We start from the raw sequence: 49,689 nt of genomic DNA, 5'->3' as shown, positions 1-49,689 counted from the left end.
GAACGCGGATCAATTTCTTCCCTGGGCCGGACGGCGTGTTCTTCGATGTGGACCTGCGCGAGCTCGAAGTTCAGCGGTCGGTCGACGGCCTTTCTGACCTGATGCGGTGTCTTGGAACGGCCACTGGCCGCAACGTTGTCCTGCGCAGTGAGGGCGGAAGCCAAAGGGTTCTTCGTTACGAGGCGGGAGAGGATCAGTTCTCGCTCCCCTGACCGGCGGAGCGCGGCAACCGTGGTTCGCCATGACGGACCATCACCGGGACGAGGGCGTGGCCAAGTGCTTGCGGCGTCATCTCTCTACCGAGGACAATCCTTCGTGTGAGAAATCAGCAGGCGCAGCCGTCAAACGTCGGACGCGCTCGAAAGTATCTGGTGTTCTTGGCTTGGGGATGGCTGGTAGTCGGGGTTGGTAGCGCCGTGCTCTTCGCCTTATCCGTTATGAATGGCGAGCCTGGTTGGTGGAGCTTGGTGATGGCCCTTGTGTTTGTAGGGGGTGCTCTGGTCTTTTGGTACCTGATACGGCGACACCTGCCAAAGGCCTTCTAGAAGCTCTGCATCGGTATCTCAGACCGGACCTTTGGTGGGACGGTGTTGTTAGTCGTCCCGATACGCTGGCGACATGTATTAGGTCAGGACACAACGGGTGGTCGTTTTTTGCGGGCTCATTTCCGCGTCGCTCCTGCTGGTCTCAGCCGTGGTCCTTCTGGTTGCTCGCTATCTCGTTGCTGGCGAGAGTCTGCTTCCTCTATCTGGTCTGATGGCCATGGTCGCCCTCATAGGCCGGCGCCAGTTACGTAAGGGCGACCAGTAGCCGGACATCATGCGGGAACCATTTGGCTTGTGTCTGCGCTCAGGGCTGTCGGCTAGACGCGTGGCGTTATGGGAGTTCCTGGGCGGTGAGCAGTCCTTGGGCGAACCCCAACAATTTGATCTTCGACGTGTCGCCGGTTGGGGGGATGTAGAAGAGCAGCTGGTAGTCGTAGATGGCCTCGACGCCCTTTAGAGATCTGGTGAGTCCGGCTGCGGCCGCGACACCGCCTTCGACTGTCACGTCGGCGCCTTCCACAACGACTTTCGCAGTGACTGATTCACGGATGTTTAACGAGACAATCGCGCCAGACTCATTCGTGGCCAGAGCAATACTCTTGCCGGGTCCCGCGACTTTTCCGAACGTGAGGGTTGCTGTGTTTTTGATTCCCGTCGAGCGTTCTGCCTTGTATTGGGCACCAACGGCGGTTCGGAGGGTATCGCCTTCCGCATCGAAGTTCGCGTATGAAGGGCTTTGTTCCCCGATCGCGAGGATGTCGGCGTACCCGGCTGCCACTGTGGCGGGGGTTTCGGAAAGAAGTTTGGTGTCGTTGGGAAGGATGGCCGTTCCGACTGTTACCGGCGCCACCGGTGGCAGGACGGTGTTTGGTTCCAGGGGGATGGCGTAGTACACCTTGTAGTCGCTTCGAGGGGTGTCCTGGATCAGCGTTAGTGACATTGGCGCCACAGTCATATCGTCCGGGTTGCTGACGATAGCGAAGACCGTTCGCGGCCACTGATCGGTTGCTTGCGGGAGGACGACGGATGCGGAGCCGGAAGGTATGGGTACTGGAGCATCGTATGAGGGGTCTGTTGCCCTGATCTTGTATGTCGCTGTTCGCAACTCCAGCGCTGGACCGGTGAACCGTGCGGCGAGAGCTGTTGCGTCGGAGGCTGCATCCGCAGCAGACGCGACAGACGCGATCTTCTCGAGGATCATGTTCATCTGGGCTTCGCTCACGGCGGGCGGCGGCCCGGACTCATTCGTTGGTGCTGCCGTTGGTGCTGCCGAGCTTGAGCCCGTTTCGGTTGGCGCGGCCGAGATCGTCGGGCTGGCTGGCGCGGCTATTGAGCTAGTTGGCGAGCAGCCAGCAAGCAGGGTCAAGCTGATCAGTGCCACCGGGGCGAGCAGCCTGCGTGCCCGCGGCGCCTTGGGGCGACCTAGTGCTGTGGTGACAGGCGCGGAACATCGTACAATGACGGCGGTGAACGCCTCTGTGAGTTCCACCCATTACTCCAGACAAGGTTACGACAAGACCGATGTTACCAAAACGTCTAAGCACCAACTGGCTGCACTGACGGATCACAAGGGGTGAAATGTGGTTCGCATTCGGCCTAATCCAGACTTCGGCGCTGTGCGCGCACGGGTGGTGTCTATCTTTGAGGCCCTCGTGGCGACCGCCTGCTCCATCGGTGAACCACAAACGGGACCTTCGGAGGGACGGGCGGCGAAGACTCGGCGTTGGTGAGCTGCAGAAGACGGTCGGGCTCGATACGGTGAACCGGTGAGCAACTCCCGCGACGAAAACGAAAACCTTCAGCACCGAAAACGTCAGCTGGAGATCATGCTCCAAGCCCAAGAGCACCATTCAGAGATAATTCAAATCGTCGAGCGGGCGAGAGATCATGACGCTCTGATTGAATCAATCGCAGCCTTGCTCGACATTTCTGACGGGTACGCCCAGATGGTCCGGATGATGAGCGTGGAGCGGCTCGCCAGTGCCTACGAAAGGCGCCGAATCATCGATGAATTGGAAGAGCTAACGAAACCGCTAGGTGATTAGACCGCGTGGGGTGGCCCATTGATAGCGGGACCGCAAGCGGGGTAGTTGAATGGCTCACGGTAAGGCGAGATGATCTGTTTATGATCTCCCGGATTGATTTGGCTGCATTCTCGAAATTGTTCGAAGACGAATTGGGCACCCTCCCCGACGGCGAAGTGGAGGGTGCGACGGCAGCCGATTGGGATCGTGTCCTCGCTGCGCTTCGCGCTACCGGATGGAGGATGACTCTTCAGGATGGCTCTACACCGCTGCCCGCGTCTGTCGCGGAGCTCCCTATTCACGACTCGTTCGCCGTGTGGCCTGCATCGCGAACGCGGATCAATTTCTTCCCTGGGCCGGACGGCGTGTTCTTCGATGTGGACCTGCGCGAGCTCGAAGTTCAGCGGTCGGTCGACGGCCTTTCTGACCTGATGCGGTGTCTTGGAACGGCCACTGGCCGCAACGTTGTCCTGCGCAGTGACCCCGACCGGGTCGCCCCCAAACCGCACAACCAGCAGCTTTTGAGGCTCTCGTGACTACTTCGTGTGAGTGCTGTTCGGACGTGAGTCTGGTGCCTGTCGAGAAGCGCCTGGGGCGCCGGCGGGATCAGTGTCAAGGATCAGCGATGTCGCTGGCTCCTGAGGACTGGCCCAGGCGTCTGAAGTTTGGGGCCGAACAAACCCGTAAGCGTCAATGTCGCCGGTATTCCGGGCGACTGACCAGACACGGCGTAGAAATCTCACGAACTCATATTCTCAGAGACCGGCGTCGCCCCGTGCGTTTTCTGGCTCAAGCGCCGAGCGGTCCGTCGGGTCAGCGCGGCCCGAACCTCAGGCGCACATCGCCGCCTGGCGGAATCTGCGAGAGGCGTTCGTCCTCCAATTTGGCGTCCAACGCCATCCCCACGAACGCTGCTCTCGCAGCCGCATTCGTTCCGTTTCCCGCTCCGCGCAACCTCACGGGCTGAGGCGCGCCCTCTCGACGGTGGTGGTACTCAACCTCGACCGCGTCGCCGAGCTCCTCCGCCAGTCGCTTCGCCAACCTCAAACCCTGTTCGTCGAACGCGGAAGGATCCGTTCCTGGGCGCCATTCGAAGAAGTCGGTAAGGCTGGCGTAGTACGCGGCTTCCCACCTGACCATCTCCGCGACAAGTCCCTCGGTGAGATGCGCCTCGTCGTACAACACCGGACCCGCCGCAAACCACAAGACAGTGCCGGCGTAATCGGGAAACACCCGTACTACCGTCCTGAGGTACTCCGCCGCATCGCTCACAACTCGACGCTAACGGAGTGGCGTCGTTCAGGAACGCGTCTTGATGTAGTCCTCTTCCTGCATATCTCACGGACCCTCTGACGGTGCGGTGTTTTCGGCGTCAAGAACCTGGTCAGCAGGGGCGGTTCGGAACCGCTGTTCCGTTTGAGTCGTCCGGTGAAGAATTTCACACAGGTGCGTCTAACGGAGCACCGCTCTCACCATTGGGGGCGGCGACGTGGGTTTAGTCGGGGATGGGTGGGTATCCGCCGTCGGGGTGGGGGAGGGTGTGCATCCAGAGCATGGCCGTGTCTGCGCGTTCGAGAGCGGCCGCTGCTATCTCGATCGCGACCCGGGAGTCATGCCAGTCAACGTTCCAGCTGTCTTCGGCCATCACGATCCGGCCCTCGTCACCGAGCCGACGCAACCGCCGCAGCGAGGCGCGGATGTCCTCACGGATCGCGTCCGCGCTCACGGGTTCGGTCATGCCGTCACCCTCGATGCGACCGGGCCAGGCTCAGCCTGAAGAAGGGCGTCTTCACCCAGGGCAGGTAGCTCATCGGCGGCTGCGGCTTGCTCGTACCTATATAAGGTAGCTCTGGACCAGCCGACAAGCCGGGCAGCGTCCGCGGCGGTCTTGCCGGCCTTCCGGGCGCCGCGGACGATCTCGAGTTTCTCGGCGATCACCTTCGGGTCACTGACGGGTCTACCGAACCGGGTGCCGGCGGCTTGGGCGACGGCGATGCCGGCGTTGACGCGTTCGATGATGAGTTCTCGTTCGTACTCGGCCAGGGTGGCGAGCATGCCGAGCATCATCCGCCCGGTCTTCGTCGACGGGTCGATGCCGTCCGACACTGACTGCACGTTGATACCGGCCTGCTGCAGCGACTTCACCGTGTTCAGCACATCGATCAGTGACCGGCCGAGCCGGTCGATCCTCCAGACGACGACCGTGTCACCGTCGACGGCATGATCCAGTAGCCGGCTCATCGCTGGTCTGCTCGCGGCGACTTTCGTCCCCGAGGTGACGTCGGAGAAGATATCGCGTTGCTGGACACCGATCTTCACGAGCGCATCGATCTGCAGCTGCGCATCCTGCGCGGCGGTGCTGACGCGCGTGTACCCCAATAGCCTCATGGCGCTATCTTGCCTCAGAAACTCCTAAATGGCGTCACGAGACACGCGGGACTATGAGATGAGTTTGCAAGACAGCAGGCAACCGCGGAATCATGCGGATCTTGCAGGCCCTCCATTAGGGGAGTCGGGTGCCTCAGAAACCTTTACCTTTTCGAAACAGCTATGGCTGGCCTACACCGTCGTCGATAGGGGGAGTATCGAGGAGGAGGTGCATTCCCGTTCGGTCGGGAGCGACGTCCGAGAACCCGCGAGACTCGTACAGGCGCCGGCCCGGCGGATCGGCAGTGAGTGTCACGTACGCGCCCTCGGGCGCGAGACGGCGGATGTCTTCGAGGAGTGCGTCGAGGATCTTGCCGCCAAGCCCTTGGCCTTGGTGTTCGGGAAGGGTGGCCATGTCGGCGATGAGGAAGTACCAGCTGCCGTCGCCGACTATGCGGCCCATGGCAACGGTCTGGCCTGTTTCGTCACGTACGTGTCGGAATGACCAGCTGCCCGCGATCGCGCCTCGGGCCTGCTCTTCGGTCTTCGGGGAGAGCCCAGACTCCGTACGCAGCCGCACATAGCCTGCGACGTCCGGTGCGCCGTCGATGAGCTCGTATAGGTCTGAGGGGTGCATGGGCGGAGTCTGCCCCAGGCCAGATTCGGTCACTGAGCGGCGTCCCTTTTTGCGATGTTGGCGAGGCGGTTGTTGTATTCGGTGAGTTCGGCGTCGTCGGTGCGGTCGGCGTTCCGGTCGTAGCGTTTGGCTTCTCGTTCTTCTGAGGTGACCCATTGCCGGACGACGGCGAGGGTGACGAACAGTACGGGGAGTTCGCCGGCGCCCCAGGCGATGCCTCCGCCGACGTGTTGGTCGTTCAGGAGGGCCGTGTCGTCGGTGTAGCCGAGGGCGTGCCACCAGTCGATCGCGAAGATGGTGTCGGAGGACATGATCGCGAGCCCGAAGAAGGCGTGGAACGCGAGAGTGGCGAGCAGCAGGATGATGCGGAGCGGGTAGCTGGGGCGGGCTGGTCCTGGGTCGACGCCGATGATGACCCAGAAGAACAGGTACCCGGTGGCGAGAAAGTGCACGCACATGAGTACGTGGCCCTGGTGGGTGTCGAGGGAGAACTCGAACCAGTTGGTGTAGTAGAACACGACGAGGCTGCCGGCGAACAGGATCGCCGCGACGACGGGGTGGGAGATCACCATGAGGTAGCGGGAGTGTACGACGATGAGGATCCACTCCCGTAGGCCGCGGGAGTGATCGCGCCTCTTGGGCAGGGTGCGGAGGGCGAGGAGGATGGGGGCGCCGAGCACGAGGAGGGGTGGCACGAACATCATCAGGCCCATGTGCTGGATCATGTGGGTGCTGAAGCTGACCTGCCCGTAGACGCCCGGTCCGCCGCTGGTGACATAGAACAGCATCACGCAGCCGAGCACCCACGACACAGTCCGACCGACCGGCCACCGGTCGCCGCGGCGCCGTAGCCGACGAACGCCGGCGAGGTAGACCCCGGCGAGAACAGCGGCTGCCCCGGCGAACGCCCAGTCGATGTGCACCTGGGTCAGCATCGTGAGAAGCGTCGCGGGGGGCGGGAACGGGAACCCGAGGAGGGAGAGCTGGATGTCGACTCCCGCGACCGAGTCCTGCGAGACGGGTGGGGCACTCTTCGACAGGGCCACAGACACACCGATCGCCACAGCCATGAAGACGACTTCCGTGACGGCGAGGCGCACGAAGTGCCGATGGTTGCCGGGTTCGCGGATCAGTTTCGGGATGATCAGCTGCCGCTGCCACACCCCGGCGAGGCCCAGCAGGATCAGGATGGCCGCCTTGATGACGATGAGGAGGCCGTAGGACTGCAGGAGGTCGGCAGGGGAGGAGATCCGGAGGGAGGCGTTGATGATTCCGGAGAGCGCGACGGCGCCGAACGCCCACACCGCGAGCACCGAATACCGGCCGACAGCGGCGGGGAGGGCGGTGCCGAGCCGTCTTCTGAGCAGGATGAGGCCGGTCAGGCCCCCGACCCAGACGGTGACGCCGACGAGATGGATGGCGAGCGAGTCGACGGCGTTCGCATGTTCGTCGGATCCGGCCGCATGACCGGAGAGCGCGAGGGGGAGCAGCGCCAGGATGCTGACAGCGGCCGCGAACGCAATCACGGAGACCCTCTTGCTCAGCAGCAGCGTCATGAAAACGAGGAGCACTCCGGTGACGGAGACGAGGAGGGATTGGCCGAGCTCGATGCCAGTGGCGAAGAAGAGGAACTGCTTCATGAACCGGTCGTCGGTGAGGGGAACCCCAATCGTTGTCGCGGCGGTGAAGAGGAGCACCGCGATGCCTGCTGCCGCCCAGACTGCTGCTGCGCGGGCCGCCCACCGGGCGGCGGTCCATTGCGTGTACGACGCGACGCCCGGGACGGCGTTCTGCCCGGGAAGCACGAAGGTGGCCAGGAGGAGAAGACCGACGGTGACGGCTGCTGCGCCGTCGTGGATGACCCGGGCGATGGGGAGGCCGCGGGTGACGAGCAGCCCGGGGTCGATGAGGGTGTAGTTGAGGAATGCGCCGGTGAAGATCATCCCGCCGAGCGCCAGCGCAACCGCGGCAGGAATGCAGAGGAGCAGGATGGTTTCGGCCCACCCGATCTTCGGGAGGGTGAAGGTCATCAGCTTCGGTTCGCGGATCTCGGATGTTTCAGGGGTGCTGTTTTTCGTGCTCGAGGTCACGGTGCTACTTCTTCCGGCAAGGTCGCAAAAAGGGATGGGGGTGAAGCGCGGGCACCCGCAGTACGTGTGCCCGCGCTCAGGGGGTGATCGGTCAGCCGCGGTCGGTGCGCCTGCGAGTCAGCGCGATCACGGAAACAACCAGGGCGATCGCTCCGAGGGCGAGCCCGCCGATCCCCACCCCGATTACTGCCGCTTCGGTACCGGACGGCGAGGCTGTGGTACCGGCCGCCGGTGTCGCGCTGACGCTTGCACCCGCCGCGGTTTCATCGGCCGGGGGCGTGTCGCTGATGTAGAGCACGGGGGCCGGGTACTCGGGCTCTTCACCAGACGCGGGGGTGGCCTCGGACCAGTCCACGACGCTGCCATCAGAGTACGTCTGATGTGCCGGCAGGGTGACACTCCCGGTGTCCGGGATGGGGCCGGCGGAGATGGTGAACTGCTGGAACTCGCCCGGCTTGATCGCCGCGTCACCGGTAGCCGTCCACGTCACCTTGGTGGGTGCTTCGGTGACGGTTCCGTCGTCGGTCACGACAGGGGTGGCGAGCGTTGAGTTCGTGACTTCGGCTGTCCATCCGGGGACGGGCTGGTACGAGACGCTGCCGAACGGGGTGTCTGTGGGGAGATCCACTTCCACCTTCGTGGTGGAGGCGGTCGCCGATTCGGTAGGGACTTTGAACACGAGCGTGGAATAGCTGCCCGCAGCCGCCTGATCCGGGTTCACCCGGACATGCGCGGACGCCGCCAACGGTGCACTGATCGAGAGGAGGCCGGCTGCGGCAAGAGCTGCGCCGACACGGAGGATGGTTCGTTTGTTCATGAGAAAGAGGTGTCCTTGACTGTGCACGCAAAGCTGCGGATGTGCGCACGAAGAAATGTGATCAATGAGGGAGCCCACGCCGCGGCTTCGCGAACCGACAGAGAAGACCTGCCTGCTTGGGCGGAGCGGTGTGGGAGAAGATTCATCACCTGTCATCGTCATCAGGGCGACACGTTCGCTCAGACGGTGACAGGCCTCCCGGCCGGCGGACCACGGTGCCTCATCGACCCGAGGAACACCCAGACGTCTTTCGCACGGTCGGGTTCGAGTTCGAGAGCGTCGACCGTTACTTTGTGCGGGGCCAGCGGCTCACTAAATGGCAGGGCGACCAGGCGGCGGAGGCGCACACGCGCCGTCGCTGAGAGGCTACGGATGACCCGTTCGCCTTTGGTCAGCGCGAAGATTGTGGCAATGGCGGCGACCGTGTGTGCTGCCCACATCCAGTCGCAGCCCTGCATCACGGCGTCACCCACGCCGGAAGCTGCGCTGAACGCCACCATGCTGTCGTGATGCCCGGAGGTCACCGCGGTGACACCGGATGGAGCGCCGAGGCTGAAGATCAGGTGGAAGACGAGCTGTGACAGCCCGACCGCGATACTCAGCCGCAGTACCGACAGGGACCGGCCAGCCAACGCCACGCACACCAGAACGGCGAACGCCAGACCCAGGGCCAGACCCGCTATCCCCGGTGCGGTGCCCCCGACGGCGACGTGGGAGAACGCGGCAACAAACACGGCGAAACCTGCGGCAGAGACGCCGCGGAGAACACGCGCCGCTCTGTCGCTCATCCCATGCCCCTCACCGTCTATGCCAGCGCCAGTCTACAGAGCGTAGAAGTCACACCTTAAGTTGCACCACTACGAGCAACGAAGCTACTTGGCCCAAACCTCTCGGTAGCGCTGACAACGACAACCAACCCGCAGGAAAAAGTCGATAGATGCGGTTACCCCGTCTGGTAATCAATCGTCACCACTCAAAGCTAAACGCCCGCCAGGACCTCGCCCGAGTGTCTTATAAACCTCCAAGCGCGTTGATGCTGGCCGGCGCCAAGCATTGCAATCATGGGTCTTGCGACACGGATCTCAAAAGGGAGCCGACACAATGAGACATCCCACAAACCTTTAGGTTTACGAGGCACGCAGGTACAGAAGAGGTCCGTGTTGCATTCCTTGGGGACGTTCGTGTGGTGGCAGCAGGGCGAGAGCCGGGCGACCAGTTCCCCTTCCATTAGGAGTGGACGAGTTCCGTGCTGACTGCCCAGAGCTGCTCGGCCAGTGCCAGGTCGAGGGCCCATTCTTTGACGCCGTGGGGGTGGTCGCCCAGGCTGGTGTCGTTGGGGACGGTATAGGCCTCTTGCCCGTCGTCGAGGTAGTGGCCTCCGGTGTGAGCGAACTCGGGTCGCACGGCAGCGACCAGTGTCGATGCGGCTCCTTGCTCTATGGTCTTGTAGGCGAAGACACCGGCCGCCTCCGCAGCGTCCAGAGACGCTTTCTGCTCGGGAGTGAAGCTGCGTTGCAGCCCGGTGGCGACGCCGCCCGGGTTGACGCTGTTGGCCACGATGCCGTCTGGCGCCCAGAGGCGCGTGGCCTCGACCGCGAACAGGGAGTTCGCGGTCTTCGACTGCGCGTATGCGATCTGGGGGTCATAAGCGCGGCGCAGGAAGTGAAGGTCGTCGAAGTCCACGCCGCTGCGCATGTGCGCGGTAGAGCTCACCACCACGATCCGGGCGCCACTTCTCTCTGCGGCGCCGTCGCGCAACGCCGAGTGGAGGCCTTCGGCAAGGGCGAAGTGACCGAGATGGTTCGTCGTGAACTGGAGTTCCCACCCCTCCGTCGTCCGTTCCAGGCCGCCCGTCACCACCCCGGCATTGTTGATCAACAGATGCAATGGATGCTCCCACGCGGCGACGAACCGGGCGACCGAAGCACGGTCGGCGAGATTGAGTGGACGCACCTGCGGCGCCGGACGGCCCGTCGACGACGCAATGTCTGATGCGACTGCGCCTCCGGCCGCTGTATTGCGAACGGCCATGAACACCTCGGCCCCGGCCGCCGTCAACGCGCGGGTTGTTTCAATGCCGAGCCCGGAAGACGCCCCCGTGACCACGGCGCGAACCCCCGTCAAATCGACGCCGCGGAGGACTTCGTCGGTAGTGGAGGAGGCTGTGAACGGCGTCGTGATCAATGCGGAAGAGGTCATGATTGGACTATACACATTAATCTGTTTGTGTCTAGTTGGTATGGTTGCCTCATGGCTGATGCATTCCCCGGTGATCTAGAGCGACGATCCGACGTCCTCGACGCGGCCCTGCGCACCTTCTCTCGTTTCGGGTATCGGAAGACGTCGATGGACGACATCGCGCAGGAGGCCCAGATCTCGCGCCCAGGCCTGTATTTCCTCTTCACATCCAAGAGCGGCCTCTTCCGCGAGGCCGCCGAACGCGGCGTCGAGCTCGACCTGTCCGCGGCCGAGAAAGCGTTCACGGATCCCGGTCGGCCCGTGCAGGAGTGCATCGCCACCGCATTCGACGCCTGGGCCGGGCGCTATATCGGTCCCATCAACGACACGGCGGCACTGATAGCTGACAACCCGGACCTTCTCGGGCCCGTCGCTCTCGGCGGCCCGGCTCGATTCGAGGCACTTCTCACCGCTGCTCTCGAGAGAACCACCCTGTCAGGGTCGGCATCCACGGCGGCACGGACGCTGATCAGCCTGTCGATCGGCATCAAACACCAGGCCGTGACGCGAGATGAATACCGCTCACGCTTGGCAGACGCCCTATCCTTTCTCCTCCCGGCTCGGCCTTGGCGCGAAGACGGATGGGTTTAGGAACGTGCACGCAAGACGTTGATCACCACGCCGGCCGCACGCGCCGTGAACCGTCCCGGTCATCTGGCGATTGCCAGCGCTGCGACGGCGCTGGGTCAGGTCGGGATGATGGGCAGTTGGATGTAACCGGGGTGATCGGGGCCGGTGTGGATTCTGTTGGTCGCTCCGTCGTGATAGCTCGGGTTGTACTCGTGGGTCAAACCGTGTGCTACGCCATCGTGGGGCTGGATGTCTACGCGGATGCGTTGACCTTTCAGGATTTTTCCGACGTTCGGAACGAGGGCGACCTCAACCGGTACGATTTCTCCATTCTGGAGGGGTGCGTAGTCCGCTTTCAGGTGCGTGTGTCTCGGCTGGATCTCTGTCGACCGGTCTTTGTCGAGTGCGCGGTGAGAGACTTTGAGCCAGCCTTTGGTGAGGGGGGCGATTCGGAACGGAAAACCGAACGTCGTAAATCCGGCGAAGTCGACTTCACGGTCTTCATGGTCGATCACACGAATGGACACGAACAGGTCGATGTCTTCACTCGTCGACTCGACCCACAGGTGCACTTTTCCGAAACCAGCGATGACCGCATCGTGGGCGAGAGGGTCGCTGATAAAGGAGACACCTGTGACGTGGGGATCAGATTCGACCGATGCGGGATCGATTCGCGGGCTTCCGATGGGGGCCCAGGGTGCGAGCTGAATTTGTGCAGAATAGCTCGCCTGAGCTGACTCGCCCGGCACCGTGGTACTGAGGCGCAGAAAGTCCGGCCGCATCCCGAAGCCAATCCAGTCAGAGGGTCGCGCGTCGAAGTACCACTTCGGGTACTCCGTGCGCGCGATCGGCCATTCGTTCTCTTCCTGAAGGTAGGAGGTGCCATCCCCGGTTCGAATCTCGAGCCGGATCGGCGGGGTGTCCATGATGCCGTTCTCGATTCCCTTGAGCCAGTAGTCGAAGAACGCTTTGTGCTGGGAGACAGCTTCCGCCGAGTAGGCGCGCTGGAACCAGTCCTCCCAGAGGTCGAGCTTCTTATGAGGTGTCGGTGTGTCTGAGTAGGCAGAGTTCCCGCCGAGCTGGTGGAGGTTCGAAAGGTGAGTCGTAGAGGCGACGGCCCAGAGTGGCACGGTCACGTCGCTGAGGTCGGGACTCATGAACACCCGGGCGCGCGGGCCGAAGATCGCGTCGGGATCCGAGTCTCGAAAGGGGCTGTCTTTCATGATCTGTACGAAGTCGACGATGTTCGGCTCGCCGATGATGGGTGGGGTGAGACCGGAGGCCCTCCAGATCGGCCAGAACTGTTCGTTCAGCACCCCGCCGTTGTAGGCGACCTCTTCGTACAGGTCGACATCGGTTCCGATCGCGATCATGGCCTTGAGGTGCTCGGGGTGGAGGCTGGCTGCTGCGTGCTGGCTGATGGCCAAGTACGACATGCCCCAGGTTCCGACAGCTCCGTTTGACCAGGGCTGGGTGCCTGCCCATTCGATCGCATCTCGGAATGCTTCGGCGCCAGCGATTCCCCAGGGCGCGAGCTGTCCTGGGCTTGCGCCCGCTCCCGGCATGTCGACCCTCACGACCGCGTAGCCGTCCGGCACCCACACCGCCGTGCTGACGGTTTCGTGGTTCTCGAACTGGAGATCGCCCGAATTGCCGAAGAAGTACTGCTCTTCCTCCAGTTCATGGTGTTCGAGGTCTGCGGCGTTGGCGATCGAGTGATGGTTGAACGCTTTCCCGTAGGGCCCGCAGTTGACGATCGCCGGGTAGCTGCCGGCCTCTGAGGGGCGGAAGACGTCGGCCAGCACGTACGATCCGTTCTCCAGGGGGATTTTCACGTCTCGAAAGCGGAGGATGCCCAGGGCGTTCCGGCGCAGTTCGTTGCGCGCATTCGCTGGGGTGCAGAGAGTGCGCGGTTCAATTTCACCGAAGACACCGGATTCGGCCAGGTCTTTCAGCAGTCGGATGACGACCGGGTCTTCCGTGAAGTGCTGGATCTTGTCGATTCGTCCGGTCGCCGAATAATCGGCGTCATGGCGAAAGTCGATGCGCCGAGCCCCGATGATGTCATGCACCTTGTGCGGGATGGCCGTGCCCTCGTCACGGAACTCGGTGCGCCCGAGGGTGAAGATCAGACGAGCGATGTTGGTGAGACCCGAATCCTTCAATTTGTCGAGATTGCCATCGACCCGTGGAACGATCTGCGCGAGGTGGAGGCGAGGGCCGGCGGTCACATAGCCGATAGCGTTCTCGCCGAGGAGGAACGTCATCCGCTCGCCCGCCTCGTATTCGAACTCGCCCCGTTCGCTTGTCAGACCCGAGTGCGTCGGGGTCTTGTAGGCGAGGCCCGCGATCGGCCCGGCCAGAACTCCGGTGAGGGCCATCAGGAACGCCGCTCGAGCACGCTCATCGAGGAGGGCCCGGCGGTGACCCCGACCATCGAGCGGCCGAGGTTCTCCAGCCAGGTGTCCACGTTGTGGGCGGCGTGCAAGCTGCCTGCGCGGCAGTTACGCGCGATCAGTTGCAAGGGCATCCGTTTGCTGATCGCAGACGCACCGGATGCACGCAACAGCGTCTCGATCGCTGTCGCGCACTCGTTCCAGATGTACGCAGCATCCGTGTGGAACTGCAGAATCTCGTCAGCGTTCGGATCCCGGTTTTCGGCGTCGAGACGATCGAACTCGGCGACGGTGGCATCCGCGAGGCGTCCCGCTGCGCGGATCTGCATCGCTGCACGCCCGATGATGTGATGGGCCACCGGCGCATCGACCTGCCGAGTGTAGGGAGAATAGGGAACGCTCCGGCGCCCAATGGACGCGAGAAAGACTTCCATGGCCTGATCTGCCATTCCGAGCGCGACTCCTGTGCTCGACACGATCGAACGTGGCAGGCCGCCGCGCCGGGGACCACGCCCCTGAGATACGAGTTCTGCCGTGCGAGCCGCCAGCTCTGCCGGAAAGCCGAACCTCTCGTCGGGTACGAAGAGCTCACCATCCGTCGCCATTGTCTGGCTGCCGGTCGCGGCGAGGCCCATTGCATCCCAGTCGTTTCGGGCAATCAGCTGCTCCTTGGGGATGAGCACCATCCCGACTTTCGAGTCGTCGGTGTCGTCGTAGAAGACGGCGAGATATCCATGTGACGCGTGAACACTTCCGGTGGCGAACGGCCAGGCGCCCTTCACCATCCAGCCGCCGTCGACTTTCGTCGCGGTGCCCGACATGTGCCTGCTCGTGCCTCCCACGGCGAACGTGCGGTTGCCCACCCACGGCGTCTCGTATACAGGGGCGACGACCTCGTCCGCGAAGGCATTGCTCCACATATTGCCGCCAGCGGTCGCCCACACCACCCACGCGGTGGCTCCACACCCTGAACCGAGGGCCCGATAGATGTCGAGCATTTCGCGGGTGGTGAAGTCGGCTCCGCCGTAGCGTTTTGGTTTCGAGAGGCTGAAAACACCAGCCTCGCTCAGACGCTCGATCGTCTCTTGCGGGATTCGGCGTTGCTGCTCGGCAATCGCCTGCTGGTCGCGCAGCCAGGGCTGCAATTCGACGACCCGAGCGATGATCTCCGCTGCCTGCGGCAGGGCGGTCGTGGTGATCATGGCCATTCCTTTCGTGAAACGGGGGTTCCTTCGAAGCCTGCGATGCGCTCTACGGCCGGGTCGTTCCCGTCCCTCCCGCTTGCCGAAGCATCGGGATGATCGTCGAACCATCCCTCCTTGGGGTACCGGAACATCCACCCGGTTGCGAGGGCGCGCTTGGCGATGAGCCAGACTCCGTCGCGCTGTTCGAACCGGTCGAGGTATCGAGCCCACAGTTTGACGTTCTCATTTGCCCACTGGTGGACCTCGGTACCCTGGTGGTCGGCGTTCAGGTACGTCTCGACGTGAGCGATGGTGGGCCCGTCGAACTCGACCAGGCTGTTGCCCAGCAGGTGCATTGTGCGAACGAATCGCGGCATCTCGCCTGAGAGGAAGGTGACGAACCCGTCGACGGAGCCGCGGTGCAGGCTTTGAGGGAATTGCACCCACGCATCAGGCCAGAAAGCGCTTCGAACCAGATCCATGTCGACCCGGTCGAGGCCGCGGCAGTACCGCAGCAGAACGTCGTGGATCTCTGCGCGTGCGCTCAATTCCTCCAGCGTCTTCATTTCTGGCCGGCCTTCGGCATGGTGATACGGATGAGACGTGCACTTCGTTGTGCCATTTTGCATTCCTCTTTGTTCAGAGATCGGGAGCGTGAGGCCCAGCGTACGACCGCAAAGTTTAGTTCTCAACAGTTGTTGAGAACTTTCTTACCTAGACTTCGAATATGTCGATTGATCAGGCTCCTTCTGCCAGAGGTCTCAGTACGGGGCCTCGGTTGGGTTCCCGTGCATCTCGCGAAGCCATCCTGCTCGCGGCTCGTGCCCGCTTTGCGAAAGACGGCTTTTCGGGTTCGACGATCAGGGGTATCGCAGGTGACGCGGGGGTCGACGCCTCCCTGGTGATGCAGTACTTCGGCTCGAAGAACGAACTCTTCGCCGCCGTCATCGCGTCGGGACCAAACACCATTTCCCGGATCGCCGAAGCGTTCGACGGTCCCGAAGCCTCTCTGGGTGAGCGGGTCACGCGCGCCTTCTTCGAGGTGTGGGATGGGGATCCAGGAGAGTCCGAGCCGCTGCAGGCCCTCCTCCGCGCCGCTATCGGAAGCGAACAGGCGGCCACTCAGCTCAGGGACCTCATTCAGGAGAGGGTGCTCGTCGACCTTGGTCCGCGGCTGCAGCACGACGCCGACATGAAAACCCGGATCGAGATCGCATCATCGATGCTCGTCGGTGTCGTCGTGGGGCGACGGTTGGTCGGCTTGGACGCACTCGTCAGGCAGGACCGGGACTCGCTGGTGGGATACATCGCCCCCGCAATCCAGGCCATTCTCTCGGCTGGAGCGCACAGCGCTCAGCTCGGTGTCGTCATGTAGCCCAGGAGAATGTCGAGCACGCCGTTGCGGGAGTGTGCTCAGCGCGTCTGCACCGGCAGCTGAAGGTAGGAGGCGTGCTCGCCTCCGGTGTGGATGACGTGCTGCCCACTGTTTGCAGGCACGAACTCCTGGATTCCAGGCATCATCGTGCCGAGCAGGTTGCGGGCGCTGATCACGAACCGAAGTTGCTCTCCCGGGTAGAAGACGAGCCCGAGCGGGAGCAGGTCGATCTCGATGTCGACGATCTGGCCCGGTGCGAGCTTCTCGACGACGTCGAACGTGTGGGCCGGAACCTCCTCGGTGCTGAGCGCACTGTCGAGGTTGCGCGCGGAAACCCGTAGCCGCCCATCCGAACCCTTGTATTTCAGGATGGTTGCGCCGTAGTCGGTCAGGTCATGGATGATCGCACTCCGGTTGGGCGTCGTGAATGCTTCGAGCGGGGTACCGTGGGCATCCAGTTTTTGGATGAGCACGAACAGATCCATGTCGTCTGCATCCCGGGCCTCCACGAAGAGGTGAGCCTTGGGATAGCCCACCAGCACGGTTTCCACATCGAAGCTGGTGAGGAATGAGACAGCATTGGGGTTCGAGGCGGCGGCGTATGCGGTCGGAACGTCGTCGGTGGGCGCGGCCGTGTCCAAGGTGCGGGTGCGACCATTCAGGTAGTACTTCGTCGAGTGCGCCTCAGCGGGCGGGAACTGGTCGGCCGCGATGGCCACCCGGTCGCCGCCTTCCAGGTCGAGCAGCGAATAACGCACTCGGGGGGTCTTGTCCCAGTCGTTCTGTTCGTCTTTCAGGTAGCGGTCGAAGAATTGCAGAAGCTCCGCTTGGTTGTCTTCGTCGTAGTAGTCGGGCCACTCCTGGCTGTTGTGCACGCGCAGCCACTTCTGCTCTGACGCCATGCGGCGCCAGGCGCGGAAGGTGCCAGCTGTATGCAGGGTGTTCGAGTAGCTCGCCACGACATAGGCGGGCACTGTGATGCGTTCGAAGTCGGGAATCTTGTTGGCCCAGAGGTCGTTGATGAGCGGATACTGTTCGACCTCCGCCACGATGTTCTCTCTGCGGTTCCTGCCGAAGAAGCTGCCGTTCTGGAGCTGCTGGCCGAACCCGATGTCGGGCATTCCGCCGCGCATGACGAGGTCGCGGTAGACGTCGCTGACCCCTTCCCACGGATTGATGGCCGCGAGGTGCGGGGGCTGCTCGGCACCGGTGAACCACTGCGTGGCCGCCAGATAGGAGGTGCCGCTCATGCCGACCTTGCCTGTGCACCATTCCTGTTCGGCAAGCCATTCGATGATGTCGTAGGCGTCGCGGCCATCCTGTCGGTCCCAGAGTACGGAGTCGCCGTCGGAGTCGACGACGCCGCGGATGTCGGGGTTGCAGATGGCGTAGCCCTGCTCCACCCAGAACGCGGGATCGGGTCCTTCGAACTTTTCGAGCCCGGAGACGATTGAGTTCGAGAGCCCGACCAGACCGAAGACGCCCATCACGCTCGGTGAGGTGCCCTGCGCTTTGCCGTAGGGGCTGTAGGCGACGATGACGGGCACCTTCTCCGGGCCGACGGGCCGGAAGATGTCCGCGTGGACCGTCACTCCGTCGCGAAGAGCGATTGCGACATCCTTCTCGAAGACGATATCGACGGGGATCGGCTTGAACGGCGGGGCGACCTGGAAGCCGGCCTCGAGGGTGCGGGTGCCGGGATCGAAGGCTGTCAGGACTCCGGTGCGAGGTGCCGGCAGCGGGCTGGACGGCAGGTAGATCTTCATGTCTTCACTCATCGTGAGCTCCTTCTTTCTACGGGCCGTGAGGCCAGTGCTGTGTGTTGTCTCCGAGCGTACGTCTGAAGATGAATTAAATCAACGTACGTTGATTTAATTCATCAACGACTGGCGGGCGCGGGAGCGAAGCGGTCGAGCGTCGTGATTCCGGCGAACTGGTGGGGCTGAATGCCCGCCATCAGTCGCCCGAAGTTCTCGGAGAGGGCCTCCAGGTTAAGTGCCCCGTGCAGGGTGATGACGCGGGCATCGCGCCACGACCGCTGGATGGGCTCGAAGTCCATGATCGCGGTCGCCCCGGAGTTGCGCTGCAGGAGCTCGATCGCTTCGGCGCACCACTTGGCGGCGTAGGCAGTCTCCATCAGCACGCGGGCGCTGAACCGCTGCATGTCGTCCGCGTCAGCCGGCGTTCCGGCGGCGGCCAGCTCGCCGAGCCGGTCGGTCTCGTCGGCGTTGGCGCGCATCATCAGGGTCGCGGACTGGATCTTTGAATGCACCTCGGCAAGCATGAGGTGCGTGAGCGGCGCCTCGAGCTGGTTCTTGTACGAGGTGCCCCGGATGCTTCGGCCCGCCGATCGCTCGAGGAAACGTTCGAGCGCGCCCTGTGCGATGCCGATCGACATGCCCGCCATCAGGCTGAAAGACCAGCCGAGAGCCGGCGCCTTCCAGAGGGAGCCGGCCAGACCGCTCTCGATGGCGCCGGAGGTGATCCGGCGGAAGTCGACCCCGCGGTACTCGGGCACGAACAGCTCATCGCTTCGCAGATTCACGGAGATGCTGCCGGTACCGCGCATGCCGGCGACGTGCCAGTCATCGAGGAAGACCAGCTCGCTGCGGGGAACCTGCGCGGCAACCAGATATGTTCCGCCGTGGTCGTCTTCGGCGATGCATCCGAGGTTCGTGTAGGGGGCCCACAGCGAGGCGGTCGCGAATGTCCAGGGTCCGCCTGAGAGGATCCAGCCGCCGTCGACTCGCTTCGCTCGGCCTCGGCTGGCGGGGAAGTGGCTCGATCCGGCGACTCGCGGGCCCGCCCACTCCGGCCCGTAAACCTCTTCGACAACGCGCGGGCCTGAACCGGCAGGGATCCAGTCGGTGGAAGCTCCCGCCCAGACGACCCAGCCGACGGAGCCGTCCCACTTCGAGGCCTCAACGATCACGTCGAGCTGTTGCCTCACCGACAGTTCCTCGCCGCCGAACTCGCGGGGGCTCGCGATATCGAATGCCCCGGTGGAGGCGAGGTCGGCGATGGTCTCGTCGGAGAGTCGCCCGGCGCGCTCGGCTTCGAGTGCTCGCTCACGCAGGGTCGGGCCCAGCGCGCGGAGCTTTCCGAGGATCTCGGTCAGGCGTTCTATCTTGTCGAGTGTGGCGGCCATGGTCACTGTTCCTTGTCTGCTGCGAGGTCTGTGGATGCTGCGTGGCTGGCGGATGCGGTGTCCGCCGGCACTATGGGCAGCTGAATGAAGCTGGGATGTTCGGCTCCGGTGTGGATCGTGTTCGTTGCTCCGGCGTGGTAGCTCTCGTCGTAAGCCCGTGAGGGGATGCCGGCGGGGGAGTAGGGCTGAACATCCACCTGCAGTCGCGACCCGCGGCGGATCAGCGCGGTCGAGGGGTACAGGCCCACCTCGGCGTAGACGACCTCTCCGGGCTGGAGCGGCCGATGGTCGGCCTCGGCATGAGACGGAACCGGCCAGTGGTCGGTCGAGCGCCTCTCGTCGAGCGTGCGGTGCGATACCTTGAGCAGGCCGTGGCCCACCGGGTGGATGTTCGCCGGATCGATGGGCGGAACGAGCGATTCGTAGCGAATCTCGCGGCCGTTCTCGTCGATGATCCGGAGGGATACGTACAGGTCGAGGTCAGAGGTCGTCGCTGACACCCAGAGCCCGGCCTTCATGTACCCGGCGAGCAGCATGTCCTCCTCGACAGGTTCGCTGACGAACGAGACACCCGTCGACCAGCGCGGCGTTCCGCCCACGTATCCCGTCGGCGCGGGGATGGGATGCCCGCGATCGAGTTCGGCGGAGTAGGACGCCGACGCTCCCTCGGTCGGGGCTGCTGGCCGGACACTCAGCAGCTCCCTGCCGTGACTGTCTCCCGACCATTCGGAGGCCGTCGCGTCGAGGTACCAGCGCTCGTAGGTGGTGCGGGCGATGGGCCACTCGTTCTCCTCGAGGACGTGGTGCCCGCCGTTGCCGGTGCGCACCTGCACCCGCACGGGCGGGCCCGCCATCACGCCGTTGTCTTCGCCCTTCAGGAAGTGGTCGAAGAAGCGCTCGTGGTCGTCGATGGTGGAGTGCTTGTAACTGTGTGGGAACCAGGCGTCGACGAAGTCGAACCTCTTCTGTTCGACACCCGTCGACCGGATGAAGGTCTCACTGCTGCCGAGCTGGTGGATGACCACACCGGTCTGCGGGCCGACGATCCACACCGGCGTCGTGACCTTCGACATATCGGGCTTCATGAAGATCGCGCCGTGTTCGCCGTACGCCTCGGGGTCGTCGAACGGCGTGGCGAGCATTCGATCGAGCCAGTCGGTCTCGGCGCGCTCGCCGTGGAAGTTGTGGCCCGTCATCGCTGCCCGCCACCAGGTCCAGAAGCCTTCGCCGTAGAGCCCACCTCCGTAGAGCGCCTCGTTGTAGAGGTCGGAGTCGGTGCCGAGTGCGACCATTGCCTTCAGGTGTGGCGGCTGCAGGCTCGCGACGGTGTGCTGGGTGATCGCGAGGTAGGACATGCCCCAGAGGCCCACATTGCCGTTCGACCAGGGCTGGGTGCCCGCCCATTCGATGGCGTCGTAGTAGTCCTCCGCCTGTTGTCTGCTGAACGGCGCCTGGAGTCCTGGGCTGTTTCCGACACCGCGCGCGTCGACGCGGATGCACACGTATCCCTTCGGTACCCATACGGCGGAGTCGACGCTCTCGTGATTCTCGTACTGGAGGCCGTCGGGGTTGCCGGTGAAGTACCGGTCTTCCAGCTCCTCCTTGGCCTCGGCCTGTTCGGGGCTGCCGATCGTGCCGTGGTCGAAGCTCTTGCCGTAGAAGCCCTGGTTCATGATCACCGGATGTTGCCGGCCGTCGTCGGGCAAAAAGATGTCGGCGCAGACATATGAGCCGTCGCGCGTGGGCATGCGCACGTCGGTCAGCTTGATGATGCCCCGGATGTTGCGCCGCAGCTCATTGCGGGCCGCCGCCGCGTTGCGGAGTCCCCGCGGCGTGTTCGCCGTGAACACACCCGGCGCGTTGTTGAGCGTGGCGAGGAGCGCGCGCACCGTGGGGTCGGTGGCGAACGTGATCGTCTGGTCGGTCGAGAACGCGACCATGGCTGCGGTACCCGGGCTCGTGGCGCCGGCCGAGGCTTCGGTCACGTCTTCGGCATCAGTGGCCGCCTGGTTGAGGTTCAGCACGGTCGGGCCGATCAGGTTGTGAACCGCCGGAGCGATGGTCACACCGTTCTCGTAGTCACCGTCGCGGTCGAGGGTCTGCACGAAACGGGCGAGGTTCGTGACCATCGGGTCGTGCAGTCGGTCGAGCTTTCCGTCGTTGCGGTCGACGAGCTGGGCGAGGTTCACGCGGGGTGCGCCCTCGGCGGAGCCCAGAACGAGTCCGCCGATCGAGAAGACCACCGATTCTCCCGCTCGGTACTCGAACTCGCCACGTTCGTTCGTGCGCCCGGTGAGGGTGGGTGTTGCATAGGCGACGCCGACTGTCGGGCCAGTGAACAGTCCGGTCGACACGGGGCCTTCAGTCGGTGGCAGGGTCATCGGTTCTCACTTTCGTCGGTCTGATTCGGCACGACGATGTACTTCGCGTGCGGAGATGCGGCCTGGGCTCGCCAGGCGCGCGGAAGGTCTTCGAGCGTGACGGTCGTGATCGCCAGGTCGAGTTCGCCGGCGCTGACCGCTTTCCAGAGCCAGGCGAGAGCTGCCTGCTTCTCTGCTGGAGGAACATTGATTCCGGCGAAGCCGGAGAGTGTGAGCTGCTTTCCGCGAAGCAGGCCGGCCGGCACTTCGGCGGTCGGGCCGGCCAGGTTGCCGACGTTCACGAGGCGCGCCCGAGGCGCAGCGACGTGGAGTGCTGCCTCGAGCGGCAGTCCGTAGATGCCGTCGAAGACGACGTCGACCGGGCCGGATACGGCGCGGATGCGCTCCGCCAGTTGCTCTGCCTCTTCGTTCGCGCGCAACTCGACCACGGCATCTGCGCCGATCGTCAGCAATCGTTCGAGCGCCTCACGGTCTCGCGCCACGCCGACCACTCGCCCGGCACCGAGCCGGTGGGCGACCTGCACAGCCAGTTGGCCGACAGCACCTGTTGCGCCCAGCACGAGCACCGTCTCTCCGGCACGGAGGGCGACGGTTTCGATGAGGGGCAGATACGCGGCGATCCCCGAATTCCCGACTGCCGCAGCTCGCACAGGATCAATACCCGCAGGAAGGATGGTAATGAGGTGATCGGCGACGAGCACGTGGGTTGCGAAGGCGCCGGGCGCCGCAGGGGAGACGTGCAGCTCGGCATAGACAGTCGTGCCGACAGGGTGCGAGTCGGATTCCAGCACAGTGCCCACGCATTCGCTGCCCGGCACGTACGGCTCTTCGTGGCGGGCTGAGTGGAAACCGCCGGAGGCGATCAGGAGGTCGAGAGGGTTGAGAGGTGCTGCCAACACGGCCAGCAACGTCAGGCCCGGTTCACGCTGCGGCAGGTCGATCGATCCCGTCCGCGGTTCGGCGCCTGGCCGGTCGATGATCGCAGCTGGAACAGCGGTCACGAGAGCTCCTTCGCTCAACATTCGCAATGGTTGCGATGTTTTCGATTATGCGCACCGCGGTAGTTCAGTGTCAAGATCTTTTATCATCACGCGATGATTTACTTCTCGGGGCAGCAAAGGCCATAATGGTTAGAGCCTTTTACGTCAGACAAAGGACATTCAGTGACGAATCCCCCGTACGAAGACGCACAGACCATCCAGAAGCTCCTGGTCGGCGTCATCGGCCTGCTCGACACGTTCTCCGCCGACCAGCGAGCGGCGGCCGTCTTCGACTTCGACGACCCACGGCGGCTCGACTGGGACATCATCCCCAAACCCGACCGCATCGGTGTCTCGCTGCACACTCTCGATCGTCACCAGAAGGTGGTCGTGCTCGACCTCGTCCGGCTCGTCGTGTCGCACGAGGTCTACACGAAAATCCTCGCGATCATGCAGCTCGAGCACGTGCTCCGCAAGATCGAGGCTGACTTTCTCGGAGTCGGGGCGCCGCTCTGGCGTACCTCCGACTCGTACTTCCTGAGCATCTTCGGCAGGCCGGGGTTCGAAGACACCTGGTCGTTGCGCTTCCTCGGCCACCACGTGTGCCTCAATGTCACCATCGTCAACCAGCGCTGGATCTCGACCACCCCCAGCGCACTCGGCCAACAGCCGGTCATCGGCGCCGGGGTGCTCAACCCTCTCGCCGACGACGAGGGTCTCGGCTTCGCGCTCATCGAGTCACTGGATGACCAGCAGCGCATCTCGGCTGTGATCCACGATGTCGCTCCCGCCGATTTCGTCTCGCGCCAGGTGTCTCACATCGGGGCCCTCGAATATCCCGACCACTACGACCTCGGCATGCCGCAGTATCAGATCACGACCGACGACAGGAAGGCGCTGGCCCTCGTGCGCGCTGAGCCCTCCGGCATCGCGGGAGATGAGCTCGACGAGTCCCAGCGGGCCACGCTCGACCGCCTGGTCGAGACGTTCCTCGCGCGTCTGCCTGCAGCGGCCGCCGCAGAATACCGCTCACAGCTCGCCGCTGACGGCCCCACGGGCATCCGCTTCGCCTGGGCTGGCGGTTTCGTTCGCGGCACGCCGCACTACTTCCGGGTACAGACGCGGTCGCTGCTGATCGAACTCGTGAATGCGGTCGACAACGGCAATCACATCCATTCGGTGATCCGCGACTTCGAGCACGACTTCGCCCACGACTCGCTGGAGGCTCACCAGGCTCACCTTGCCGAGCACGGCTCGCATCTGTCGACGCGCACGACGTCGAGTGCCGGCATGGAGCTCCGGGCCAACGACTGGTCGTGGTGATCGCGTCAAACCGGGCAACGGTTGTGACGGTTCTTGCTAGAGTGGGCCCATGAATTCGTTCGTGGGCGTAACGCGTGCAAACGTGCTGGCGAGCGAGATCGAGCAGCAGATCCTCGACCGTGAGTTCAAACCCGGCGAACTGATCGGCACGATCGATTCTCTGAGGGCGCGCTCGGGCTTCGCGCGTTCCACCGTTGCAGAAGCGATCCGTCTGCTCGCCGACCGGGGGCTCGCAGAGATCCGCCCGGGGCGCGGCGGAGGCCTCTTCGCGACCGCTGCCGGCCCGATGGTCCGCATCCGGCACACGCTGCTCGCGGTCACTGACGCTCCTGCCTCCGTCGCTGAGGCGGTCGCCGTGCGGGAGGCACTCGAGGTGTTGATCGACGCCGACGCGGCCAAGCACCGTACATCCGCCGACATCGCCGACATGAAGAGACTGCTGGCCAGGCTGAACACGGCCGCGGCGAAGGGCACGACGCCGTTCCTGCTCGCCAACTGGGATCTGCATGAACGTATTTCCCTCATCTCCCCGAACCAGACGGCCTCGGCGCTCTACCTCTCCATGACTCGGTTCGTGCGGGAGCACGCGGTTGCGGCAATGCACGATGACGCCCCGGAGTCCGCAGACGAGTGGCTCCACGTGCGCGTCGAGACCCACGCGGAACTCGTCGCGGCGATCATCGACGGTGATGTTTCGCGAACCCGCAAGGCTGTGGCGAAGCACGCCGGACTCCTCATCACGGAGTAACCGGGCGCCCTGCCACACCGGCGGCACGGGCCGAGCCCTGGTCTCCGTTCGCCGTAACGAGGATCACGCGTGGTCTGTTTTCAGACGGTGGCCGTTATCGACAATGTGGCTGGTCAGCACCCCGAGTCTCTCGATCTCGACCTCGACGACGTCGCCCGGCTGCAGCAGCCACGGGGGAGTACGCGAGTAGCCGACGCCCGACGGCGTGCCGGTGGCGAGAAGGTCGCCGGGGTTCAGGGTGAAGCTTCGCGAGATGTGCGCCAGCGTCTCGCCGACCCCATAGATCATCTGGGCGGTGCTTCCGTGTTGCACGACCTCACCGTTGACGCGCGTCTGCACCTGCAGCCCGTCTCGGAGATCACCGACCTCGGCTGCCGGCACCATCGGCCCGAGCGGCCCGGAACTGTCGCCGTTCTTGCCCATGATCCACTGCGAGGTCTGCTTCTGCGCCCGCCTCGAGGTGATGTCGTTGAACGTCGAGTAGCCGACGACGGCAGCAAGAGCCTCCTCCGGAGTAGCGTCGACCAGCCGGGATCCGACCCACGCGACCACCTCGCCCTCCCAATCCAAACCGTCCTCGCCCGACGGGACCGGCACCTCGGCGCCGTCACTGGAGAGAGATTGCGGCCACCGGGCGAAAAGGGTGGGCACCTCGGGAAGCGACTCGTCCTTGAACGACCCCTCCTTCACGTGATCGAGATAGTTGAGACCGATGCAGAGCACGCGGGCGTTGTTCACCACGGGCGGCACGATCGTGACCGCCGACAACTGAAGGGTCGGCCCGCCCGGCCCCGCCTCCAGATGTGCGGCGGGTGACGCCCAGAACGTGTCCCTGTCGGCGAACACGGTCACCCGGCCGCCGTCCTCGCTGAGTTCCCCGACGAACACGCTTCCGTCGCTCGTTCGGGCCCCGACGACGCGCATCAGTCCACCGCCCGGATGACGAGCATGCTGGCCGGGAGATGAGTCCGGTTTTCCACCGTGCGCAAGGTTCCCACGGTGAAGTGCACCGAGTCGAACGGGCCCAGCGCCTGCTCGTCGCCATCGCTGGTCATCACCAGCTCGCCGGAGAGCACAACATACACCGTTTCAGAGACCTGGGGTGCGAGTTCGGCCGTGCCGCCGGGCAGGTAGTGCGACAGCACAACGGTGAAATCAGTCGTTGGTGTGGACTCGCCGCCCTGCAGGCGCACCGGTCCCACCCCGTGGTGGCCGACCGGGTCGAAAGGCTCGGCGTCGTCGATTCTCGTCACACGCATCGTCATGATCGTGCACCTTCCTGTGTGGGTATGAATGAGCTGTGCAACCTCTCTCGAAGCGAGGTGAGCAGCGGGGCGACATCCGCGGCCATGCCGGTACCGTAGATGTAGAAGTCGGGTCGGGACAGCACCGCCGTGCATCCGTGGTTCTCGAACCAGGATCGATAGCGGCCGTCGATGTCACGCACGGGCTCTCCGGCAGAGACGGAGGTGATGGTGCCCCCGATACCGGTGAACCACTCCGACAGCTCGGGCGACAGCAGGGCCTCCGGATCGGCTTCCGAGGTGATGAGCTGCCACCGCCCCCCGCGGATGTCGTCGAACAGTGCCGCGCGGCCGTTGACCTCGACACGGGCCTGGACGGAGAGCCGCCCAGCCCAGACATCGCCGTGTCGGGTCATGGATGGTTCGCCGAGCCGGGGTTGAGGGGGATCGACCGTCACCGCGTCGGGGTCGCTCAGCTCTGCCAGCATCCTGGCATCACGTTTGGCTGCTTTCAGAGGATCGAGCTCGCAGACCGTCTGGCCGATGGCGACGGCGGCGTCGATGATCTCCCGCACGTGTGCACTCCGTTCGGAGCCGTACGTGTCGAGGATCTCCGACCCGGCAGCACCCGATTCAATGAGCGAGAGCCGCCAGGCCAGCGAACTCGCGTCGCGGAGTCCCGAACAGAGCCCCTGGCCGAGAAAGGGAGGCATCAGATGGGCAGAATCGCCGGCCAGGAGGACGCGACCGCGCCGCCATTCGGTGACCCGCGTGCCGCGAAAGGTGTAGACGGCGTGCCGCTCCAGACGGGCGTTCTCGGGCGTGACGTTCCAGGGCGCCATGAGGGCCCAGGCGGTGTCGGGGCGAGCGAGCTCGAGCGCTGTGACATCCGCACGGCGCATGAACTCGAACCTTCGGCGCCCGGGACCGCTGTTGACCGCCGTCGCCGGCTGTCGGGGGTCGCAGTACTGGGTGACGAACGCCTCCCACTCCCGGTCGTCGAGGGGCTCATAGTCGACGACCAGCCAGTCCGCCTCGAATCCAGAGTCGACGCTCTCGATGCCGACGAGATCCCGCACAGCGCTGTTCGCGCCGTCGGCGCCGATCAGCCAGCTGCCGACGAGGGTCTCCTGCTCGGCTTCGTCACCCGTTCGGCAGACCGTCAGACTGACGGTCGCGGCATCCTGTGTCACCGCGGCCACAGACCAGCCCCGGCGCACATCGACGGTGGGGATGTCGGCAGCCATCGACTCGAGCACGGCTTCGAGGTCGGGCTGGTAGAACCCGTTGGTGTTCGCCCAACCCGACTCGGCGGCGCGGTTCCAGTCGATCGCGCGAAGTAGCGCGCCTTCACCGTTGCGGATCTGGTAGCCCCCTCGTTCGCCTCGGGAGGGCTCGAACAGGTCTGCATGTTCGGCCATCACTCCGGCAGACTGCAGGATTCGCAGAGCCTCGTGATCGATGGTGCAGGCCCGTGGCAGGGGGTACCGCGCCGGCCACCGTTCGATCACCGTGACGCGATGGCCGTCACGTCCGAGAAGGATCGCGGTCAACAGACCCACCGGACCTGCTCCGGCGATCAGAACATCAGCCTTCACCGCTACTTCTTCACCGCAAGTGCGTTGAGGAAGCCGATGTCGCCTGCGGCGGCGAACTCGTGCAGTACTTTCACGTTCATGTCGGGATTGTGCTCGTTGTGAGGTTCGGGCACCGACGGGTTGCCGCTCCAGCCCTGCAGACGGCACACGCGGTGTTTGATGCGCCAACCCGCCGCCGTCCGCACGACTTCATCGTCGTACCATCCCGTTCCCGTCCAGGTGGGGCCGCCCTCGGCATCGTTTCGGACAAGGAGCCAGTTGCCGTAGCTGAAGGCGTGAGCGGTGTCGCCGTCGACCTCGACGAGGTGACCCATCATGGTGTGCTGGTGGCTGTCGAGACGGTCGTGGAATTCGGCGAAAGAAGCTTTGAACACGTCGAGGCCGTGCCAGCCTGCGCCAGCCGGGCCGAACACGGCGACCACGTCGTCGGTGAAGACCCGGTCGAACAGATCCCACTGGTGCGTGTCAAGTGCGAACGCGTACATGTTCATGATCTCGATGATTTCGGCTTTGTCGGTGTCGACCATGGGGTGTTCCTCGTCTTTGAGAGCGTCGAAGGGCTGGTGCGTCGGCGACGCAAAAGGCACAAACCGTTCGTAGGGTTTGATTGTGCTCTGCCATATCGCAGGTGTCAAGCGGCGGTCGCCGCTCGAATTCCATCACAACCGTTGACATCTTTAGCGATGGCTGATTGTATTCACGGGTCGGTCAGCGCGACCGTCGCTCACGCCTGAGTGAAGAGAGGTTGCATGTCTGCCGACATTGACCCAGTCCTGTTCCGAGAGACGTTGGGAAACTATCCCACCGGCGTAGCCGTCGTGACGGCGACCCTCGAAGACGGAAGGCCGGCAGGAATGGTCGTCGGTACCTTCTCGTCGGTCTCCCTCGATCCGCCCCTCATTGCCTTCTTTCCGATGAGGTCGTCGAAGAGCTTCGCGCGGCTCCGCACCGCTGGCGCGTTCTGCGTGAACGTGTTGGCTTCCGATCAGGAGCCGCTCTGCCGCACGCTCGCGACCGGCGGCGAGGACAAGTTCGACGATGTCGACTGGCACCCTGGGCCATGGGGTTCGCCAGTGCTCGCCGACGCCGTCTCCTGGATCGAGTGCACCTTCGACGACATCCGTGAGGCGGGGGACCACTTCATCGTTCTCGGCCGTGTGCAGGAATTCTCCGTGCAACGCGCCACGCTGCCGCTGCTCTTCTTCCAGGGCGGCTATGGCCGCTTCTCCCTCGGCTCGTTCGTGGCGGCGCCGAGCCCCGACCTCATTCAGGCCGCGCAACTAGCCGAGGTGATTCGCTCAGAGGTCGAACAGCTCAGCGCGGAGTTCGAGGTCAACTGCAGCGTGGTCGCGCGTATCGGCTGCGATTCAGTTCAGGTGCTAGCTGCCAATGACGGCGACCTCGCCGAGCCGGCACCGCTCGGTCATCGCCAGCCGCTCATCCCTCCCTTCGGCGCGATCTTCATGGCCGGCGCGCCCCAGCAGGAGATCGACGAATGGCTCGGCCGCGCGCCCGACCGCAGTCCCGAGCGCCGGGAGCTCAACGTGACTCTGTTGGGCCGGGTGCGCGAGCTCGGCTACTCGCTTCTTGCTGCCGAACCCGAAGCGCTGTCGCGCCACGAAGCGGTACTGCACGAGTTCGAATTGTCCGGAGGTCTTCCCCGCCAGGATCGTCTTGTGCGCCAGGCGACATCCGACCTCGCGGAACTCTTCACGCCCGACATCGTGCCGGGGGACAACTACGACCTCGCATCGATCGTTGTCCTTATCCCCACCAGGAGTACGCAGCCGCCGATGGCCCTCCGGATGACGGGATTGCCCGAGTCGATGCCGGCGGAACGGGTGCAGGCGCTGATCGCAGGGATGAAAAACGTCGCCCTCGCCGCAGCCTCGATGACGGGAGCCCGCCCATGACCGATTCGAAGAAGCCGCTCGCGGGCATTCGTATCATTGATCTCAGCAGAGCACTAGCCGGGCCGTACTGCACGGCACTGCTGGCCGACCTGGGCGCGACGATCATCAAGGTCGAGAGCATGAATGGCGGTGACAGTTCACGCCAGTGGCCGCCGTTCGAGAATGACCACAGCCTCTACTTCGAATCCCTCAACCGCAATAAGCGGTCTGTGTGCGTGGACTTCTACTCGAGCGAGGGCCGCGACATCCTGGCTCGCCTGATCACGGGTGCGGATGTGCTCGTCGAGAATTTCAAGCTCGGCACTCTCGACAAGCTCGGCCTGACACCTGCGAACCTCCAGGAACTCAACCCCCGTCTCGTCGTCGGCTCGGTCAGTGGGTTCGGAACGACCGGCCCACTCAAAGACGACGCTGGCCTTGATCAGGTGATCCAGGGGATGTCGGGGCTCATGTCGGTCACGGGTGAACCCGGGCACACGAACCGGGTGGGAGTGCCCATCATCGACATCACCTCGGGTATGGTCTGTGCTCTCGGAATCGTTGCTGCGCTTCTGGCACGTGGCGGAGAGAACGCCGTTCATCACGTGACGACGTCACTTCTCGAAACGGCGCTCAATCTCTCCGTATTCCAGGGCCAGCGCGCGCTCAGCCTCGGCGTGGCTCCGGTCACCCAAGGCAACAACCACCCGACCATAGCGCCCTATGGAACGTTCCGCACGGCGACGGAATCGCTGAACATCGCCGTGGGAAATCAGAAGCAATGGAAGTCGTTCTGCAGCATTCTCGGCATCGACGCGGCGGTGGATGACCTCCGATTCGTTTCGGGAGCGGATCGTTCCCTGCACCGGGACGAACTGACGGCTCTTGTGGAAGCGGCTCTCACGGAACGCCCGGCAGATCATTGGTTACCTCTTCTCTCCGAGGCGAGCATCCCGTGTGGCCCGATCTATGACTACACTCAGGCATTCGGGTCGGAGCAGGTGCAGGCGCTCGGCCTGGTGGTCGAGAGCACCAGGCGAGACGGATCGCCGCTGCCGCTTGTGCGAGGCCCGCTGAGCTTCGACGGTGAGGCCGCCGGAATCGACTCGGTGCCGCCCCTCCTGGGCGAGCACACCGCCGAAGTGCTCGGCGAACTCGGCTATTCCGAAGAGCAGATCGCCAGGCTCGAACACGACGGACGCCTCGCGACCAATCCGCATGTAGCAGTCGGGCTTCGGTGAGCGCGCCGACCGTCACCGGGCGAATCCACGCCGTCGTCACCGATGGGCTGGCGACCGTGGAAATCGACAATCAGACGCAGAGGAACGCGCTCACCCGGGCGATGTGCCTCGAACTCCAGGAACTCATGCCGCATCTCGACGCGGACCCGGCGATCACAATCATCGCCCTGCGCGGCGCCGGTTCGACGTTCTGCGCCGGCGCCAGCATCGGCGACCTTCAGGGTGTGCTTCTGGATGAGCAGGCCGACGGCCGACGGGTCGACCAGCTGAGCCTGGCGGACGCGGCCATTGCATCGATGTCGAAACCCACCCTCGCCCTGGTCGACGGTGCCTGCATGGGCGGCGGGTGGCAACTCGCGTCATCGTGCGACTTCATCGTCGCGAGCGAGCGGTCCACTTTCGCCATCACGCCCGCGAAGCTCGGCATCATCTACCCTCGACCCGGCATCGAACGATTGGTGCGGCTCGTGGGGCCGGCCGCCGCAAAGCTCATCCTGTTCGCGGCGGAGCCATTCGGGGCCGCCAGGGCGGCAGAGCTCGGTTTGGTCGCCGAGGTGGTACCGGACGAGAGCTTCGACGAGCGCGCTCGATCGCTCGTGCGCACCATCCAAAGCAGGTCGCAGTTCTCGACGCACACGCTGAAACGCCTGGTCGACGGGGCCGCGAGCGAAGACGCTGAACTCGACGACCACTGGGCGGAGGCCTGGTCGGCGATGGCGGGAGGTCCCGACATGGCCATCGGCGTGGATGCCTTCCTGAACCGGCAGGAGCCTCGCTTCGTCTGGACCCCGGCTGTGCGCTAGTCGAACCCGGGCCCTGCCAGCACGAGCTGTACGGCCGGGGCGATGAGGCGAACGAGCGTCTCGATGTCCTCATCGACCACTGGCTGAACGCGCACGATCCGGCGCCCCACGACGAGCCCGAGAAGCATCGAGGATGCTGCACTGACCCGCAGCGCGGCATCGGGGCGGCTCTCGAGGCGCGGCACAATGCCCTCAATGAACCGTGCCTGGAGGAATTCCCGCAGCTGGCTTGCCGCCTGCTCGTGGTTCACCGCGGATCGGAACATCGCCAGTAGAGGTTCGTACTCGCTCGGGCGCTGTTCCCAGAGGGTGAGATAGGCCCGCGTCACGCGTTCGCCCAGCTGGTCGGTCGGGCCGTCGAATGCTTCGGAGAGGCGCTGTAGAGCATCCGTCGGCACAGACATCGACGCCGCGAACAGGTCGTCTTTCGACCGGTAGAAGCGCATCACGAGCGCGGCGTCGACGCCGGCGTCGAGGGCGATGCGCCGGATGGTCGCGGCCGAGTAGCCGTCGGCGGCGAATCGCGATCGCGCAGCTTCGAGAATGGCCACCCGTGTGTCGTTCGGCCCCGGGCGGCGCCCGCGGCGCACGGGCGCGGAGGCGGCAAGAACTTCGTCGGGCATAGCCCTACTTTAGCTCGTTGCTTAAAACATACTTACGGTATATACCGTTAAGCATGTTAGCGCGACCCCGAACGGGTCGGACTCGCTCGCGAACCCACAATGGAGAGGGAACCACGTGCAGACAGACAACCGAGGCCGAGTGAGCCTCCAGCAGTTCATCGACCAGACGCCGATCAGCCCGCGGCAGCGGCTGATCTTCTTTCTCACCTTCCTGGTGCTCGTCGCAGACGGGATGGATGTCGCCATCGCCGGTCTCGTCTTCCCACGGTTGATCGCGGAATGGGGCACGACGATCGGCCAGGTCACGATCGCCGTGACAGGAGCCCTGCTTGCGATGGCGATCGGGGCGATCAGCTCCGGTCCGATTGCCGACCGGTGGGGCAGGAAGCCCGTCCTCACTATCGGATTCCTGATCTTCACGCTCGGCACGGCCGCGCTCGGTCTGAGTGGATCGATCGAGGTCTTCACCCTCGTGCGCATCCTGTCGTGCCTAGGGCTCGGGGCGGTGACGCCGGTGGCGATGACGATCGTAGCCGACTGGGCACCGGCGGCGCGTCGCGCGCAAATGGTTGCGCTGAGTTTCTCAGGGGTGGCGCTCGGCACGATTGTCGGCGCCTACCTCGCGGCAGTACTCATCCCCGCTTTCGGTTGGAAGTCGCTGGTGCTCATCGCCGGACTCCTCCCCGTGATCGTCGTGCCGTTCTACCTCCGCTTCGTGCCCGAGCCGCCTGCGACCCTGGTCAAGCGGGGCCGCTCCGACTCCGAGGTGAAGCGGGCGCTGGTGGTGATCGCCGCCGATCCTGCAGGCGTGGACACGAGCATCCTCACCACCGCCGGTGTCATCCGGATGAAGCCCTTCGCGGTCGTGTTGTCCCGCGCCCTTGCCGTTTCGACGGGGCTGATCTGGTTGTTGGCGTTCCTCACGCAGGGCCTCATCGTGCTCGTGCTGCAGTATGTGCCCATCCTGTTGCAGCAGCCGTCGCCCGGGCCGGGTCTCGACACCGCGCAGAGCGCCTTCATCATGGCGATGTGGGGCTGGGGGAGTCTGGTCGGGCAGATCGGGGTGTCCTTCGTGCTGAAGCGGGTCGACCGGTTCGTCACTGGCGCCGTGGCTGCGGTCTGGACGATCGTTGGGCTCTGGGTGGTGGTCGTGGCGAATCTCGGCTTTGTCGGGCTCATGCTGGTGCTCTTCGGTGCCGCGATCGGCGCTGCGGCTCTGCCCACAGTCACCAATGCGATCGGTGCGATCGCCTACCCCGACGAGGTGCGGGCCACGGGTGTCGGTGCATCGAGCTTCATGGGGCGTATCGGCTCGGTGGTCAGTGGGCTTTCCGGCGGCTTACTGATTGCTGCGGGATTCACGCTGCCCACCCTGTTCGCGGCGTTGTCGGTGCCGGTTCTCGTCGTCGGCGTCGCCTTTTTGGGGCTCCGCGCGGACACGCGTCGGCGCAGGTCACTCCTCTGCGGACCCCGCCGGTCTCGAGTCTCGGCAGCTTCAGCGGGGGCGCTTGGTGTCGAGCACAGCGAACAACAGTCCGCCGATCATGGCGAGGTTCTTCTGGAACTGCACACGCTGCAGCTTGCGGGCCAAGGGATCCTCGATCGCCCAGAAGGCGTGCCCGGCGATCGTTGTAGGAACGAGCGAGGCGGCCAGCGCTAGTGCGGAAACTCGCGGAAACCACCCGAGGGCGAGGGCGGCGCCCGCAATGGCCTGAACTGCTGCGTTCGCCTTCACGACCTGCTCGTCATCAGCTGGCAGCGGCAGAATCCGACGCATCGCTGCGATCGTCGTGCTGGCCTGGCCGACCCGGCCACCGGGTAGACGGAAGGCATCGGCCCCGAGGATTGCGTACGTCGAACCGGTCAGTATCCGGGCACCGATCCGCAGGGCCGTACTCGCCGGATGCACGATCAGTACAGTTCGGGCAGGAAGATGTCCGCCGGGATGGTGTCGGGCACGTATTCGCCCGCTCGGGCGTTCGCGTGGATCTGCTCGAAGGTGAGTCCAGCTTCGCGGGCGGCGACGAGCTTCTCGGGGTCGAAGTAGGTGCCGATCGGGTTGGATGCGAATTCCAGCGCCGACGAGATCCACTGCTTCGACTGCGCCCAGTCACCGAAGGCGTCGACCTGGATCTCGACGCCGTTGCCGTCAGGGTCCTGGTAGTAGATCGACATCGTGATGCCGTGATCGAGGGTGAGGAAGGGCAAGATGCCGTGGTTGCGCAGGCGGATGTAGTTGTCGAGCCATTCGTCGAAGGTGGCGTACTCGAACGCGGTGTGGTGCACGCCGGTCTCGTGGCTCTTGTCGGCGGGCTTCTTCAGCCCGGGAGGGGAGAGGAACGCGATCCGGTGGTTCGCATCATCATTCGTCAGCCAGGCGGCCTCGTCGCTGTGGAAAGCGGGGATCAGTCCGACCGCCAGTTCGTACCAGGCCACCATAGTGTCGAGCTGCATGGTCGTGAAGGTTGTGTGGTGAAGTTTCGGCGGATTGATTGGCCGGCCGGTAGCTTTGTTCTCTGACATTATTGTCTCCTTGGTCGGGCGGTGGCGCTACTCGCTACGCTATATCCTCGGTGTCAACGAGGGCAACCCTGCTATACGCTATATTTGCTGAACTAGCACGGGAGCGTTTGCCATGACCCTTGAACCAGCTGTCCGGTCGATCGCCCAGCAGAACAGTTCCGCGGTCGATCTTGTCACGGCCGAGATCCGACGGTCCATTCTCATCGGCGCACTACCGGCCGGCGAGCAGTTCTCCATCAGGGATCTCGCCCGGCAGCTCGGGGTGAGCCACATCCCGATCAGAGAGGCGCTCCGGCGGCTCGAGACGCAGGGCCTGGTCGTCCTGAAGCAGGCCAGGAGCGCCGCGGTCGCCTCACTGTCGACGAAAGACATGGAGTCGATCTATTCGCTGCGGTTGCGGATCGAACCTCAGATCGCAGGCGAATCGGTGCCCCATCAGAGCGAAACGCGTGTGGCTCGCCTGCGCGAACTGCTCGAACTCAGCCGGGCAGCAGATCCCGAAACGGCATGGCAGGCCCATCACGACTTTCATGCTGCACTCGTCGAGCCTACTGCGTCGGAATGGGACCTCAGGATTCTCGGCACGCTGTGGGTGGCTGCCGACCGCTACTCGCACCTCGTCTTCGACCCGACCGTCATCACCGATGAGGAGCGGCTGATCCGATACGACCGGCACGACCGACTGCTCTCGCGTGTCGTCGATGGTGATTCCGAGGGTCTGAAGAAAGAACTGCACGCCCATCTCACCCGGAACGAAGTCGAGATCCGGGACCACATCGCGTATCTCGAGCGGGCGAAGGCACAGCGCTCAGTCAGCTGACTCCTGCTGGCTTCCGTGGTTGTTCGCGGCGTCGTGGTGTGCGAACATGGCGCTATAGCGTAGCGAATAGAGAATAGCGAAAGCAGGACCATCAATGAAGATCGCTGTCATCAACTCCCGGACCAGTCTGATCGTCGACAACCACGTCGTGGATGTCGAACGTGCCAGCGAGGGTGCTCTCTCGTCTGACCCCGCCAGGATCTTCGACCAGTGGGCTGGCCTGTCGGCCCTGGCCGCCAGCGGTGTCACCGTCGCCGAGCATCCGGAACTCGACGAAGCGGAACTGCAGTTGCCGCAACCCCTGCCCGTGCAGGCGTTCGGCATCGGGCTGAACTACGCCGACCACGCTGAGGAGTCGGGCCTCGACCTGCCGGCCGCACCTCTCGTGTTCCCGAAGTTCTCAAGCTCGATCGTCGGCCCTGACGCGGTTCTCGCCATCTCCTCGCAGACGGTCGACTGGGAGGCTGAGCTGGTGGTCGTCATCGGCGTCGACTGCTTCGACGTCGAGGTCGACGACGCCTGGTCTGTCGTAGCGGCGTTGACGGTGGGGCAGGACATCAGTGACAGGGTCGTGCAGTTCGAAGGCGGTGCGAACCCGCAGTTCGGTCTCGGCAAGTCGGCGCCCGGTTTCGGACCGATCGGCCCTTGGCTGGTGTCTGTCGACGAGTTCGACCTGGAGAGCCTCGAACTCGACATTGCGTGCACTCTGAACGGTGTGACGAAGCAGGCCTCGAACACGTCGCAGCTCATCTTCGACGTGCCGACGCTCGTGTCGTATCTGTCGAAACGGGTGGAGTTGAAGGCTGGCGACATCATCTTCACCGGAACGCCGTCGGGCATCGGGTGGGGGCGCACGCCGAAAGAGCTGCTCGCCCCGGGCGATGTGCTCGAAACGACGATTGAGGGCGTGGGAACACTGCGCACCGTTGTGACCGCCCGATGAGCGACACAGCCAAGGCGACCCGCTTCCCGGCGCACACGGTCACCGATTCGGCGGACTGCCTGATCTGCCAGCTCGAAGAAGTGGATGACGAGGCGACCGTCTTTCGTGACGACCTGTGGTCGTGCGAACTTCCGACGGGCTACGAGGTACCCGGCTGGTTCTTCCTCAGGGCGCGTCGCCATGCGCTCGGTTGGCAGGAGCTCTCGCAGGGCGAACTCGACTCCCTCGGCCAGCACCTGAAAGATCTCACCGGTGCCGTCGCGGAGGCGACGGGAGCACTGGCGATCTACTCCATGAACTTCGGCGAGTCGTATGCACACTTCCATGTGCTCGTCGCCGCCCGAGGCGCTGACGTTCCGGCCGACCGTCGTGGCGGCAACATCGTCAACTTACGCGGCGAGCGGCTTGATCGCGCCGAGGCGTTGAAGCTGGTGCCGCAGGTGCGCTCCGCCTATCGCAGAGCGCTCGAGGGTCGGTAAGCGGAGCGTTCGATGAGCGGCGTGATGCGGTACGACACCAGATCGCGCATCACCAAGCCAGTGTTCGTGCGTTTGACGCCATCGATGTTCAGGATGGCGCCGGCGATTCTATACAGGTCGTCTGCGTCCCGCGCCGCGACCTGGATGAGCAGGTCGGCGACGCCCGTCAGCCCCTGCACTTCGAGCACCTCGGGGATTTCCGCCAGAGCGCAGCCTACGGCCGACAGTTTTCGCTGCTTGACCGTCGTCACCACGAAGGCCCGCAGTGGGTAACCGAGGAACGCTGGGTCGATACGCCTCTCGAACGAGCGCAGCGACTGCTCCTGCTGGTAGCGCAGTTGCCGCGACCTCACGGTGTTCCTCGCCAGCCCGGTCGTCTCAGCGAGGGCGACGGCGGTGGCATCGGGAGCGGCGTTCAGCGCCAGCAGCAGAGCGGCGTCCACAGAATCGGCCGTGTGTGGTGTGCCCATACTGCGCGTCTCCTGCCCGTCAGTCGCTCTCCGGATGATCATTCTGATCATTTTAGCACCGATCACTTGCGCAGGTAGCCCCCCGGTGGTGCACTGAAGGGGCGCATTGCGCACCAACCGGTCTACAAGGATGTAACCCATGAACCAGATCACACTCACCGACCAGCCCGTCACGGCCGACCAGCCGGGGACGACCGACACCGGCGCCTTCGGGCAGGATCCGTCGGCGCGGTTCGCCCCGCAGTACTCCATTCCACACTTGCAGGTGCTGGCCGAGGTGGAGCAGCGGGTGCTTTGGCTATCGACCGCCGTCATCCATCATGCCAACCGAGTGCGCGCGAATGCCTCCGGCATCAAGGTGGGTGGACACCAGGCGTCGAGCGCATCGATCGCCACCATCATGACGTCGTTGTGGTTCGGCCAGCTACGCCCCGAAGACCGCGTGTCGGTCAAACCGCACGCCTCACCCATCCTGCACGGCATCAATTACCTGCTCGGCAGCCTCGATGAAAGTTATCTGACACGCCTGCGTGAATTTGGCGGCCTGCAGAGCTACCCGAGCAGGGCGAAGGACCCCGACCCGGTGGATTATTCCACCGGGTCTGTCGGCATCGGGGCGACCGCGCCGATCTGGGGTGCGGTGTCCAGGCGGTACGCCGGCAAGGTCAGCGGCAAGCCCAGCATGGGGCGCCAGTACTCGCTCGTCGGCGACGCCGAACTCGACGAAGGCGCAGTGTGGGAGGCAGTGCTCGACTCCGCCACCCCCGAGCTCGGCGAGATCGTCTGGATCGTCGACCTCAACCGCCAGTCGCTCGACCGGGTCGTTCCGAACATCGCGGCAGGCAAGATCGAGCGCATGTTCGACGCCGCAGGGTGGCAGGTCATCACCGTGCGGTTCGGGCACCTGCTGGAGAGCATTCTGAACAAGCCCGGGGGAGAGGCGCTCCGCCGCCGCCTCGTCGACATGTCGAACCCGGAATACCAACGGCTGCTGCGCTGCGCTGCGACGCAGGTGCGCGACAGGCTTCCGGGGGCGGGAACGGACGCGGCCACGATCGCACTGCTGATCGACGGCATCGACGACGACACCCTGCTGCGGGCCATCCGGAACCTCGGTGGCCACGATCTCGAGTCACTGCGCGACGCGTATGCCGAGATCGACGACACGCGGCCGACTGTGATCATCGCTTACACGATCAAGGGCAACCGGCTGCCGACCGAGGGTCACCCGCAGAACCACTCCTCGCTGCTGAGCCTCGAGCAGTTCCAGACGCTCGGTGCACAGCTCGGAGAGAATCCGGATGCGCCGTTCTCGCGGTTCGCGCCCGACAGTGCAGCGGGCCGCTTGTGCGCCGAGACGGCTGGGCGGCTCGAGCGCGAACCGCAGCCCATCAACCCGCCCCCCGCCGTTCCGACGGACTTCGGACGTACGCCGTCGGGCACCGCCACCACCCAGGCCGCACTCGGGCGGGCACTGCTCGACCTGACGCGTGCCGCCCCGGAAGCGGCGGCGGCCGTCGTGACAGTGAGTCCTGACGTCTCGTCGAGCACCAACCTCGCCGGCTGGCTGAACAAGGTGGGAGTCTGGAGCGTGAACGAGCGACAGGACTGGTTCAGCGACGACGCCGAGACCATCATGCACTGGCGCGAGAAGCCCACCGGCCAGCACATCGAACTGGGCATCGCAGAGGTCAACCTGGTGAGCCTGCTGGGCGAACTGGGTGCGACCTGGAGCCGGTGGAGCCAGCCGCTCTTCCCGATCGGGGTGCTCTACGACCCTTTCGTCGAACGGGCCCTCGAGCCGTGGTCGTATGGCATCTACGCCGGCGGGCAGTCTATCCTGGTCGGCACGCCGTCGGGTGTGACGCTCGCGCCCGAGGGCGGCGCTCACCAGTCCATCAAGACGCCCTCCATCGGGCTCGAACAGCCCGGCTGCATCAGCTACGAGCCGGCATTCGCCATCGACACGGAATGGACCCTCCTGGCAAGCCTCGGCCGGCTCGGCCGACCCGACGGCACCTCGGCATACCTCCGGCTCTCGACAAAGCCAATCGACCAGCAGCTCGCTGCGGTCCCCGACGATCCGGCGGCACGCGAGCGACGACGCCAGCAGGTGATCGCCGGCGGCTACGTGCTGCGGGCGCGCGAGCATCCGGATGCCACGATCGTCACGATGGGCGCTATGGTTCCGGATGCCCTGGCCGCCGCCGACCGGCTCGAGGCGCAGGGCACCCGAGCCGAAGTCGTCTGCGTCACGAGTCCCGGGCTGCTGTACGAAGCGTTGCAGGGCAGGAACGGGCAGGACGCTGGCGCCGCGACGTGGATACTCGACCAGCTGTTCCCGCACGAGAAGGCGGCGCCCATGGTGACAGTGCTCGACGGGCATCCGCACACCCTCGCCTTTCTCGGCGGCATCAACCGGGTGCCGATGCGAAACCTCGGCGTGAGCCGTTTCGGGCAAGCCGGCGACGTGACCGACATCTACAGGTTCCACGGCATCGACGCCGACAGCATCATCCGTGCAACACTCGACGTCATCGCCTGACGGCGCTGGCAGCAGGGACACCGCAATGACTTTCACCATCACAGATACCGCCGTCTTTAACGGGCGAGAACTGCTCGCGGGCCGGTACGACGTTCGCGTCGACGGTGACACGGTCGCAGCTCTGGTCCAGGCCGGCACGGGCGACCCTGTCGGTGAGGTGGTCGACGGTGCCGGTGCGACACTGCTTCCCGGTCTTATCGACGGGCACGTGCACTTCCGGCAGGCGGTCGACTTCGAAGCCCTGCTCGCCGGCGGAGTGACCAGCGCCGCCGACATGGCGAGCTGGCCGCCGGAGCACGTGGCCGAACTCCGGTCGCACAGTGGCGGCATCGTCTTCACCACTCCGGGGGCGCCCCTCATCGGGCCGGCCGGGCCGCATTCGCACATGCCGGGCCTCAGCGACTCGGTGATCGACTCGCCGGAAGCTGCGCGACGCGAGGTCGCTGCGCGCGCCGCGCAGGGCGTCGACTACATCAAGCTCGTCCTCGAGGCGAAAGGCCGAGGCGGCCCCGAATCCGACGCCGCACACGCCGCAGTCGACGCGGCGCATGCTGCCGGACTCCGGGTCGTTGCCCACGCCAGTTCGGTGGGTGCCATCGAGCTCGGCGTGGCGATCGGCGTCGACATCCTGACCCACGCGCCGCTCGACGGCGCGGTCTCGGCAGGGACGATCAAGCGGATCGTGGAGCAGGGCATCGTTGTGGTGCCCACCCTCATCATGATGCGCACCGTCGCCGAGGCCCGCGATATAGCACCGGCGTACGCCAACGCCATTGCGTTCGTCGCGGCGATTCACCACGCGGGAGTCGTGATCGTGGCGGGAAGCGACGCCAACAGCGCACCCGGAGCTCCCGCTGCGGTCTTCCACGGCACGGGTGCGCGTGACGAGGTGGGACTGCTCGTTAATGCTGGGCTCAGCCCGGTCGAAGCCCTACGGGCGGCGACGGAGACCAGTGCGGGGTTGTTCGAGTTCATGAACAGGGGCGTGGTGCGCCTTGGCAGCGTCGCCGACCTCCTGCTCGTGAACGGCGCCCCCACTACGGACATCACGGCCGTCGGCGACATCAGGGGCGTTTGGCTCGCAGGGCGGCGCGTCTCCTAGAAGTCACCCAAAGGGACAGCCTCACCACAGGTCGGGAAGGTGCACGTCGGGAATCACCGTCGGCAGGTACTCCTCGTTGCGCGCCCGGCGATGGATCTCCTCGCCGCCCAGCCCGGCATTTCGAGCGGCGACGATCTGGTCGGGGTCGAAGAACGTGCCGACGGGGTTCAGGCTGAACTCTTCTGATTCCCACATCCACTCCTTCGACTTGTTCCAGCTCCCGAAGGTGTCGAACTGGATCTCGACTCCGTTGCCTTCTGGGTCCTGGTAGTACATCGACATCGTCATACCGTGATCGAGGCAGACGAACGGGCGGATGCCGCGTTCTGCGAGTCGCTGATAGTTGTCGAGCCAGACATGAAAGTCCCCATACTCGAAAGCGGTGTGATGCAACCCTACGGTGTGACCTTTGTCGACGGATGGCTTCAGGTCAGGCAGTGCCAGCAGCGCGATTCGGTGATTCGCCTCGTCATTGGTCAGCCACGCGCCCTCGGTGCCGTGATAGACCGGCTCGAGGCCGGCGACGGCCTCGTAGAACTCGACCATCTCATCGAGCTTCAACGTCGCAAAAGTGGTGTGGTGGAACACGGGTCGGATGATCGGCCGGCGACGATTGCGGTTCGCGGTCATGGGGTTCTCCTCCTTGAGTACCGCACGCCCATTGCGCGTTCGGCTGAGGTCTTGTGTAGCCGAACAACCACCGACACTCACAGCAGGTTGCCAATGGATGGAAGTCGGGCCGCTACCGGCTGCTGCGTTGGAGGTCTCGTGAAATGGCGCGCGCGATGGCCACCACAGCGGGCTCCAGCGCCTGAGGGTCGAGGGTGCCGTCTGCGCCGAGCGCCGAGATCGCAGCCACGCAGCGCCCTGCGCGATCGAGGATCGGTGCTGCGACGGATGTTGCGGGTTCGGGCAGCAGCCGGGCCATATGGGCAGCGCCGGTCGTTCGAGCTTCATCGAGATGTGCACGTAGCGTGAGCTCACTCATTCGGATGTGTTCGGGTTCGAGGAAGAGCTCGCGTTTCAGATACGCCTCCTGGAACTCGGGCCGACTGTAGGCGAGCAGAATCTGGCCGAGGCCGGTTCCGTGCAGGGGGACGCGCCCGCCGACGTGGTAGAGCACCCTGCCAGCCCCCGGGGCGGAGAGCCGTTCGACGATGACAGCCTCATCGTTCTCTCTGACGGCGAGCTGCACGTGCTGTCGGGTCGCGCGATGCAGGTCTTCCATATATGGCAGCGCGATGGCGCGCAGGCCATGACCGCGCGGAGCGAGCGCAGCATATTCGAGCATTCGCAGACCGATCGTGAATGAACCGTCGCTCTGCCGCTCGAGGGCGCCGAGGCGCGCGAGGTGCTGGGCGAGCCGCAGGGTCGAGCTGAGCGGAATGTTCGCTCGCTCGCTCAATCGCGTCAGGGTGAGGGTGGTCTCGTCGTCGGTGAAGGCGTCGAGGAGCCGAAAGGCTCGATCGAGCAGCGGCTCCCCTGAGACGGGGCGCCCACCGCGCCGCGGAGTGGAGGTCATAGCGTGATAGTGCCATCCATTGAAAGTCTGGGCAATGGTTCGACGGGTCATGGGGCACGATCAGACGTGTCGAAGAAGACAGTGCCCAGCCCAGGAGTTCCTCAATGACTGATGAAGTCGTGCCCGTACTGATCGTCGGTGGTGGCCCAGTGGGGCTGGCGCTGGCTGAAGAACTGAGCCAGCACCGTGTGCCGGTCATCATTGTCGAACCGCGGGCGGTCGTCGAACACTCCCGGCCCCGAGCAAAGACCACCTCGGTGCGTACGATGGAACATTTTCGCCGCTGGGGAATCGCTGACCGCCTGCGGGAGGTGGCACCCCTGAACAGCACCTGGTCGCAGCGGGTGACTTTCGTACAGAATGTTCTCGGACGGGAGATCACCCATGTCGATGGGTGCCTCGGCCTCGATGCTAGTGCTGATCTCACCCCCGAGCCCGCACAGCAGGTGACGCAGCCGCTCGTCGAAGAAGTGATGCGCGCCGACCTCGCACAGAAGCACGGACCCGAACTGCTGTTCGGCTGGCACGCGGTATCGGTCGAAGACGGGCCTCACCACGCACAGGTCGTCATCGCCAACGGTGCGGGCGAGAAGCGCACGATCTCCGCACTCTACGTCGTCGGCGCGGATGGGCCTCGAAGCGTCGTTCGCACGGCGATGGGTGCCCGCTACGAAGGGTCGGGGGGAGGCCGGCAGAACGTCAACATCACCTTCCGGTCGACCGAACTCGCCGCACTCATCCCGCACGCACCGTCGATCCACTACTGGGTTCTGAACCCAGACGCCCCCGGTGTGGTCGGGCCCCTGGATCACGCGGGCACGTACTGGGCGATCGCGACAGGAGCCACCCACGTCGACGACGACGCTCACGCCGCGCGCATCGTGCGATCCCTCATCGGCGGAGACGTCGACGTCGAGATCCTCGCCACCGACCCATGGCAGGCACGCCTGCTGCTCGCCGACCGGTACCGCGCGGGTCGGCTCTTCATCGTCGGCGACGCCGCGCATCAGAACCCGCCGTGGGGCGGCCACGGATTCAACACCGGCGTGGGTGACGCGGTCAATCTCGGCTGGAAACTCGCCGCCGTACTCGAGGGCTGGGCGCCCGACGAACTGCTCGACAGCTACGGTGCCGAGCGGCGCCCCATCGAGACCCAGACGATCGAGCTGGCCGCGTCGAACATGGCCTCACTCTCGATCGACCTCAGCAACCCGCTGTTGATGGCGTCGGGAGCAGTGTTCGAAGACGCACGAGAGGAACTCGGGCCGATCATCCACCGAATCAAATCTCCGGAGTTCCTGAGCTCCGGGCTGGTGCTGGGGTACGGCTACGGGCCGACCTCTCGGCTTCAGGCGGCCACCCCGGCCGACTATGAACCCCGCATCGAGCCGGGAAACAGGCTGCCGCACCGTGTGGTGAACGGGCAGGCGATCTACGACCTGCTGGGGGAGTGGTTCACCGCAATCGGTACGCGCACCGCCGTCGAACCTCTGCTGACCGAGGCCGAGCGGTGCGGCATCCCGCTGGCACATCTCGAGACCGAGGAGCCGGGTGTGGTACTGGTCAGACCCGACCAGCACATCGCGTGGGTCGGTGACACTCCTGCAGACAGCGGCGATGTGCTGAAGCGTGCCATCAGCGGATTTCCTGCCGTCACCGACACTCCCGCCACTTCTGAAAGAGCCGAAGGGGCACTCGTATGAGAATCATCGCCATCGAAGAGCACATGCTGCCACGGGACATCATCGAAGCTGCGGGCGTCGACCTGGGACTCCGTGCGGGCAAACGCGCCGCCGAACTCGACGAGGTGGGCGAGGCGAGACTCCGGGTCATGGACGACGCAGGCATCGACGTGCAGGTGCTCTCCGCCCTCAGCTACTTCGTGCAGGGACTCGAACCCTCGCTCGCCATTGACGTCAATCGCAAGATCAACAACCGGCTCGCTGAGATCGTCGCCGAAAGGCCCGACCGGTTCCAGGCGTTCGCTGCACTGCCCATGAGCGACCCTGCGAACGCAGCGGACGAACTCACGAGGTGCGTCGAGGAGCTGGGATTCCTCGGCGCAATGATCCATGGCCAGACCAACGGCATGTTCCTTGACGACCTTGCGGTGCGACCCGTGCTGGAGGCCGCAACCCGGCTGGATGTACCCCTCTACCTGCACCCCGCGCCGCCGCCCGCGGCCATCGTCGACACGTACTACTCGGGGCTGCCACCAGAGATCGCCGCCTGCCTCTCGACATCTGGCTGGGGGTGGCATTCCGAGACGGCGATGCACGTGCTGCGGATGGTCGCCCAAGGTGTCTTCGAAGAGCTGCCCGAGCTGAAGATCATCGTCGGGCACATGGGCGAAGGCCTGCCCTTCCACATCGACCGCATCGAGGACATGCTGAACCCCGTCGTCACCGGCCAGTCACTGAGTGTCGCCGAGACGCTCCGCCGAAACCTCCACCTCACGACCTCCGGCTACAACTCGGAGACACCGTTGCAGTGCGCTATCACCGCGTTCGGTGTCGATCGCATCATCTTCTCGGTCGATCATCCGTTCGCCCCCAGCAAGAAGGCGACCGACTTTCTCGCCGTTGCAGACGTCACGCCGGATGACCGCGAAAAGATCGCGCACGGCAACGCAGAAACCCTCCTCCGAATGACAGGACGATCATGACTCTCTCCGTTGACTCGGTACGCTCGACGATCACCACCCACTTCATCAATGGCGAGTGGACGGATGCAGGAGGTGCGACCTTCCCCGTCTACAACCCTCTCGACGGCGAACTCGTCTCCGAGTCGGCTGCGGGCGGCACTCTGGAGGCGAGAGCGGCCGTCGCCGCTGCTGCTGCGGCGTTCCCGGAATGGGCAAATCTGGCCCCTGGCGCACGCCAGCTGCTCTTTCTGAAGGCGGCCGACATCGTCGAGCGGCGCACGGAGGAGCTCGTGGAACTGATGGCAGTCGAGGGCGGAGCGAGCCGAGCATTTTCGACGTTCCAGATCCGACTGTCGGCCGCTATGCTCCGTCAGGCCGCAGGCTGGGGCTACCTTCCGGCCGGCGACGTGCTCCGCAGCGACGTGCCGGGCCGAACCGCTACCGTGACCCGCAAACCCCTCGGTGTGGTCGCGGGATTCACCCCCTGGAACGGCGCGTTCTACCTCGCCTGGCGAACCTTCCTGCTGCCGATGGCATTCGGGAACACCACCGTCATCAAGCCGTCGGAACTGGCTCCTCGCTCGGCGGGGCTCGTGCACGCGGAGATCCTGGCAGAGGCCGGGTTCCCACCCGGAACCTTCAACGTGGTCACCCATGCGCCAGGCGCTGCGGCAGCGATCGCCGATGTGTTCTTCGAAAGCCCCGCGGTGCGCTGTATCAACTTCACCGGCTCGGACAAGACCGCGCGCATTCTCGGAGCTCAGGCCGGCCGGGCTTTGAAGCGGATGGTGCTCGAGCTCGGCGGGTTCAACCCGGTCATCATGCTCGAGGACGCCGATGTCGAGGAATCCATCAGGGCAGTGACCTTCGGCGCGTTCCTGCACCAGGGCCAGGTCTGCATGAATTCGCGGAAGGTCTACGTTCACCGGTCGCTGCACGACGAGTTCGTGTCGGGTCTCACTGCTCGGGTCGAAGCACTGAAGATCGGCGACCCGAGGGACCCGGAAGTGATCATCGGGCCGCTCATCAACGACAGCGCCGTCGAACAGATCGTGGCGCGGGTGAAGGATGCCCTCGATCGCGGAGCGACCCTGGTCACGGGAGGCAAGGCCGACGGCCGGCTGTACCCGCCCACGATCCTCACCCACGTGCCCGCGGATGCGATGTGCACGACCGGTGCCGACGAGACGTTCGGGCCCTTGCTCGTCATCGAAGCGTTCGACGACTCAGAGGAGGCGTTCCGGGCAGCCCAGAACACGCCGTTCGGGCTCAGCGCCTCCGTCATGACGCAGGACCGCGCTCGTGGCCTCGACTTGGCTGCCCGTTTCGACACCGGCATCATCCACATCAACGCACCCACCATGGCCAGCGAGGCAGCGCTGCCGGTGGGCGGCGTCAAAGACAGTGGCTGGGGCCGATCCGGCTACTACGCCATCGAAGACTTCACCGAGCTTCGACTCACGACGATGAGCAGCGAACCCGGGAGGTACCCCTTCTAAGCAACTCCACGGGGGTATTCGCCGACGTCGATGACGACGATCGGCCACAGCAACACAGATCGCGCGAGGCGGCACTGGAGCCGCCATTCCGTCGCGCACAGAAAGGGTCTAATCATGTCAATCCGCGAATCCATCGACCGGGCTCCACTCAGCCGGTACCAGATCCTGGTGATCTCCCTCTGCCTCCTGATCGTTCTGATCGAGGGCTACGACCTCCTGCTGATGGCGTTTTCAGCCTCGGCCGTCGCCGCCGACTGGAAGCTCAACGCCACCCAGATCGGAGTGCTGCTCAGCGCCGTGGGCATCGGCCTGGTGTTTGGTTCGGCCTTCATCTCGCCTCTCGCCGACCGGATCGGCCGGCGCCGAATGACACTCCTCAGCCTCGCGATCGTCAGTGTGTCGATGGCAGCCTCTGCGCTGACGACCGACATGTTCGGGCTGGCAGTCACCAGGGTCATCACGGGGGTGGGCGTCGGAGGACTCGTTGCCGGGCTTCCGGTCGTGATCGCAGAATTCGCCCCGCAACGCCGCAGGGCAACCCTTATCGCCCTCGGCACCGCGGGCCTGCCGATCGGCGGCGTCGTCGGCGGATTCGTCGCCTCCATCGTGCTGGGCACGTTCGGCTGGCGGGCCAGCTTCGTCGTGGGAGCCGTGTTCACCGTCATCGTCTTCTTCGTCGTTCTGCTCGTGCTGCCGGAGTCGATCGACTTTCTCCTGGTCAAGCAACCCAAGAATGCGCTCGAGGCGATCAACCGCACGCTCAGCAAGATGAAGGTAGCCGCCATCAGCGCGTTGCCCGCACCCGAGCCCCGGCCGAAGAACGTGGTCGTCAGCGAACTCTTCAAGGGCAGGAACGGCCGGAAGACGGCCCTGATCGGGTTCGCGTTCTTCGTGATGATGGGTGCGTTCTACTTCGCCAACGGCTGGACCCCCCGGCTGCTACTGCAGGCCGGCTTGACGCCCCAGCAGAGCATCGGGGCAGGAGTACTGCTGAATGTCGGCGGCGCACTGGCCGCGATCATCTTCGCCGCACTGGCCATCATCTTCAGGAACCGAACCCTCACAATCATCTCGTTCGCCGGTGCCGCGATTGCGTTCCTGACCATGGGCCTCTCCTTCGGCAGTCTCGGCTGGACGCTGTTCCTCGCCCTCGCGGTCGGCGGGCTCATCCAGGCCTGTGCCACGGGGCTGTTCACCATTTCGCCCGAGCTGTTCCCGACCTCGGTGCGCACCACCGGCGTCGGTTTCGCGGTGATGCTGGGACGGATCGGCGCCATCATCTCCCCGATTCTCGCCGGAGTGCTGATCGACGGTGGCTGGAGTGCTCCGTCGCTATACCTGCTCTTCGCCGTGCCGCTGGTACTCGGCGGGCTCGCCGTCATCGCACTTCGCCAGTCCGGCGGGGCCGCCGCTCTGAACAGACGCGCCACATCCACGCCGGTGACCACCGAGGCAGCCGCGTCGGGGATCGGCAGCGCCTGATGATCGCCCATCTGAAGTCGGCCACGCGCTCAAATGGTGACGAAGACCGAGCAATTCGCGCGACAGTCGAAGAAATCATCGCTGCTGTCGAAACGCGGGGAGATGAAGCCGTACGAGAATACAGCTCCCGCTTCGATCACTGGTCACCCGAGCGTTTCAGACTCACCGATGACGAGATTGCTGGTGCTCTGAAACACCTCTCGTCGGGCCAGATCGACGACATCCTCTTCGCGCAGGGCCAGATCCGCAACTTCGCCCAGATCCAGCGGGAGAGCATGCTGGATGTCGAGGTGGAGACCTATCCCGGAGTGATCCTCGGCCACCGACACATTCCTGTCGACGCTGTCGGTTGTTACGTTCCGGGCGGAAAATACCCGCTCCTTGCTTCTGCGCACATGAGCGTGATCACAGCCAAAGTCGCCGGGGTGCAGCGCGTCGTCGCCTCTGCGCCGCCATTCGAGGGTTCCCCGCACCCCGCCATCGTTGCCGCGATGCACCTCGCCGGGGCCGACGAGATCCTGGCGCTCGGCGGAACACAGGCTGTCGCGGCGATGGCGATCGGCACCGAGAGCATCCCGGCTGTCGACATGCTGGTCGGGCCGGGTAACGCCTACGTCGCAGAGGCCAAGCGCCAGCTCTTCGGCCGCGTCGGTATTGACCTCTTCGCCGGCCCCACCGAGACGCTCATCATCGCAGACGACACCGTCGACGCAGAACTCTGCGCCGTCGACCTGCTGGGGCAAGCCGAACACGGCCCCACCAGTCCATCGATTCTGCTGACCACGAGCAGAACGCTCGCTGAAGCCACCATCATCGAGGTGGAGCGACAGCTGACGATACTGCCGACAGCCGCCATCGCATCGGTGAGCTGGGCCGATTATGGCCAGGTCATCGTGTGCGATACCGATGACGAGATGCTGAGCGTCGCGAATGACCTCGCGTTCGAGCACGTGCAGGTGATGACCGATGATCCCGACTTCTTCCTCGCCGGGCTCCGCAATTTCGGAGCAATGTTCCTCGGTCCGCGAACGAACGTCGCGTTTGGCGACAAGGTCATCGGCACGAACCACACACTGCCCACGAAGCGCGCAGCACGCTACACCGGTGGTCTCTGGGTGGGCAAGTTCCTCAAGACCTGTACCTACCAGCGCGTCACCACCGACGCGGCCAGTGCGGAAATCGGGGCCTACGGCTCGCGGCTCGCCCATCTCGAACATTTCGTGGGCCACGGTGAGCAGGCGAACATCCGCGTGCGACGGTACGGCAACCAGCCCGATCTGCCGTGGTATCAACCCGTCAACGCTGACGCCTAGGGCGTGTCTCCTAATTCCTTGACCCAGATCGTGATTGCTCTGAGCACGGCGCCTCCGCGGTAGGTGAGGGCGAGTTTGTCGTAGCGGGTGGCGAGGCCACGCCATTGTTTGAAGGTGTTGAAG

General features: G+C 64.7%; 47 protein-coding genes and 2 pseudogenes. 22 read left to right on the top strand and 27 right to left on the bottom strand.

Annotation, left to right across the window (positions count from 1 at the left end; genetic code table 11):
* Nucleotides 1-212: hypothetical protein (locus B7R22_RS19510; RefSeq protein ID WP_216363464.1), on the top strand; the 212-nt coding region annotated here is incomplete at its 5' end.
* A 664-nt stretch (nt 213-876) separates the two neighbouring features.
* Here the strand turns inward: B7R22_RS19510 and B7R22_RS13895 are convergent.
* Nucleotides 877-1,752: a hypothetical protein gene (locus B7R22_RS13895; protein WP_147305394.1), complete on the bottom strand. Its 876-nt coding sequence runs from the start codon at nt 1,750-1,752 to the stop codon at nt 877-879.
* Here B7R22_RS13895 and B7R22_RS18850 point away from each other — a divergent pair.
* The 3 genes from B7R22_RS18850 to B7R22_RS13885 all read left to right on the top strand — a co-directional run bounded on the left by B7R22_RS18850 (nt 1,745) and on the right by B7R22_RS13885 (nt 3,105).
* Nucleotides 1,745-2,122 carry a hypothetical protein gene (locus B7R22_RS18850; RefSeq protein WP_147305393.1) on the top strand — a complete coding sequence of 126 codons (378 nt, stop codon included), beginning with the start codon at nt 1,745-1,747 and terminating at the stop codon, nt 2,120-2,122. The two genes, B7R22_RS13895 and B7R22_RS18850, sit on opposite strands and share 8 nt — an antisense overlap.
* Nucleotides 2,123-2,311: 189 nt before the next feature.
* The gene (locus B7R22_RS13890; RefSeq protein WP_116412302.1) at nt 2,312-2,590 is read left to right on the top strand and encodes a hypothetical protein; all 279 of its coding nucleotides are present in this window, start codon (nt 2,312-2,314) and stop codon (nt 2,588-2,590) included.
* A gap of 80 nt (nt 2,591-2,670) precedes the next feature.
* The gene (locus B7R22_RS13885) at nt 2,671-3,105 is read left to right on the top strand and encodes a hypothetical protein (protein ID WP_116412301.1); all 435 of its coding nucleotides are present in this window, start codon (nt 2,671-2,673) and stop codon (nt 3,103-3,105) included.
* A 277-nt stretch (nt 3,106-3,382) separates the two neighbouring features.
* Here B7R22_RS13885 and B7R22_RS13880 read toward each other — a convergent pair whose 3' ends face one another.
* The 8 genes from B7R22_RS13880 to B7R22_RS13845 all read right to left on the bottom strand — a co-directional run bounded on the left by B7R22_RS13880 (nt 3,383) and on the right by B7R22_RS13845 (nt 10,679).
* Nucleotides 3,383-3,841: a hypothetical protein gene (locus B7R22_RS13880; protein ID WP_116412300.1), complete on the bottom strand. Its 459-nt coding sequence runs from the start codon at nt 3,839-3,841 to the stop codon at nt 3,383-3,385.
* A 223-nt stretch (nt 3,842-4,064) separates the two neighbouring features.
* Nucleotides 4,065-4,307: a hypothetical protein gene (locus tag B7R22_RS13875; protein ID WP_116412299.1), complete on the bottom strand. Its 243-nt coding sequence runs from the start codon at nt 4,305-4,307 to the stop codon at nt 4,065-4,067.
* A complete protein-coding gene (locus B7R22_RS13870; RefSeq protein WP_116412298.1) occupies nt 4,304-4,957 on the bottom strand; it encodes a recombinase family protein in 654 nt (217 codons plus the stop codon). Before B7R22_RS13870 ends, B7R22_RS13875 begins: the two co-directional genes overlap by 4 nt.
* 160 nt (nt 4,958-5,117) lie before the next feature.
* A complete protein-coding gene (locus tag B7R22_RS13865; protein ID WP_116412297.1) occupies nt 5,118-5,573 on the bottom strand; it encodes a GNAT family N-acetyltransferase in 456 nt (151 codons plus the stop codon).
* A 29-nt stretch (nt 5,574-5,602) separates the two neighbouring features.
* Nucleotides 5,603-7,663 carry a cytochrome c oxidase assembly protein gene (locus B7R22_RS13860; RefSeq protein ID WP_253259084.1) on the bottom strand — a complete coding sequence of 687 codons (2,061 nt, stop codon included), beginning with the start codon at nt 7,661-7,663 and terminating at the stop codon, nt 5,603-5,605.
* Nucleotides 7,664-7,754: 91 nt separating this feature from the next.
* On the bottom strand, nt 7,755-8,480 hold the full coding sequence (locus tag B7R22_RS13855; protein ID WP_116412296.1) for a YcnI family copper-binding membrane protein: 726 nt from the start codon (nt 8,478-8,480) through the stop codon (nt 7,755-7,757).
* 179 nt (nt 8,481-8,659) lie between these two features.
* Nucleotides 8,660-9,268, bottom strand: coding sequence for a hypothetical protein (locus B7R22_RS13850; RefSeq protein ID WP_116412295.1), 609 nt, complete (start codon nt 9,266-9,268; stop codon nt 8,660-8,662).
* Between the two features lie 439 nt (nt 9,269-9,707).
* On the bottom strand, nt 9,708-10,679 hold the full coding sequence (locus tag B7R22_RS13845; protein ID WP_116412294.1) for an SDR family NAD(P)-dependent oxidoreductase: 972 nt from the start codon (nt 10,677-10,679) through the stop codon (nt 9,708-9,710).
* A 51-nt stretch (nt 10,680-10,730) separates the two neighbouring features.
* Between B7R22_RS13845 and B7R22_RS13840 the strand changes: the two genes are divergently transcribed.
* Complete coding sequence (locus tag B7R22_RS13840; protein WP_116412293.1) at nt 10,731-11,309, top strand: TetR/AcrR family transcriptional regulator; 579 nt, start codon at nt 10,731-10,733, stop codon at nt 11,307-11,309.
* A gap of 95 nt (nt 11,310-11,404) precedes the next feature.
* Here B7R22_RS13840 and B7R22_RS13835 read toward each other — a convergent pair whose 3' ends face one another.
* The 3 genes from B7R22_RS13835 to B7R22_RS13825 are packed head-to-tail and all read right to left on the bottom strand — an operon-like array spanning nt 11,405 to nt 15,416.
* A complete protein-coding gene (locus B7R22_RS13835; protein WP_116412292.1) occupies nt 11,405-13,669 on the bottom strand; it encodes a CocE/NonD family hydrolase in 2,265 nt (754 codons plus the stop codon).
* Nucleotides 13,669-14,886: an acyl-CoA dehydrogenase family protein gene (locus B7R22_RS13830; protein ID WP_172582409.1), complete on the bottom strand. Its 1,218-nt coding sequence runs from the start codon at nt 14,884-14,886 to the stop codon at nt 13,669-13,671. The genes B7R22_RS13835 and B7R22_RS13830 overlap by 1 nt, the downstream gene beginning before the upstream one ends.
* A complete protein-coding gene (locus tag B7R22_RS13825) occupies nt 14,883-15,416 on the bottom strand; it encodes a nuclear transport factor 2 family protein (protein ID WP_216363463.1) in 534 nt (177 codons plus the stop codon). Before B7R22_RS13825 ends, B7R22_RS13830 begins: the two co-directional genes overlap by 4 nt.
* Nucleotides 15,417-15,595: 179 nt before the next feature.
* Between B7R22_RS13825 and B7R22_RS13820 the strand changes: the two genes are divergently transcribed.
* Nucleotides 15,596-16,243: a TetR/AcrR family transcriptional regulator gene (locus B7R22_RS13820; protein ID WP_116412290.1), complete on the top strand. Its 648-nt coding sequence runs from the start codon at nt 15,596-15,598 to the stop codon at nt 16,241-16,243.
* A 38-nt stretch (nt 16,244-16,281) separates the two neighbouring features.
* Here the strand turns inward: B7R22_RS13820 and B7R22_RS13815 are convergent, their stop codons facing one another.
* The 4 genes from B7R22_RS13815 to B7R22_RS13800 form a co-directional block, all read right to left on the bottom strand.
* The gene (locus B7R22_RS13815) at nt 16,282-18,021 is read right to left on the bottom strand and encodes a CocE/NonD family hydrolase (protein ID WP_116412289.1); all 1,740 of its coding nucleotides are present in this window, start codon (nt 18,019-18,021) and stop codon (nt 16,282-16,284) included.
* Between the two features lie 101 nt (nt 18,022-18,122).
* Nucleotides 18,123-19,391: an acyl-CoA dehydrogenase family protein gene (locus B7R22_RS13810; RefSeq protein WP_116412288.1), complete on the bottom strand. Its 1,269-nt coding sequence runs from the start codon at nt 19,389-19,391 to the stop codon at nt 18,123-18,125.
* Nucleotides 19,392-19,393: 2 nt separating this feature from the next.
* Nucleotides 19,394-21,772 (bottom strand): CocE/NonD family hydrolase, encoded by a 2,379-nt coding sequence (locus tag B7R22_RS13805; RefSeq protein ID WP_116412287.1) that lies wholly within the window; start codon nt 21,770-21,772, stop codon nt 19,394-19,396.
* Nucleotides 21,769-22,773: a quinone oxidoreductase family protein gene (locus B7R22_RS13800; RefSeq protein ID WP_172582407.1), complete on the bottom strand. Its 1,005-nt coding sequence runs from the start codon at nt 22,771-22,773 to the stop codon at nt 21,769-21,771. Before B7R22_RS13800 ends, B7R22_RS13805 begins: the two co-directional genes overlap by 4 nt.
* A 162-nt stretch (nt 22,774-22,935) precedes the next feature.
* On the opposite strand from B7R22_RS13800, the gene B7R22_RS13795 reads away from it, so the two are divergent.
* Together B7R22_RS13795 and B7R22_RS13790 are read left to right on the top strand one after the other, a co-directional pair.
* The gene (locus B7R22_RS13795) at nt 22,936-24,075 is read left to right on the top strand and encodes a DUF3500 domain-containing protein (RefSeq protein ID WP_116412285.1); all 1,140 of its coding nucleotides are present in this window, start codon (nt 22,936-22,938) and stop codon (nt 24,073-24,075) included.
* A gap of 49 nt (nt 24,076-24,124) precedes the next feature.
* Entirely contained in the window at nt 24,125-24,823 is a 699-nt protein-coding gene (locus B7R22_RS13790; RefSeq protein WP_116412284.1) for a FadR/GntR family transcriptional regulator, read from the top strand.
* Nucleotides 24,824-24,886: 63 nt separating this feature from the next.
* Here the strand turns inward: B7R22_RS13790 and B7R22_RS13785 are convergent, their stop codons facing one another.
* The 4 genes from B7R22_RS13785 to B7R22_RS13770 are packed head-to-tail and all read right to left on the bottom strand — an operon-like array spanning nt 24,887 to nt 28,192.
* Complete coding sequence (locus B7R22_RS13785; protein WP_116412283.1) at nt 24,887-25,747, bottom strand: fumarylacetoacetate hydrolase family protein; 861 nt, start codon at nt 25,745-25,747, stop codon at nt 24,887-24,889.
* Entirely contained in the window at nt 25,747-26,088 is a 342-nt protein-coding gene (locus tag B7R22_RS13780) for a cupin domain-containing protein (protein WP_216363462.1), read from the bottom strand. Before B7R22_RS13780 ends, B7R22_RS13785 begins: the two co-directional genes overlap by 1 nt.
* Nucleotides 26,085-27,665: a bifunctional 3-(3-hydroxy-phenyl)propionate/3-hydroxycinnamic acid hydroxylase MhpA gene (locus B7R22_RS13775; RefSeq protein WP_172582405.1), complete on the bottom strand. Its 1,581-nt coding sequence runs from the start codon at nt 27,663-27,665 to the stop codon at nt 26,085-26,087. Before B7R22_RS13775 ends, B7R22_RS13780 begins: the two co-directional genes overlap by 4 nt.
* A gap of 2 nt (nt 27,666-27,667) precedes the next feature.
* Complete coding sequence (locus tag B7R22_RS13770) at nt 27,668-28,192, bottom strand: nuclear transport factor 2 family protein (RefSeq protein ID WP_116412306.1); 525 nt, start codon at nt 28,190-28,192, stop codon at nt 27,668-27,670.
* A 222-nt stretch (nt 28,193-28,414) separates the two neighbouring features.
* Here B7R22_RS13770 and B7R22_RS13765 point away from each other — a divergent pair, with 222 nt between their 5' ends.
* The 3 genes from B7R22_RS13765 to B7R22_RS13755 are packed head-to-tail and all read left to right on the top strand — an operon-like array spanning nt 28,415 to nt 31,601.
* Nucleotides 28,415-29,578, top strand: a complete 1,164-nt coding sequence (locus tag B7R22_RS13765; RefSeq protein WP_116412281.1) for a flavin reductase family protein — start codon at nt 28,415-28,417, stop codon at nt 29,576-29,578.
* Nucleotides 29,575-30,798, top strand: a complete 1,224-nt coding sequence (locus B7R22_RS13760) for a CaiB/BaiF CoA transferase family protein (RefSeq protein ID WP_116412280.1) — start codon at nt 29,575-29,577, stop codon at nt 30,796-30,798. Before B7R22_RS13765 ends, B7R22_RS13760 begins: the two co-directional genes overlap by 4 nt.
* Nucleotides 30,795-31,601, top strand: a complete 807-nt coding sequence (locus tag B7R22_RS13755) for an enoyl-CoA hydratase/isomerase family protein (protein ID WP_116412279.1) — start codon at nt 30,795-30,797, stop codon at nt 31,599-31,601. Before B7R22_RS13760 ends, B7R22_RS13755 begins: the two co-directional genes overlap by 4 nt.
* Here B7R22_RS13755 and B7R22_RS13750 read toward each other — a convergent pair.
* The gene (locus tag B7R22_RS13750) at nt 31,598-32,224 is read right to left on the bottom strand and encodes a TetR family transcriptional regulator (RefSeq protein WP_116412278.1); all 627 of its coding nucleotides are present in this window, start codon (nt 32,222-32,224) and stop codon (nt 31,598-31,600) included. The two genes, B7R22_RS13755 and B7R22_RS13750, sit on opposite strands and share 4 nt — an antisense overlap.
* A gap of 115 nt (nt 32,225-32,339) precedes the next feature.
* On the opposite strand from B7R22_RS13750, the gene B7R22_RS20280 reads away from it, so the two are divergent.
* Nucleotides 32,340-33,884: an MFS transporter gene (locus B7R22_RS20280; protein ID WP_147305392.1), complete on the top strand. Its 1,545-nt coding sequence runs from the start codon at nt 32,340-32,342 to the stop codon at nt 33,882-33,884.
* Nucleotides 33,885-33,899: 15 nt separating this feature from the next.
* Here B7R22_RS20280 and B7R22_RS20275 read toward each other — a convergent pair.
* Nucleotides 33,900-34,133, bottom strand: a pseudogene (locus tag B7R22_RS20275) (hypothetical protein); the annotation flags it as partial.
* Between the two features lie 2 nt (nt 34,134-34,135).
* Complete coding sequence (locus B7R22_RS13735; protein WP_116412276.1) at nt 34,136-34,747, bottom strand: VOC family protein; 612 nt, start codon at nt 34,745-34,747, stop codon at nt 34,136-34,138.
* 112 nt (nt 34,748-34,859) lie between these two features.
* On the opposite strand from B7R22_RS13735, the gene B7R22_RS13730 reads away from it, so the two are divergent.
* From B7R22_RS13730 to B7R22_RS13720, 3 genes are all read left to right on the top strand, one after another.
* Nucleotides 34,860-35,567 carry a GntR family transcriptional regulator gene (locus tag B7R22_RS13730; protein WP_116412275.1) on the top strand — a complete coding sequence of 236 codons (708 nt, stop codon included), beginning with the start codon at nt 34,860-34,862 and terminating at the stop codon, nt 35,565-35,567.
* Between the two features lie 94 nt (nt 35,568-35,661).
* Complete coding sequence (locus B7R22_RS13725) at nt 35,662-36,510, top strand: fumarylacetoacetate hydrolase family protein (RefSeq protein WP_116412274.1); 849 nt, start codon at nt 35,662-35,664, stop codon at nt 36,508-36,510.
* Nucleotides 36,507-36,989 carry a hypothetical protein gene (locus tag B7R22_RS13720; protein WP_216363460.1) on the top strand — a complete coding sequence of 161 codons (483 nt, stop codon included), beginning with the start codon at nt 36,507-36,509 and terminating at the stop codon, nt 36,987-36,989. Before B7R22_RS13725 ends, B7R22_RS13720 begins: the two co-directional genes overlap by 4 nt.
* On the opposite strand, the gene B7R22_RS13715 is transcribed toward B7R22_RS13720, so the two are convergent.
* Entirely contained in the window at nt 36,962-37,459 is a 498-nt protein-coding gene (locus B7R22_RS13715; protein WP_116412273.1) for an Lrp/AsnC family transcriptional regulator, read from the bottom strand. The two genes, B7R22_RS13720 and B7R22_RS13715, sit on opposite strands and share 28 nt — an antisense overlap.
* Before the next feature lie 139 nt (nt 37,460-37,598).
* Here B7R22_RS13715 and B7R22_RS13710 point away from each other — a divergent pair, with 139 nt between their 5' ends.
* Together B7R22_RS13710 and B7R22_RS13705 are read left to right on the top strand one after the other, a co-directional pair.
* A complete protein-coding gene (locus tag B7R22_RS13710; protein ID WP_116412272.1) occupies nt 37,599-40,004 on the top strand; it encodes a transketolase-like TK C-terminal-containing protein in 2,406 nt (801 codons plus the stop codon).
* 25 nt (nt 40,005-40,029) lie between these two features.
* Nucleotides 40,030-41,106, top strand: a complete 1,077-nt coding sequence (locus B7R22_RS13705; protein ID WP_116412271.1) for an amidohydrolase family protein — start codon at nt 40,030-40,032, stop codon at nt 41,104-41,106.
* Nucleotides 41,107-41,127: 21 nt separating this feature from the next.
* Here the strand turns inward: B7R22_RS13705 and B7R22_RS13700 are convergent, their stop codons facing one another.
* Nucleotides 41,128-41,736, bottom strand: a complete 609-nt coding sequence (locus B7R22_RS13700; RefSeq protein WP_116412270.1) for a VOC family protein — start codon at nt 41,734-41,736, stop codon at nt 41,128-41,130.
* Between the two features lie 112 nt (nt 41,737-41,848).
* Nucleotides 41,849-42,628 carry an IclR family transcriptional regulator gene (locus tag B7R22_RS13695; RefSeq protein WP_116412269.1) on the bottom strand — a complete coding sequence of 260 codons (780 nt, stop codon included), beginning with the start codon at nt 42,626-42,628 and terminating at the stop codon, nt 41,849-41,851.
* Between the two features lie 104 nt (nt 42,629-42,732).
* Here B7R22_RS13695 and B7R22_RS13690 point away from each other — a divergent pair, with 104 nt between their 5' ends.
* From B7R22_RS13690 to hisD, 5 genes are all read left to right on the top strand, one after another.
* On the top strand, nt 42,733-44,331 hold the full coding sequence (locus B7R22_RS13690; RefSeq protein WP_116412268.1) for an FAD-dependent monooxygenase: 1,599 nt from the start codon (nt 42,733-42,735) through the stop codon (nt 44,329-44,331).
* On the top strand, nt 44,328-45,293 hold the full coding sequence (locus B7R22_RS13685; RefSeq protein ID WP_116412267.1) for an amidohydrolase family protein: 966 nt from the start codon (nt 44,328-44,330) through the stop codon (nt 45,291-45,293). Before B7R22_RS13690 ends, B7R22_RS13685 begins: the two co-directional genes overlap by 4 nt.
* Nucleotides 45,290-46,771: an aldehyde dehydrogenase family protein gene (locus B7R22_RS13680; protein WP_116412266.1), complete on the top strand. Its 1,482-nt coding sequence runs from the start codon at nt 45,290-45,292 to the stop codon at nt 46,769-46,771. Before B7R22_RS13685 ends, B7R22_RS13680 begins: the two co-directional genes overlap by 4 nt.
* Nucleotides 46,772-46,885: 114 nt before the next feature.
* The gene (locus B7R22_RS13675; protein ID WP_116412265.1) at nt 46,886-48,253 is read left to right on the top strand and encodes an MFS transporter; all 1,368 of its coding nucleotides are present in this window, start codon (nt 46,886-46,888) and stop codon (nt 48,251-48,253) included.
* On the top strand, nt 48,253-49,566 hold the full coding sequence (gene hisD / locus B7R22_RS13670) for a histidinol dehydrogenase (RefSeq protein ID WP_116412264.1): 1,314 nt from the start codon (nt 48,253-48,255) through the stop codon (nt 49,564-49,566). Before B7R22_RS13675 ends, hisD begins: the two co-directional genes overlap by 1 nt.
* Here hisD and B7R22_RS13665 read toward each other — a convergent pair.
* Nucleotides 49,563-49,689: pseudogene (locus B7R22_RS13665) on the bottom strand (IS5/IS1182 family transposase); the annotation flags it as partial. The gene hisD and the pseudogene B7R22_RS13665 overlap by 4 nt on opposite strands.

This window comes from Subtercola boreus (assembly GCF_003399635.1).
Taxonomy (GTDB): Bacteria; Actinomycetota; Actinomycetes; order Actinomycetales; family Microbacteriaceae; genus Subtercola; species Subtercola boreus_B.
Note: the sequence above shows the minus strand (reverse complement) of the source record. Positions and strands in the feature narration are given on the sequence as shown.

Coding starts and splice junctions, on each gene's coding strand:
- B7R22_RS13850 (WP_116412295.1), bottom strand. CDS start 9,268: ATGAGCGACAGAGCGGCGCGTGTTCTCCGCGGCGTCTCTGCCGCAGGT.
- B7R22_RS13690 (WP_116412268.1), top strand. CDS start 42,733: ATGACTGATGAAGTCGTGCCCGTACTGATCGTCGGTGGTGGCCCAGTG.
- B7R22_RS13805 (WP_116412287.1), bottom strand. CDS start 21,772: ATGACCCTGCCACCGACTGAAGGCCCCGTGTCGACCGGACTGTTCACT.
- B7R22_RS13835 (WP_116412292.1), bottom strand. CDS start 13,669: ATGGCCCTCACCGGAGTTCTGGCCGGGCCGATCGCGGGCCTCGCCTAC.
- B7R22_RS13710 (WP_116412272.1), top strand. CDS start 37,599: ATGAACCAGATCACACTCACCGACCAGCCCGTCACGGCCGACCAGCCG.
- B7R22_RS13830 (WP_172582409.1), bottom strand. CDS start 14,886: ATGATCACCACGACCGCCCTGCCGCAGGCAGCGGAGATCATCGCTCGG.
- B7R22_RS13680 (WP_116412266.1), top strand. CDS start 45,290: ATGACTCTCTCCGTTGACTCGGTACGCTCGACGATCACCACCCACTTC.
- B7R22_RS13785 (WP_116412283.1), bottom strand. CDS start 25,747: ATGCGCGTCGTCGGGGCCCGAACGAGCGACGGAAGCGTGTTCGTCGGG.
- B7R22_RS13765 (WP_116412281.1), top strand. CDS start 28,415: ATGTCTGCCGACATTGACCCAGTCCTGTTCCGAGAGACGTTGGGAAAC.
- B7R22_RS13770 (WP_116412306.1), bottom strand. CDS start 28,192: ATGGTCGACACCGACAAAGCCGAAATCATCGAGATCATGAACATGTAC.
- B7R22_RS13760 (WP_116412280.1), top strand. CDS start 29,575: ATGACCGATTCGAAGAAGCCGCTCGCGGGCATTCGTATCATTGATCTC.
- hisD (WP_116412264.1), top strand. CDS start 48,253: ATGATCGCCCATCTGAAGTCGGCCACGCGCTCAAATGGTGACGAAGAC.
- B7R22_RS13735 (WP_116412276.1), bottom strand. CDS start 34,747: ATGTCAGAGAACAAAGCTACCGGCCGGCCAATCAATCCGCCGAAACTT.
- B7R22_RS13715 (WP_116412273.1), bottom strand. CDS start 37,459: ATGGGCACACCACACACGGCCGATTCTGTGGACGCCGCTCTGCTGCTG.
- B7R22_RS13855 (WP_116412296.1), bottom strand. CDS start 8,480: ATGAACAAACGAACCATCCTCCGTGTCGGCGCAGCTCTTGCCGCAGCC.
- B7R22_RS13695 (WP_116412269.1), bottom strand. CDS start 42,628: ATGACCTCCACTCCGCGGCGCGGTGGGCGCCCCGTCTCAGGGGAGCCG.
- B7R22_RS13865 (WP_116412297.1), bottom strand. CDS start 5,573: ATGCACCCCTCAGACCTATACGAGCTCATCGACGGCGCACCGGACGTC.
- B7R22_RS13815 (WP_116412289.1), bottom strand. CDS start 18,021: ATGAGTGAAGACATGAAGATCTACCTGCCGTCCAGCCCGCTGCCGGCA.
- B7R22_RS13780 (WP_216363462.1), bottom strand. CDS start 26,088: ATGACGATGCGTGTGACGAGAATCGACGACGCCGAGCCTTTCGACCCG.
- B7R22_RS13885 (WP_116412301.1), top strand. CDS start 2,671: ATGATCTCCCGGATTGATTTGGCTGCATTCTCGAAATTGTTCGAAGAC.
- B7R22_RS13730 (WP_116412275.1), top strand. CDS start 34,860: ATGACCCTTGAACCAGCTGTCCGGTCGATCGCCCAGCAGAACAGTTCC.
- B7R22_RS13685 (WP_116412267.1), top strand. CDS start 44,328: ATGAGAATCATCGCCATCGAAGAGCACATGCTGCCACGGGACATCATC.
- B7R22_RS13675 (WP_116412265.1), top strand. CDS start 46,886: ATGTCAATCCGCGAATCCATCGACCGGGCTCCACTCAGCCGGTACCAG.
- B7R22_RS13870 (WP_116412298.1), bottom strand. CDS start 4,957: ATGAGGCTATTGGGGTACACGCGCGTCAGCACCGCCGCGCAGGATGCG.
- B7R22_RS13750 (WP_116412278.1), bottom strand. CDS start 32,224: ATGCCCGACGAAGTTCTTGCCGCCTCCGCGCCCGTGCGCCGCGGGCGC.
- B7R22_RS13875 (WP_116412299.1), bottom strand. CDS start 4,307: ATGACCGAACCCGTGAGCGCGGACGCGATCCGTGAGGACATCCGCGCC.
- B7R22_RS13725 (WP_116412274.1), top strand. CDS start 35,662: ATGAAGATCGCTGTCATCAACTCCCGGACCAGTCTGATCGTCGACAAC.
- B7R22_RS13840 (WP_116412293.1), top strand. CDS start 10,731: ATGGCTGATGCATTCCCCGGTGATCTAGAGCGACGATCCGACGTCCTC.
- B7R22_RS13705 (WP_116412271.1), top strand. CDS start 40,030: ATGACTTTCACCATCACAGATACCGCCGTCTTTAACGGGCGAGAACTG.
- B7R22_RS13845 (WP_116412294.1), bottom strand. CDS start 10,679: ATGACCTCTTCCGCATTGATCACGACGCCGTTCACAGCCTCCTCCACT.
- B7R22_RS13895 (WP_147305394.1), bottom strand. CDS start 1,752: ATGAACATGATCCTCGAGAAGATCGCGTCTGTCGCGTCTGCTGCGGAT.
- B7R22_RS13790 (WP_116412284.1), top strand. CDS start 24,125: ATGAATTCGTTCGTGGGCGTAACGCGTGCAAACGTGCTGGCGAGCGAG.
- B7R22_RS13700 (WP_116412270.1), bottom strand. CDS start 41,736: ATGACCGCGAACCGCAATCGTCGCCGGCCGATCATCCGACCCGTGTTC.
- B7R22_RS13810 (WP_116412288.1), bottom strand. CDS start 19,391: ATGGCCGCCACACTCGACAAGATAGAACGCCTGACCGAGATCCTCGGA.
- B7R22_RS13820 (WP_116412290.1), top strand. CDS start 15,596: ATGTCGATTGATCAGGCTCCTTCTGCCAGAGGTCTCAGTACGGGGCCT.
- B7R22_RS18850 (WP_147305393.1), top strand. CDS start 1,745: ATGTTCATCTGGGCTTCGCTCACGGCGGGCGGCGGCCCGGACTCATTC.
- B7R22_RS13720 (WP_216363460.1), top strand. CDS start 36,507: ATGAGCGACACAGCCAAGGCGACCCGCTTCCCGGCGCACACGGTCACC.